The 55,994-nt window shown below is 66.6% G+C and carries 54 protein-coding genes and 1 tRNA gene (2 of these 55 only partly in view); 23 read left to right on the forward strand and 32 right to left on the reverse strand.

The window, feature by feature from the left end; translation table 11 throughout:
• Positions 1-133: the end of a tRNA (cytidine(34)-2'-O)-methyltransferase gene (locus ASC83_RS18555; RefSeq protein WP_056066014.1), read on the forward strand. 395 nt of this gene lie to the left of the window's left edge; only the last 133 of its 528 coding nucleotides appear in the window; the start codon falls outside the window, past its left edge; the stop codon is at positions 131-133.
• Here the strand turns inward: ASC83_RS18555 and ASC83_RS18560 are convergent.
• The 4 genes from ASC83_RS18560 to ASC83_RS18575 form a co-directional block, all read right to left on the reverse strand.
• On the reverse strand, positions 126-1,067 hold the full coding sequence (locus ASC83_RS18560; RefSeq protein WP_056066016.1) for a LysR family transcriptional regulator: 942 nt from the start codon (positions 1,065-1,067) through the stop codon (positions 126-128). The two genes, ASC83_RS18555 and ASC83_RS18560, sit on opposite strands and share 8 nt — an antisense overlap.
• A 32-nt stretch (positions 1,068-1,099) precedes the next feature.
• Complete coding sequence (locus tag ASC83_RS18565; RefSeq protein ID WP_056066019.1) at positions 1,100-1,564, reverse strand: MaoC family dehydratase; 465 nt, start codon at positions 1,562-1,564, stop codon at positions 1,100-1,102.
• Between the two features lie 96 nt (positions 1,565-1,660).
• Positions 1,661-2,278: a ParA family protein gene (locus tag ASC83_RS18570; protein WP_056066024.1), complete on the reverse strand. Its 618-nt coding sequence runs from the start codon at positions 2,276-2,278 to the stop codon at positions 1,661-1,663.
• A 129-nt stretch (positions 2,279-2,407) separates the two neighbouring features.
• Complete coding sequence (locus tag ASC83_RS18575) at positions 2,408-3,046, reverse strand: LysE family translocator (RefSeq protein ID WP_056066027.1); 639 nt, start codon at positions 3,044-3,046, stop codon at positions 2,408-2,410.
• Positions 3,047-3,303: 257 nt separating this feature from the next.
• On the opposite strand from ASC83_RS18575, the gene kefC reads away from it, so the two are divergent.
• From kefC to ASC83_RS18620, 8 genes are all read left to right on the forward strand, one after another.
• Complete coding sequence (kefC, locus tag ASC83_RS18580; protein WP_056066030.1) at positions 3,304-5,214, forward strand: glutathione-regulated potassium-efflux system protein KefC; 1,911 nt, start codon at positions 3,304-3,306, stop codon at positions 5,212-5,214.
• Positions 5,215-5,999: 785 nt separating this feature from the next.
• Positions 6,000-8,198, forward strand: coding sequence for a TonB-dependent siderophore receptor (locus ASC83_RS18590; protein WP_082522519.1), 2,199 nt, complete (start codon positions 6,000-6,002; stop codon positions 8,196-8,198).
• Positions 8,199-8,228: 30 nt separating this feature from the next.
• Complete coding sequence (locus ASC83_RS18595) at positions 8,229-9,374, forward strand: PepSY domain-containing protein (RefSeq protein ID WP_056066038.1); 1,146 nt, start codon at positions 8,229-8,231, stop codon at positions 9,372-9,374.
• A gap of 36 nt (positions 9,375-9,410) precedes the next feature.
• Positions 9,411-10,247, forward strand: a complete 837-nt coding sequence (locus ASC83_RS18600) for a hypothetical protein (RefSeq protein WP_056066040.1) — start codon at positions 9,411-9,413, stop codon at positions 10,245-10,247.
• On the forward strand, positions 10,244-10,612 hold the full coding sequence (locus ASC83_RS18605; RefSeq protein WP_056066043.1) for a hypothetical protein: 369 nt from the start codon (positions 10,244-10,246) through the stop codon (positions 10,610-10,612). The genes ASC83_RS18600 and ASC83_RS18605 overlap by 4 nt, the downstream gene beginning before the upstream one ends.
• A gap of 180 nt (positions 10,613-10,792) precedes the next feature.
• Entirely contained in the window at positions 10,793-11,440 is a 648-nt protein-coding gene (locus tag ASC83_RS18610; protein WP_056066046.1) for a trimeric intracellular cation channel family protein, read from the forward strand.
• Positions 11,441-11,545: 105 nt separating this feature from the next.
• The gene (locus ASC83_RS18615) at positions 11,546-12,232 is read left to right on the forward strand and encodes a transglutaminase family protein (protein ID WP_056066048.1); all 687 of its coding nucleotides are present in this window, start codon (positions 11,546-11,548) and stop codon (positions 12,230-12,232) included.
• Entirely contained in the window at positions 12,232-12,693 is a 462-nt protein-coding gene (locus ASC83_RS18620; RefSeq protein ID WP_056066051.1) for a PaaI family thioesterase, read from the forward strand. Before ASC83_RS18615 ends, ASC83_RS18620 begins: the two co-directional genes overlap by 1 nt.
• Before the next feature lie 76 nt (positions 12,694-12,769).
• Here ASC83_RS18620 and ASC83_RS18625 read toward each other — a convergent pair whose 3' ends face one another.
• Entirely contained in the window at positions 12,770-13,657 is an 888-nt protein-coding gene (locus tag ASC83_RS18625) for a LysR family transcriptional regulator (RefSeq protein ID WP_056066055.1), read from the reverse strand.
• Between the two features lie 132 nt (positions 13,658-13,789).
• Here ASC83_RS18625 and ASC83_RS18630 point away from each other — a divergent pair, with 132 nt between their 5' ends.
• Positions 13,790-14,392, forward strand: coding sequence for a short chain dehydrogenase (locus ASC83_RS18630; RefSeq protein ID WP_056066559.1), 603 nt, complete (start codon positions 13,790-13,792; stop codon positions 14,390-14,392).
• A gap of 212 nt (positions 14,393-14,604) precedes the next feature.
• Here the strand turns inward: ASC83_RS18630 and ASC83_RS18635 are convergent, their stop codons facing one another.
• The 5 genes from ASC83_RS18635 to ASC83_RS18655 form a co-directional block, all read right to left on the reverse strand.
• Complete coding sequence (locus tag ASC83_RS18635) at positions 14,605-15,609, reverse strand: tripartite tricarboxylate transporter substrate binding protein (RefSeq protein ID WP_056066057.1); 1,005 nt, start codon at positions 15,607-15,609, stop codon at positions 14,605-14,607.
• 162 nt (positions 15,610-15,771) lie between these two features.
• Complete coding sequence (locus ASC83_RS18640; RefSeq protein ID WP_369817001.1) at positions 15,772-16,503, reverse strand: SDR family NAD(P)-dependent oxidoreductase; 732 nt, start codon at positions 16,501-16,503, stop codon at positions 15,772-15,774.
• 5 nt (positions 16,504-16,508) lie between these two features.
• Complete coding sequence (pcaF, locus tag ASC83_RS18645) at positions 16,509-17,720, reverse strand: 3-oxoadipyl-CoA thiolase (RefSeq protein ID WP_056066064.1); 1,212 nt, start codon at positions 17,718-17,720, stop codon at positions 16,509-16,511.
• A 36-nt stretch (positions 17,721-17,756) separates the two neighbouring features.
• Positions 17,757-18,407, reverse strand: a complete 651-nt coding sequence (locus ASC83_RS18650) for a 3-oxoacid CoA-transferase subunit B (protein WP_056066067.1) — start codon at positions 18,405-18,407, stop codon at positions 17,757-17,759.
• 29 nt (positions 18,408-18,436) lie between these two features.
• A complete protein-coding gene (locus tag ASC83_RS18655) occupies positions 18,437-19,138 on the reverse strand; it encodes a 3-oxoacid CoA-transferase subunit A (RefSeq protein ID WP_056066070.1) in 702 nt (233 codons plus the stop codon).
• A gap of 91 nt (positions 19,139-19,229) precedes the next feature.
• Between ASC83_RS18655 and ASC83_RS18660 the strand changes: the two genes are divergently transcribed.
• Positions 19,230-20,030, forward strand: a complete 801-nt coding sequence (locus ASC83_RS18660; protein ID WP_056066072.1) for an IclR family transcriptional regulator C-terminal domain-containing protein — start codon at positions 19,230-19,232, stop codon at positions 20,028-20,030.
• 139 nt (positions 20,031-20,169) lie between these two features.
• On the opposite strand, the gene ASC83_RS18665 is transcribed toward ASC83_RS18660, so the two are convergent.
• Positions 20,170-20,391 (reverse strand): hypothetical protein, encoded by a 222-nt coding sequence (locus ASC83_RS18665; protein WP_199170782.1) that lies wholly within the window; start codon positions 20,389-20,391, stop codon positions 20,170-20,172.
• Between the two features lie 207 nt (positions 20,392-20,598).
• Here ASC83_RS18665 and ASC83_RS18670 point away from each other — a divergent pair, with 207 nt between their 5' ends.
• Positions 20,599-21,033 carry a DUF1841 family protein gene (locus tag ASC83_RS18670; RefSeq protein ID WP_056066079.1) on the forward strand — a complete coding sequence of 145 codons (435 nt, stop codon included), beginning with the start codon at positions 20,599-20,601 and terminating at the stop codon, positions 21,031-21,033.
• An 86-nt stretch (positions 21,034-21,119) separates the two neighbouring features.
• Here the strand turns inward: ASC83_RS18670 and ASC83_RS18675 are convergent, their stop codons facing one another.
• The 8 genes from ASC83_RS18675 to ASC83_RS18710 form a co-directional block, all read right to left on the reverse strand.
• Complete coding sequence (locus ASC83_RS18675) at positions 21,120-21,995, reverse strand: oxaloacetate decarboxylase (RefSeq protein WP_056066082.1); 876 nt, start codon at positions 21,993-21,995, stop codon at positions 21,120-21,122.
• A gap of 11 nt (positions 21,996-22,006) precedes the next feature.
• Positions 22,007-23,215: an ABC transporter substrate-binding protein gene (locus ASC83_RS18680; protein WP_056066085.1), complete on the reverse strand. Its 1,209-nt coding sequence runs from the start codon at positions 23,213-23,215 to the stop codon at positions 22,007-22,009.
• Positions 23,216-23,284: 69 nt separating this feature from the next.
• A complete protein-coding gene (locus ASC83_RS18685) occupies positions 23,285-24,025 on the reverse strand; it encodes an ABC transporter ATP-binding protein (RefSeq protein WP_056066088.1) in 741 nt (246 codons plus the stop codon).
• On the reverse strand, positions 24,009-24,794 hold the full coding sequence (locus ASC83_RS18690) for an ABC transporter ATP-binding protein (protein ID WP_235509412.1): 786 nt from the start codon (positions 24,792-24,794) through the stop codon (positions 24,009-24,011). The genes ASC83_RS18685 and ASC83_RS18690 overlap by 17 nt, the downstream gene beginning before the upstream one ends.
• A 68-nt stretch (positions 24,795-24,862) precedes the next feature.
• Complete coding sequence (locus ASC83_RS18695) at positions 24,863-25,834, reverse strand: branched-chain amino acid ABC transporter permease (protein WP_056066094.1); 972 nt, start codon at positions 25,832-25,834, stop codon at positions 24,863-24,865.
• A 9-nt stretch (positions 25,835-25,843) separates the two neighbouring features.
• Complete coding sequence (locus tag ASC83_RS18700; RefSeq protein ID WP_056066095.1) at positions 25,844-26,707, reverse strand: branched-chain amino acid ABC transporter permease; 864 nt, start codon at positions 26,705-26,707, stop codon at positions 25,844-25,846.
• A 16-nt stretch (positions 26,708-26,723) separates the two neighbouring features.
• A complete protein-coding gene (locus ASC83_RS18705; protein ID WP_056066097.1) occupies positions 26,724-27,257 on the reverse strand; it encodes a 3-isopropylmalate dehydratase in 534 nt (177 codons plus the stop codon).
• Positions 27,254-28,522, reverse strand: a complete 1,269-nt coding sequence (locus ASC83_RS18710; protein WP_235509413.1) for an aconitase family protein — start codon at positions 28,520-28,522, stop codon at positions 27,254-27,256. Before ASC83_RS18710 ends, ASC83_RS18705 begins: the two co-directional genes overlap by 4 nt.
• 161 nt (positions 28,523-28,683) lie before the next feature.
• Here ASC83_RS18710 and ASC83_RS18715 point away from each other — a divergent pair, with 161 nt between their 5' ends.
• Positions 28,684-29,502, forward strand: coding sequence for an IclR family transcriptional regulator (locus ASC83_RS18715; protein ID WP_255356924.1), 819 nt, complete (start codon positions 28,684-28,686; stop codon positions 29,500-29,502).
• Positions 29,503-29,513: 11 nt separating this feature from the next.
• Here ASC83_RS18715 and ASC83_RS18720 read toward each other — a convergent pair whose 3' ends face one another.
• Positions 29,514-30,776, reverse strand: a complete 1,263-nt coding sequence (locus tag ASC83_RS18720) for a putative Na+/H+ antiporter (RefSeq protein ID WP_056066109.1) — start codon at positions 30,774-30,776, stop codon at positions 29,514-29,516.
• Between the two features lie 221 nt (positions 30,777-30,997).
• Between ASC83_RS18720 and ASC83_RS18725 the strand changes: the two genes are divergently transcribed.
• Positions 30,998-31,486 carry a DUF3429 domain-containing protein gene (locus tag ASC83_RS18725; RefSeq protein WP_056066562.1) on the forward strand — a complete coding sequence of 163 codons (489 nt, stop codon included), beginning with the start codon at positions 30,998-31,000 and terminating at the stop codon, positions 31,484-31,486.
• A gap of 68 nt (positions 31,487-31,554) precedes the next feature.
• On the opposite strand, the gene ASC83_RS18730 is transcribed toward ASC83_RS18725, so the two are convergent.
• A complete protein-coding gene (locus tag ASC83_RS18730) occupies positions 31,555-32,217 on the reverse strand; it encodes a cytochrome c (RefSeq protein ID WP_056066112.1) in 663 nt (220 codons plus the stop codon).
• Positions 32,218-32,323: 106 nt separating this feature from the next.
• Between ASC83_RS18730 and ASC83_RS18735 the strand changes: the two genes are divergently transcribed.
• The 7 genes from ASC83_RS18735 to ASC83_RS18765 all read left to right on the forward strand — a co-directional run bounded on the left by ASC83_RS18735 (position 32,324) and on the right by ASC83_RS18765 (position 41,858).
• Positions 32,324-33,178 carry a MoxR family ATPase gene (locus tag ASC83_RS18735; protein WP_055401588.1) on the forward strand — a complete coding sequence of 285 codons (855 nt, stop codon included), beginning with the start codon at positions 32,324-32,326 and terminating at the stop codon, positions 33,176-33,178.
• A complete protein-coding gene (locus tag ASC83_RS18740) occupies positions 33,179-33,424 on the forward strand; it encodes a hypothetical protein (protein WP_056066115.1) in 246 nt (81 codons plus the stop codon).
• 20 nt (positions 33,425-33,444) lie between these two features.
• Positions 33,445-34,041, forward strand: a complete 597-nt coding sequence (locus ASC83_RS18745; protein ID WP_056066118.1) for a GNAT family N-acetyltransferase — start codon at positions 33,445-33,447, stop codon at positions 34,039-34,041.
• Positions 34,042-34,065: 24 nt separating this feature from the next.
• A complete protein-coding gene (locus ASC83_RS18750) occupies positions 34,066-35,253 on the forward strand; it encodes a VWA domain-containing protein (protein ID WP_056066121.1) in 1,188 nt (395 codons plus the stop codon).
• 143 nt (positions 35,254-35,396) lie between these two features.
• Positions 35,397-37,334 (forward strand): autotransporter assembly complex family protein, encoded by a 1,938-nt coding sequence (locus ASC83_RS18755; protein WP_235509414.1) that lies wholly within the window; start codon positions 35,397-35,399, stop codon positions 37,332-37,334.
• 5 nt (positions 37,335-37,339) lie between these two features.
• Positions 37,340-41,728 (forward strand): translocation/assembly module TamB domain-containing protein, encoded by a 4,389-nt coding sequence (locus ASC83_RS18760; protein WP_056066127.1) that lies wholly within the window; start codon positions 37,340-37,342, stop codon positions 41,726-41,728.
• 55 nt (positions 41,729-41,783) lie between these two features.
• Positions 41,784-41,858, forward strand: a tRNA-Arg gene (locus ASC83_RS18765).
• Positions 41,859-41,978: 120 nt separating this feature from the next.
• Here the strand turns inward: ASC83_RS18765 and ASC83_RS18770 are convergent.
• Positions 41,979-42,374 carry a hypothetical protein gene (locus tag ASC83_RS18770; RefSeq protein WP_056066130.1) on the reverse strand — a complete coding sequence of 132 codons (396 nt, stop codon included), beginning with the start codon at positions 42,372-42,374 and terminating at the stop codon, positions 41,979-41,981.
• Positions 42,375-42,544: 170 nt separating this feature from the next.
• Entirely contained in the window at positions 42,545-43,447 is a 903-nt protein-coding gene (locus ASC83_RS18775) for an EamA family transporter (RefSeq protein ID WP_056066133.1), read from the reverse strand.
• Positions 43,448-43,547: 100 nt separating this feature from the next.
• Here ASC83_RS18775 and ASC83_RS18780 point away from each other — a divergent pair, with 100 nt between their 5' ends.
• Positions 43,548-44,039, forward strand: coding sequence for an Lrp/AsnC family transcriptional regulator (locus ASC83_RS18780; RefSeq protein WP_056066136.1), 492 nt, complete (start codon positions 43,548-43,550; stop codon positions 44,037-44,039).
• Positions 44,040-44,079: 40 nt separating this feature from the next.
• On the opposite strand, the gene ASC83_RS18785 is transcribed toward ASC83_RS18780, so the two are convergent.
• The 3 genes from ASC83_RS18785 to ASC83_RS18795 form a co-directional block, all read right to left on the reverse strand.
• The gene (locus ASC83_RS18785; protein ID WP_056066142.1) at positions 44,080-45,072 is read right to left on the reverse strand and encodes a 2-dehydropantoate 2-reductase; all 993 of its coding nucleotides are present in this window, start codon (positions 45,070-45,072) and stop codon (positions 44,080-44,082) included.
• Between the two features lie 228 nt (positions 45,073-45,300).
• Complete coding sequence (locus ASC83_RS18790; RefSeq protein WP_056066145.1) at positions 45,301-46,665, reverse strand: ATP-binding protein; 1,365 nt, start codon at positions 46,663-46,665, stop codon at positions 45,301-45,303.
• A gap of 124 nt (positions 46,666-46,789) precedes the next feature.
• Positions 46,790-47,449 carry a response regulator transcription factor gene (locus tag ASC83_RS18795; RefSeq protein ID WP_056066148.1) on the reverse strand — a complete coding sequence of 220 codons (660 nt, stop codon included), beginning with the start codon at positions 47,447-47,449 and terminating at the stop codon, positions 46,790-46,792.
• Between the two features lie 211 nt (positions 47,450-47,660).
• Here ASC83_RS18795 and ASC83_RS18800 point away from each other — a divergent pair, with 211 nt between their 5' ends.
• On the forward strand, positions 47,661-48,692 hold the full coding sequence (locus ASC83_RS18800) for an ABC transporter substrate-binding protein (RefSeq protein WP_056066151.1): 1,032 nt from the start codon (positions 47,661-47,663) through the stop codon (positions 48,690-48,692).
• A gap of 51 nt (positions 48,693-48,743) precedes the next feature.
• On the opposite strand, the gene ASC83_RS18805 is transcribed toward ASC83_RS18800, so the two are convergent.
• The 6 genes from ASC83_RS18805 to ASC83_RS18830 all read right to left on the reverse strand — a co-directional run.
• Complete coding sequence (locus ASC83_RS18805) at positions 48,744-50,267, reverse strand: DegQ family serine endoprotease (protein ID WP_056066155.1); 1,524 nt, start codon at positions 50,265-50,267, stop codon at positions 48,744-48,746.
• Between the two features lie 266 nt (positions 50,268-50,533).
• Positions 50,534-51,517, reverse strand: a complete 984-nt coding sequence (locus ASC83_RS18810) for a catalase (protein WP_235509416.1) — start codon at positions 51,515-51,517, stop codon at positions 50,534-50,536.
• Positions 51,518-51,593: 76 nt separating this feature from the next.
• Complete coding sequence (locus ASC83_RS18815; protein WP_056066161.1) at positions 51,594-52,706, reverse strand: aldose epimerase family protein; 1,113 nt, start codon at positions 52,704-52,706, stop codon at positions 51,594-51,596.
• Positions 52,707-52,715: 9 nt separating this feature from the next.
• Positions 52,716-53,645 (reverse strand): DMT family transporter, encoded by a 930-nt coding sequence (locus tag ASC83_RS18820; RefSeq protein WP_056066163.1) that lies wholly within the window; start codon positions 53,643-53,645, stop codon positions 52,716-52,718.
• Positions 53,646-53,728: 83 nt separating this feature from the next.
• Positions 53,729-55,303, reverse strand: a complete 1,575-nt coding sequence (garD, locus tag ASC83_RS18825) for a galactarate dehydratase (protein ID WP_235509417.1) — start codon at positions 55,301-55,303, stop codon at positions 53,729-53,731.
• A 69-nt stretch (positions 55,304-55,372) separates the two neighbouring features.
• Positions 55,373-55,994 carry the end of a TRAP transporter large permease gene (locus ASC83_RS18830; RefSeq protein WP_056066169.1) on the reverse strand. Its footprint extends 671 nt past the window's final position, so 622 of the gene's 1,293 nt are visible here — the last part of the coding sequence; its start codon lies off the right edge, out of view; its stop codon occupies positions 55,373-55,375.

Here is a 55,994-nt window from a genome sequence, read left to right on the forward strand (position 1 = left end):
CCTCAATTTGTCCAACGCGGTGGCGGTGACCGTGTTCGAGGCCTGGCGCCAGAACAGCTTTGCCATGCCCGACGGGCAGGTCATGGTCGAGCCCGAAGGCACGATCATCAGCGGGTTCGCGCAGCTCAACTGAGCTGGCCGGACTTTTCCGCCATGGCGCGGGGCACGTGTTCGGTCAGGAAGTCCAGAAACACCCGCGTGCGCGCGGGCAGCATGCGGCCCGAGGGCAGCGCCGCATAGATCGTGTAACGCGAAAAGATCCAGCCGGGCAGGATGTGGACCAGCTCGCCGCGGGCTAGGTGCTCCTCGGCCAGCAGGCGCGACGTGACAGCCACGCCCGCCCCGTCCACAGCGGCACGCATCAGCAGCTCGGTGCTGACGGACTGCAACACCGCCGGTGCGTCCACTTCTTCATCCGGCACGTCTGCCCGCAGCGACTGCAGGCGCAGCTTGCGGCCGGGCCCTGACTGCAGGCGCACGGGCGCGCTCGAATCGCGCAGGTAGTCGTGGTGAATCAGGTCTTGTGGCTCACGGGGAATGCCCCGGCGCTCCAGGTAGTCGGGGGACGCCACCACAATCGCCTCCCCCTGCACCAGGGGGCGCGCGACGATGTTGGCGTCAAAGTCCTCGCCCGCCACCATGATGGTCACATCGAACTCATCCACTCGGCTGGAGGCATAGGCGTCCATGCTGATGTCCAGCATGAGCTTGGGGTAGTAGGCATGCCACACCGCCACCAAGGGTGCCAGAAAGTTGGTGGCGAGCACTGGTGCCGCCACGATGCGGATGGTGCCGCGCAGATCGCGCGTGCTGGCAGCGGCAGCGGCCTCGGCATCATCGATCTCATGCAGGATGGCGCGCACCCGCTGCAGGTACGACTCTCCCGCGTCGGTCAGAGCCAGCTTGCGGGTGGTGCGTTGCAGCAGGCGCGTGCCCAGGTGCTGCTCCAGCTCGGCCACCATGCGGGTGACCACGGGGGGCGACATGTCCATGGCGCGGGCAGCGGCGGCAAAGCCGCCCTCTTCCACCACGCGCTCGAAAATTTTCATGGCTTGCAGGCGGTCCATGGTTCAGACCTCCTGCCCGATGGCGAACCGGCTCAGGCCGGAGCGCCGAAGTTGCGCGCGAGGGATTCCGCCACACACACCGGCTTGTCGCTGCCCTCGCGCTCCACGGTCACCAGCCAAGTCATCTGCATGCCATCGGGCGCCACGGGCTCGGCAGCCTGCAGCGTGAGGCGCGCCCGCAAGCGGCTGCCCACCGGCACCGGCGCGGTGAAACGCACCTTGTTCAGCCCGTAGTTGACGCCCATGCGCGCACCCTCGATGGTCAGGCCCGTCTCGAAGAATTGCGGAATCAGCGACAGCGTGAGAAACCCGTGCGCAATGGGCGCGCCAAACGGCCCGGCCTTGGCACGCTCGGGGTCCACATGGATCCACTGGTGGTCGCCCGTGGCCTGGGCAAACAGGTTGACCTGTTCCTGCGTGATGGTGATCCAGTCGGTCACGGCGACCTCCTGGCCCACGCAGGCGCTGACTTCGGAATATGAGCGGAAGATTTTCATCGTTGCAATGTAGCCCTGCGCTCCGGCGCGCCTTGTCTGCCGGGTGACAGGTGTTTTCCCGGGGGATTGGATGTACGTCGTGCTTCACGCTGTCCTTCAAGAATTGAGCCACGTGCAGATCCCTTGCCACTGCTCCAGGTCGCGTGCCACGCGGCCAGGGGCCACGTCAAACAGCGTGAGGCCGTGTGCTGCCAGGTGGATGTAGTTCTGCGTGTCACGCAGATAGCCCAGCACCGGAAACCCCAGGCTGTCCACAAAATGATGCAGTTGCTCGGCCGCCTTGGTGCGCGCATCCACCCGCATGCCGACGATGCCCACGGGCACCCCGGCGGCGTGGCGGTGCTCGGCCAGCTGGTCCAGAAAGGCCCGCGTGGCAAAGATGTCGAACACGCTGGGCTGCAGCGGCACGATGACCTTGTCAGCCAGCTTGAGCACATCGTTCAGGCGCCAGCCGTGCAGGCCGGCGGGGGTATCCAGCACCGCATGCGTAGTGCCCTTGGGCGGGCGGCTGATGACGTCCGAGCTGGTGTCCCAGCTGCCGATGGGGCGCGCAGCGGGCGGGCGCAGGCCCAGCCACAGCCGGGCGGACTCCTGCCGGTCGGTGTCGCCCAGAATCACGGGATGCCCCTGGCTGGCAAAGTAGCCCGCGATGTTGGTGGACAGCGTGGACTTGCCCACTCCGCCCTTCGGGTTGGCGACAACAACTACTGGCATGACAAGCTCCTTGGAATCTGCAGGTCCATGAAAATACAAGCCAAATCAGCCTCAAGCGCAATATTCATATGCGCTAGCAGCTATCAAATCAGAAGCACCCTCTGACACCCCAGCGGTGCCACAGCCGCCTCAGGCGTGCTGACCACCGCGCTTGACGAAGAACAGCCCCGCCCCCACCGCCATCAGCAAACCGCCAAACACGCGGTTCTGCGCCCGCACGGCCCGCGCACTGCGCATCAGGCGGCGCAGCGCGCTCGCCCCCGCAGCGTAGCCGTGCATGACCACCACGTCCACCGTCACCGTGGTGGCGGCCATCACCAGCAGCTGCGTCCACAGCGGGCGCGTGTCGGTCATGAACTGGGGCAGCACGGCCACCATGAAGATGATGCCCTTGGGGTTGGTGGCGTTGGTCAGAAAGCCGGTCAGGCAGCGTTTTTGCCAGGTGCCCGCCGACTCGGTCTCATCACCTTGTACCGGCGATTTATCACCAGCACGCCACTGGCAGAAGCCCACATAGATCAGATAGCAGGCGCCCAGCACCTTGACGATGCTGAACGCCACCTCGGACGCCAGCAGCAGCGAGCCCACACCCGCCCCGGCAATCAGCAAAATCAGCAACAGCCCCAGCTGCAGGCCCAGGATGGTGGCGCCCGTCTTGCGCACACCGAACGACAGACCATGGCTCATCGACAACACAGCCCCCGAGCCCGGCGACACCGCAATCAGGCACGACGCCGCAAAAAAAGCCAGCCAAGTCTGCAGATCCATGGGTCACCGTGCCTGTGTGCGAAGAAGGGCCCGCATCTTAGCAACGCGGGGCTCCGTGCACCATGATCTGCATAAAAACAGGCTCAGGCGCTAGATAATCATGCCTTAATAGCTATCAAATAAATAGCGCTACAGATCCAACCCACGGCACCCAACCCAACGCCTTGCAGCGGTGCCAGAATCTGCCACACCCGCCCCACTCCTCGGGGGCGCGGTGTTCTGCCTCCCCACGACGACCCCCAAGCGCACGCCCATCCATGGAACACGCCCCCACCTGGCTCACCTACGGTTTCCTGTACCTCACCGCCGCTGTGCTGGCCGTGCCCATTGCCAAGGCGCTGGGCCTCGGCGCCATCATTGGCTACCTGGCAGCGGGCATCGCCATCGGGCCCTGGGGCCTGGGGCTGGTGAGCAACGTGCAGGACATCCTGCACTTCGCCGAGTTCGGCGTGGTGCTCATGCTGTTCCTGGTCGGGCTGGAGCTGCAACCCAGCCGCCTGTGGGCTCTGCGCCGCCCCATCTTTGGCACCGGCACCGCCCAGGTGCTGGGCTGCGCGGCGGTGCTGTTCGCGCTGGGTGCGCTGGCCGGCCTGCCCTGGCGCGTAAGCCTGGTGGGCGCGCTGGGCCTGGCGCTGTCGTCCACCGCCATTGCGCTGCAATCGCTGGCCGAGCGCAACCTGATGCGCACACAAAGCGGCCAGGCCGGCTTCTCCATCCTGCTGTTCCAGGACGTGGCGGCCATCCCCATCCTGGCCCTGCTGCCCGTGCTGGGCGCGGCCGCCGGTGAAGGCGCAGGCCACACCCCGGGCGAGATGGTGCTGGAGGTGCTGAAGATCGTCGGCGTGATCGCCGCCATCATCCTTGGCGGGCGCCTGCTGCTGCGCCCCGTGCTGCGCTGGATCGCCAAGAGCAACACCCCCGAGATCTTCACTGCCGCCGCGCTGCTGCTGGTCGTGGGCATTGCGTACCTGATGGTGCTGGTGGGCCTGTCGATGGCGCTGGGCGCCTTCCTCGCCGGCGTGCTGCTGGCCGACAGCGAATACCGCCGCGAGCTGGAGGCCGACATCGAGCCCTTCAAGGGCCTGCTGCTCGGGCTGTTCTTCATCGCCGTGGGCATGAGCATCGACTTCGGCGTGATCCTGCGCTCGCCCGGGCTCATGGCCGCCATCCTGGTCGGCTTTCTGGCGGCCAAGGCCGTGGTCATCTACGCCCTGGCCAAGGTGGTCGAGATTCCCTACCAGGAGCGCCCTGTCTTCACCCTGCTGCTGGCCCAGGGCGGCGAGTTTGCGTTTGTGGTGTTCCAGGCCGCCGCCGGCGCCAACGTGTTCCCGGCCGAGACTGCCTCGCTGCTGATTGGAGCCGTGGCGCTGTCGATGCTGATCAGCCCGCTGTTGCTGGTGCTGCTGGACCGGGTGCTGCTGCGCCGCTATGCCCAGCTCAAGACCGCCACGCCCCAGGCCGAGGAAATCTCCGAGCCCCAAGAGGCGCCCATCATCATCGCGGGCTTCGGCCGCTACGGGCAGATCGTCTCGCGCGTGCTGCTGGCCCAGGGCATCCCCACCACCGTGCTGGACCACAGCGTGGACATGCTGGAGGTGGCGCGCACCTTTGGCTACCGCGTGTTCTACGGCGACGCCACGCGGCTCGACCTGCTGCGCATCGCCGGGGCCGAACACGCACGCATCCTGGTGGTGGCCGTGGACGATGCCGAGCAGTCCCTGCAGATCGCCAAGCTGGCGCGCGAACACTTCCCGCACCTGCAGGTCGTGGCCCGCGCGCGCGATGTGACGCACTGGAACAAGCTGCGCGACCTGGGCGTGACGCTGGTGCAGCGCGAGCTGTTCGAGTCCAGCCTGCAAAGCGCCCACACCGTGCTGGAGCTGATGGGCCTGCCCCCCGCGCAAGCCACCGCCATCACCCAGCGTTTTCGCACCCACAACATCGCCCTGGCCGACCGCATGTACCCGCACCACAAGGACCGCGCCAAGTTCATCGCCGTGGCGCGCGAAGGTCGCAACCAGTTTGCGGAGCAGATGGCGCGGGAGCGGCAGGAGAGTGCGGCGCTGGATGCGGCCGCTGGTGCATACCCGGGCTACGCCGCAACGGAGGATGGCCCTGGCGGGGACGCCCCCTTGAACACCAGTACCTCCGACAAAAACAAACCTTAGCGCTTATCTTTATTGCCCACATTGCTATTCATTCAATAGCATCCAACAGCACCCCAGGAAAGTAGCCAACGCTATCGACGCAGGGCTGCGGCCCCGCGTGGCCTCAGTGCTTGCCCTCAACGCAGCCCGCTACCGCCGGCACAAGGGGGCGGCCTCATGGACCCGGCTGTATCCGAACACAGGGCTCAATGAAATACAGCCCGCCCCGGCATCACCGCTCGGCACCCAGGCAACGATGTCGGAGCTGCCCGGCGCTTGCTTCACAAACTCGCGCATGCGGCCATGCTCGTAGGACGCGTTGGCAGGCGATTCACAAAAGAGCTTCGTGCTCGTGTACCGCCGTCCTTCCAAGACATAAGAAAACTGCACGTCTGGTACGCCCACCCGGTTGCCTCCTCGGGGGTGCTGCCGGGGCACCACGGAGGTGAAGGTCACGGGAACGGTGTAGAAATTGCACGCAGGTGGAGGGCCGTCGTGGAACAGCATCATGGCCGTGACCCACAGCAAGGGGCCCAGGACAAGGGTCAGTCCCAGGACTGCAGCAAAGCGTCTCACCAGACGTCCTCTCAACGATCAGCAGCCCGGGAGTTTGCCCCAATTCGCCATCCCCAAGAAAGGCTGGCGGCCGGTCGCACGCGACCAAAGCCGGAGCAAAGGAATGCAGTACCATTGTCGCAAAAGATAATCATTCGCATTACAATCCATCACCTTCAGCCAGCCAGCGTCCCGGGACATCACGCGAGCCAGTGCACTCCGCGTTTTGCCCACTCTCCAACGGGACATCCATGCCTTTCCAGCCCTCTCGCGCAGCCCTGGCGTCCAGCGCTGCCCGCACTTTGGCGCATGCCATTCCTTCGGTCTGCCAAGCCCGTCTGTTCGCCCTGACACCCCTTGCCCTCTGCCTGGCCCAGGCCGCAATGGCCCAGCAGGCTGACGCACTGGCAGCAGAGGCCGCGGCCTCTGCCCACAGCGCCACCGCCCCCCAGCTCCAAGAAGTCCGCATCAACGCCAGCACCGAAAAAGACATGGGCTTTGCACCCGTGGAGGCCCAAACCGCCAGCAAGGCGCCCATGCGGCGGCTGGAGACGCCGCAGTCGGTCAGCGTGGTCACGCGCGAGCAGATGGAATCGCGGCAGATCACCAACGTGCAGCAAGCGCTGCAGACCGTGGCGGGGGTGAGCCCGGTCAACTTTGGGCGCCGGGGGTTTGACGATCTGAATATCCGGGGCTTTCGCTCCACCGAGTCCATCCTGGTCGATGGCCTGGTGCAAAGCCCGGGCATGTGGGCCAAGCTGCAGCCTTATGGCTACGAGCGCTTCGAGGTACTCAAGGGCTCGGCCTCAGTGCTCTATGGCCAGGTGCAGCCGGGCGGCATCGTCAACGCGGTGAGCAAGCGGCCTAAGAAGGAGGCGATCAACGAGGTGGGTGTGGAAGTGGGCAGCTTCGGCCAGCGCACGCTGCAGGCCGACATCAACCGGCCACTGTCCGAATCGGGCAAGACGGCGCTTCGCATCAATGCGCAGGTGTCCAACGCCGACGACCCCACGCAGTTCGTCTACCGCAAGGACCGGTGGTTTGCGCCCTCGCTCTCCATCGACCTGGGTGCGCAGACCGACCTGGTGCTGTTTGCCACCTACAGCCAGAGCGAGTGGATGCGCCAGCAGGGCATCACGCCCTACGGCACGGTGTTGCCCAACCGCAATGGCACGTTGTCACGCACGATGTTCACGGGCGACCCGAGCTTCGGTGTGTATGACGTGGAAAGCACCACGGTGGGCTATGCGCTGGAGCATCGCCTGTCGGATGCCATGACCTTCCGCCAGAACGTGCGCTACGAGACCGAGAAAGGCACGGGCAACTTCGTCTCCAACCAGGCATTGCAGGCCAACCAGCGGCTGCAGAACCGCCAGGCCTCGCGCCAGTACATGGACTACGACCTGCTGGCCACCGACACCTCGCTGCTGTCACGTTTCGAGGCGCTGGGCGTAAAGCACCAGCTGGTGACGGGCCTGGATGTGCGCAGCGGCACCAGCCTGCTGGCCAGCCGCACCTGCCGCATCGGCGCGCTGGACCTGTTCGCGCCCGTGTACGGCATGCAGGCCACCTGCCCCGAGGCGCTGACCAGCGATGCGCCTTCCAAGCTCACCGTGGCGGGCCTGTATGCGCAGGACCAGATCAAGTTCGGCCAGGGCTGGACGGCCCTGGTGGGCCTGCGCCGCGACTGGTCCACCAACGACACCAACAACCGCGTGGCCAACACGCAGACGCGCCAGAAGGACAACGCCACCACGCTGTCGGCCGGCCTGGTGTACGAGTTCAAGCCGGGCTGGGCCGCTTATGGCAGCTATGGCGAGTCCTTCCTGCCCCAGTCGGGCCTGACGTTTGGTGGATCGAACTTCGTGCCCGAAACCGGCAAGCAGTGGGAGGCGGGCGTGAAGTACGAAGCCCCCGGCGGCCAGATCACCGGCGCGCTCGCCGTGTTCGACCTGGTGCGCCAGAACGTGACCACCGCCGACCCGGTGAACACAGGCTTCAGCGTACAGACCGGCGAGCAGCGCGCGCGCGGGCTGGAGCTGGAGCTGGGCGCCGACCTGAAGAACGGCTGGAAGATCACCAGCGCCTACACCTACACACAAAGCAAGGTCACGCGCGACAACAACGCGGCGATTGTGGGCCTGCCGCTCAACCTCACGCCGCGCCACACACTCACCGCCTGGGCCACCTACAAACTGCCGCAGTACCAGCGGGTGACGCTGGGACTGGGCGGGCGTTATGTGAGCGAGCAGATCGGCTCGTACCCCTTCACGCTGCCGTCGTACTTTGTGGCCGATGCGTCCGTCAGCTACATGGGCGAGAACTACCGCGTGACGGCGGGCGTGAAGAACGTGTTCAACAAGGCGTACTACGACGGCGCGATCAACGCCAACGTGGTCTCGCCTGCATTGCCCCGCAGCTTCAGCCTGGGTGTGACGTACTTCTTCTGACGCAACGCCCCACTACATCGCCCACACGCCATGACCAGCCAGCGCACGCTCAACCGCCTCTTCACCCTGCACTCCTGGGCCGGCATCGTCACGGGGCTGCTGCTGTTCATCGTGTGCTTTTCGGGCGCGGTGGTGGTGTTCAAGAACGAGATCGACCTCTGGGCCAACCCTTCACTGGCAAAGTTGCCACGCTCCGAAAAGCCGGCCTCGCTCGACGCGGTGCTCACGCAGCTGCAGACCCGCTACCCAGGCGCCACGGTGGAAACCATTGCGCTGCCCGATGCCGTCAACCCCAGCTACTTCGCGTTCGTGCGCGAGCGCGGCGCGCCTGCCAACACCCGCACCAAGGTGGCCTTGCGCTCCGACACCGGCACGGTGGTGGGCCCGGTGGACAGCCAGCTCGGCCAGTACCTGCGCATGCTGCATGTGTTCCTGTTCTTCGGGCCGCGCTGGATCGTGGGGTTCCTCGGCGCAGCCATGCTGGTGCTGATTGCCACCGGCATCGTCATCCACCGCAAGGTCCTGGCCGAGCTATTCACCCAGCGCTGGGGCCGCAGCTTTCGCGTGGTGATGTCGGACCTGCACAAGTCCGCCGGCATCTGGGGGCTGGGCTTTCACATCCTGATCGCCACCACCGGCGCGTGGATGGGCCTGGCGCCGCTGTTCGAGCAGGGCTACAAGTTCATCACCACCCCTGCCGCAATGGCGCCCTCTCAGCCCGCGCGCAAGGCCGAGGGCAGCGAGCCCGCCCCCATGCAGTCGCTGGATGCGATGTATGCCACCGCGCAGCAGGCCGTGCCGGGGCTGGAGGCGCGCTATGTGTCGCTGCGCCGCTGGGGCACGGGCACCGCCGAGGCGGGTTTCACCGGCAACCTGAGCGGCCACCTGGCCAGCACCGCGCGGGTGGACATCCATGCCGTCACGGGCGTTCCCAAGAAGGTGCACGATCCACGCACGGCGGGCTTCTGGTCGCTGGTCAACAGCCTGATGGAGCCGCTGCACTTTGGCGACTTTGGCGGGCTGGCGCTCAAGTGGCTGTATTTTTTTCTGGGCATGACCCCGGCGTTTTTGTCGATCTCGGGCACGCTGATCTGGCTGGATGCGCGCCAGCAGCGCAGGCGCGAGGCCGACGCGGCACATCCGGCGTCCGCAGGCAACGCCATCGCGGCGGGCTGACGGGCATCAGCCCCCACCTTCCACACCACACCCACCATGCAACGTTTCTTTTTGGCCCTGCATGCCACCGTGCCCGCCGCGCTCCTCGTGGCGGTGTTCGTACACCTGTGGGGACCTGCGGGCTTGGCCCCGCTGGCGCAGCGGCCGGTGTGGACGGTGTGGGTGCTCATTGCCGTGTGGCTGCTGATGTCGGCCCTGGCCGCGTGGGCGCTGCGCACGCTGGCGCTGTGGCGGGTGACGCTGGGCAGCACCGGGGCGCTGTTGGCTGTGGCGGCGCTCACCGGCCTGGCACTCGGTAGCGCCCTGGCGCCTGCCATGGCCCTGGGCCTTGCGGCCACGGGTCTGGCCTGTGCGGGCGTGGCGGCGTTCATGGGCCCGCAGCGGGTGCAGCAGGCTCCTCGGCGCCGGGGGAGTCGCCCGTCCATTGCTGTCATCCCGGCGGCACCACGGCATGTGGTGTCCCACACGGGCCGCCCCTGGCCCCTGGCACCGCTGGCGCACCTGCCCTTCTGGCTTTGCACGGCGCTGGCGGTGGAGTCATTCCGTCTGGCGCACATCGTGGCGGTTGAGCCCGCTCGATCGGCCGGCATGCTGGGCCTGCTGCTGTCCTTTTTTGTCGGGTTGCCTGCGGCCACGGTGCGCACCTGGGCACCCCGCACCAGCGCCCTGCTGTGGCTGCTGGCAGGGCTGGCCTGTGCCGGCCTGGCAGCCAAGGCCGGGCTGCAGCAAGGTTGGGTGGCCGCCATGTTCTGCACGGCAGCAGCCTGCAGCAGCGTGCGGCCGCTGCACAACCGGCCGGGGGCCCGGGGCCTGGGCCATCGCAGCCGCACCCGTCACACCCCGCGCCACCCACAGCCCTCGGAGACCGCATGAACGAACTGCTGGGCATTGCCGCCGCCTTGGCCTCGCTGGTGGCACTGGCCTGCTGGGCCCGCACAGTGCCCACCCGTGCGTGGGGCGATGACACACCCACGGGGGCGGCGCGATGGCGCGCCAAGGCTGTGGCGCTGGGCACCTTGCTGCTGCAGACCACCACCGCCAGCCTGGCTGCTGGCTGGGTCGCCGGTGTGGCCCTGGTGCTGGCCGCATGGATGGTGCTGGGCTGGTTGCTGGTGCTGGCCATGAACCTGTGGCCGCAGGCCAGCCAGCGCTGGGCACTGCGGCTGGGGTGGCTGGGCCTGGGCGGATGTGTGCTGGCGCTGGTGGCCTGCGCATTGGGCGAGGGCCTGCTGCGCTGAGTGGACGCAGGCGAGTGCTGCACCGGGACCTGACGGGGCCCACCAGGCATACACAACGCCCATCTGCACATTTTTTGCTCAAAATGCGCTCAAGCGCTACTGATTCATACCTCAATAGCTATCAAATAAATAGCGATCACCCCCCATGGAATCGCCAGCGGCCACGGCACAATCGTCGCCATGGATTCGCTGATCATCAACGCCCCCTGGGTGCACACCCTGCGCTTTGTGCTGGAAGTGGCCGCCACCGTGGCTTTCGCACTGTCGGGCGTGATGGCCGCCGCGCGCAAGCGGCTGGATGCCGTGGGCGTGTGTGTGGTGGCCTTCGTGGCCGCGTTTGGCGGGGGCACGCTGCGCGATTTACTGCTGGACCAGCGGCCCTTTTTCTGGATTCGCCACACCGAGTTTGTGTGGGGCATTCTGGCGCTGTGCATCGGCGCCATGCTGTTCATGCGCCAGCGGCACTTTGAGCCCACCGAGCGCGCCATGCTGCTGCCCGACGCCATCGGCCTGGGCCTGTTTGCCGCTGTGGGCGTGGACATTGCCACCGCCGTCGGCATGCCGCCCATCATCAGCGTGATGATGGGCGTGACCACCGGCGTGTTTGGCGGTGTGCTGCGCGACGTGCTGTGCAACGAGGTGCCCCAGGCCTTCAGCGACCACCGGCCCTATGCGCTGTGCGCGTTTGCGGGCGGCTGGGCCGACGTGGCCCTGCGCCAGATGCAGGCTCCCGACTGGGCGCCGCTGGTGGTCTGCGTGCTGCTCACCGCCGGGCTGCGCGGGCTGGCGGTGTGGCGCAACTGGGAGCTGCCCGCATGGCGGGTGTGACCAAGGCATCCAGCCCTGGCGCAGCAAGGCTGGCGCGCCTGTGACAGCATCGGGTGCCCGAGGCCCGCACACTGGCCTCCGTCCGACTGCAGGAGACACACCACAATGACCACCGCACCCACGCCCACCCACCTGCGTTCCACGGCCCTTATCGACAGCGACGCACCTTCGATCCAGGCCTTTGCCGCCCAACACGCGCACGGCGCCACCGACCGTGAACGCGCGGTGGCCCTGTACCTGGCCGTGCGCGATGGTTTCCGCTACGACCCCTACCGCATCGACCTGTCGCCCCAAGGCATGACGGCCAGCACCGTGCTGGCCAACGGCTATGGCTGGTGCGTGCCCAAGGCCGCGCTGCTGACGGCCGCGTGCCGTGCGGCGGGCATCCCGGCGCGCATGGGGTTTGCCGATGTGCGCAACCACCTGAGCACCGAGCGCATGCGCGAGACCATGAAGACCGACCTCTTCATCTGGCATGGCTACACCGACATCTGGCTGGACGGCGCCTGGCGCAAGGCCACGCCCGCCTTCAACATCGAGCTGTGCGAGCGCTTTGGCCTGCTGCCGCTGGAGTTCGACGGCGAGAACGATTCCATCTACCACCCGTTCGACAAGTCAGGCGCACGCCACATGGAATACGTGCACCAGCGCGGCGCGTTTGACGACATGCCGCTCGCGCAGATCGTGGCCGACTTTCGCTCGGTGTACGGCGGCTGGCTGCAGGGTGACGCCACCCGCAGCAGCCTGCAGGACGCCAGTTTTGCCAACGACATAGACAAGGAAACCCGCTGATGACGCACGCCCCCGAGAATGCCACCACCGCCCCCATCCCCGCAGGTTTTGCGCCGCTGGTGGCCGGGGGCCCTTACATCCAGCACAACGGCCCGCTGTATGTGCTGCACCAGGGCAATGTGGTGAAGTTCGGCTTTCGCGTGGAGCCGCGCCACACCAACCCCATGGGCAACCTGCACGGCGGAATGATGGCCACCTTCTGCGACATGCTGGTGCCCCTGTCGGTGCACCGCAAAAGCGACCAGGTGTCAAACCGCTTCCTGCCCACCATCAGCCTGCAGATCGACTACCTGGCCCCTGCCCCGCTGGGCGCCTGGGTGGAGGGCGAGGCCGAGCCGCTGCGCATCACGCGCTCGCTGGTGTTTGCGCAGGGTCTGGTCACCGCCGACGGTGTGCCGTGCGCGCGGGTGAGCGGGGTGTTCAAGATCGGGCCCGTGGCGCCCCGCGACGCCGTGGAGTGAGCGGCACTGGGCGTCACGCCCAAGGCCCCAAGCCTCCAGCTGCGCGCCCCCGGCGCGCAAGCCTGACCCGCACCGCTCAGGCTGCGCCCAGCGCGCCCACCACATGCTCCACAAACCGCGCCAGCTTGGGCAGTTGCCGCCGGTCGGGCGCATACACCAGGTGCATCGGGCGCGGCACGGGCAGGCAGTGCTGCATCACCGGCACCAGCACGCCACTGGCCAGGTCGTCGGCCAGTAGCACCTCGGGTTGCATGATCAGGCCCAGGCCGCGCAACGCCGCCTGGCGCAGGCCATCGCCCTGGTTGCACACAAAGCGCGCGTTCTCGGGCCAGAAGAAATCCTCGTTGCCATCGCGCAGCGTCCATTCCACCCGGCGCTGCCACACCGAGTGGCTGAGGCACTGGTGGCGCGCCAGGTCGGCCGCGCGTTCAGGCGTGCCGTGGCGCTGCAGGTACGCGGGTGCTGCGGCAATCACCATGCGGTAGGGGCGCAGCGGGCGCGCCACCAGGCCCTCGTTCACCACCTGGCCAATGCGCACGGCCACGTCAAAGCCCTCGCCTGCCAGGTCCACCACGCTGTCGGTGAGCTGCAGGTCCACACGCACCTGGTCGTGGCGCTGCAGAAAGTCGGCCACCAGCGGCGCGATCACGTGGTTGCCCAGCGTGAAGGGCGCGCTCACCCGCAGCAGGCCCTGCGGCACGGCGCGGCTGCGCTCCACGGCGGACTCGGCCCAACGCACCTGCTCCAGCACACGTTTGCTGTCGTCGTAGAACGCGGCGCCCACCTCGGTCAGGCTGTTCTGGCGCGTGCTGCGCTGGAACAGGCGCGCGCCCAGGTGCGTCTCCAGCTGCTGGATGTGCTTGCCCACCATCACGGCGGAGATCTGCAGCTGGCGCGCGGCAGCGGCAAAGCTGCCGGCCTCCACCACGGCCACCATGACTTCCATATTGCGCAGCTTGTCCATGGCAACTCCCTCAATTCCTAATCAAAGGTTAGCACAAGCATAACTTGCAGGTACTTTATGTTTCGATTGATTAGCAAAAGAATCGGGCTGTCAGTTCCTCATCAACCCTTTTTGACACCCAAGGAAAACACCATGTCCAAGATTCTTCTCATCGGCGCGAGCGGCACCATCGGCCAGGCCGTGCTGGCCAACCTCGGCGCACGCCACGACGTGATCACCGTGGGCCGCAGCAGCGGCACGCACCGTGCGGACTTCTCGCAGCCAGGCGCGGTTGCCCAACTGTTCGAGGCCGTGGGCAAAGTTGATGCCATCGTGAGCACCGCAGGCAACCTGCACTTTGGCCCGCTGGCGGAAATGACGGCCGAGCAGTTCAACCTGGGCCTGCAGGACAAATTGCTGGGCCAGGTGCAGCTGGCGCTGGTCGGCCAGAAGTATCTGAACGATGGCGGCTCCATCACGCTGACAGCGGGCATCCTGTCGATTGAGCCCATCCGCAACGGCGCCAGCGCCACGGCCGTGAACGCGGCCATCGAAGGTTTTGTGGCTGCCGCCGCCATCGAGCTGCCGCGCGGCCTGCGCATCAACGCCATCAGCCCCACGGTGCTGACCGAGTCGATGGGCAGCTACGGGCCGTTCTTCCCGGGGTTCGAGCCGGTGCCCGCCGCGCGCGTGGCGCTGGCCTACCAGCGCAGCGTGGAAGGTGCGCAGACGGGGCGTGTGTACCGGGTGCAGTGAGCCCGGCTGCCTGATGTGAAGCAAAAATAGCTGCTACCGCCCGATGCATGAGCGGTAGCAGCTATCAATCTGGTAGCCGCAAAAATCTCGACTGCGCTTAGAGCGGATAACAAAACTCAGCGCAGCGGTTCTGGCGAGGCGCAGCGTCGCAGGCAGTACGAGTAGTACGACAAGACGCGGCAACGACGCCAGAAGGGTTTTGTTAGCCGCTCTTAGTCCAGGCTCGCCCCAGACTCCTTCACGACCTTGCCCCACTTGATGGACTCGGCCTGGATGAAGGCAGCAAACTGCTCGGGCGTTTCGCTGTACGTCTCGGCGCCCTGCTCGTTGATCTTCTTCTTCACCTCGGCCTGGTTCAGCACCTTCACCAGTGCGGTGTTGAGCTTGGCCAGCACCGGCGCAGGCGTTCCGGCGGGCGCAAACATGCCAAACCACGAGGTGGCTTCATAGCCGGGCACGCCAGCTTCGGCGATGGTCGGCACATTGGGCAGCTCGGGCGAGCGCTTGGCCGTGGTCACGGCAATCGGCACCAGCTTGCCACTGCGCACGTGTTGAATGGCCGAGGGCATGTTGTCGAACATGATGCCGATCTGGTTGCCCAGCAGGTCGGTGACCGCTGGGGCGCTGCCCTTGTAGGGCACGTGCACCATGTCCACCTTGGCCAGGCTCTTGAACAGCTCGCCCGACAGGTGGATGGAGCTGCCGTTGCCCGAGGAGCCGAAGTTGACCTTGCCGGGGTTGGCCTTCGCGTAGGCGATCAGCTCCTTCACCGTCTTGTAGGGCTGCGCCGGGTTGGCCACCAGCAGGTTGGGCACATTGGCCACGCGCGTCAGTGGTGCAAAGTCCTTGATGGGGTCGAACGGCATCTTCTTGTACAGGCTGGCGTTGATGGCGTGGGTGCCCACCGTGCCCATGAAGAGTGTGTAGCCATCTGCCGGGGCCTTGGCCGCCATGGCCCCGCCGATGTTGCCGCCCGCGCCCGCGCGGTTGTCCACGATGACGGACTGGCCCAGCTCCGTGGTCAGCGCCTGGCCGATGATGCGGGCCAGGATGTCGGTGGTGCCGCCTGCCGCAAAGGGCACGACGATGGTGACGGGCTTGCTCGGATAAGCCTGGGCGAGCGCAGTACTGCTGCCCAGCAGGCCGATACCAGCGAGGGCGGTGACTGCAGCGGCCGACAGCGCGAAGCGGCGGGTGGTGTGGATGGAATGGGTCATGGTTTGTCTCCTTCAAGAAGGTGGATGAATGAATGGGTCGGTGCCACCAGGGCCGCGTGGGCCCGCGTCTGGCCGCGCCGTGGCCTCAACCGGGCGCCGAGGCCTCCGGACGAGAACGGGGGGTGCCCCTTGCGGGGCGGCAAGGAAGATCAGTTCAGGTTGCTAAACAGGCGCCACTCCCAGCGTGGTGCCTCCGCACACGTACAACACCTGCCCGGTCACGAAACCGTTGTCGGGCGAGAGGAAAAACAGCGCCGCGCGCGCCACGTCGTCGGGCGTGCCCATGCGGCCCACGGCGATGCTGTTCAGGATGCGCTGCGTCTGCGGCGCACCGTCGGGGTTGCTCTGGCGGAACAGCTCGGTGGCGATGGGCCCGGGGCCAATCGCGTTGACGGTGATGCCGTCACGCCCCAGCTCCATGGCCAGCGTGCGTGTCATGCCGATCATTCCGGCCTTGGTGGCGGAGTAGACGATGCGCTCGCCCTTGCCCAAAGCGGCGCGCGACGACATGTTGACGATGCGGCCCTGCCCGCTGGCGCGCAGCGTGGGCAAAAAGGCCTGCACCAGCAGCATGGGCGCGCGCAGGTGCAGCCCCACCACGTCATCCAGTTGGGCTGTGGTCGCCGTGTCGATGGTGCCAGGGCGCGTGGCGCCCGCGTTGTTTACCAGTGCGGTGACGTTGTGCTTGGCCGCAATCTCGGCCGCGCGTTCACGGGTCGAGGCTTCGTCGGTCAGGTCGCCCTGGTACGAGGTGAGTTGCGGGTGGCTCCAGGTGGGCAGCACGTAGTCCAGGTTGACCACGGCGTGGCCTTGGGCCAGCACGGCTTCGGCAATCGCGCGGCCGATGCCGTTGCTGGCACCGGTGACGACCGTGACGGGAGTGCTTTTATCAATTGCGGTCACACGCGCTCCAGGATGATGGCAATACCCTGCCCCACGCCGATGCACATGGTGCACAGCGCGTACTGGCCCGCGTGCTCGTGCAGGCGGTTGACGGCAGTGGTGACCAAGCGCGCGCCGCTGGCGCCCAGCGGGTGGCCCAGCGCGATGGCGCCGCCCCAGGCGTTCACGCGGGCATCGTCGTCCTTGAGGCCCAGCGCGCGCAGCACGGCCAGGCCTTGCGCGGCAAAGGCTTCGTTCAGTTCGATCACGTCCATGTGGTCGATGGTTAGGCCCGTCTGCTCCAGCACCTTCAGCGTGGCAGGCGTGGGGCCAAAACCCATGATGCGCGGCGCCACACCAGCCACGGCCATGCCCACCACGCGGGCGCGGGGCTTGAGGCCATATTTGGCAGCATTGGCTTCATCGGCCAGCAGCAGCGCACAGGCGCCGTCGTTCACGCCGCTGGCGTTGCCCGCCGTCACCGTGCCATCGGGCCGCACCACGCCCTTGAGCTTGGCCAGCGCTTCGATGCTGGTCTCACGCGGGTGCTCGTCCTGGCTCACGATGATCGCGTCGCCTTTCTTTTGCGGGATGTGCACCGGCACGATCTCGCGCGCCAGATGGCCAGCCTTGATGGCGGCCACTGCGTTGAGCTGGCTGCGCAGGGCCATCTGGTCCTGGGCTTCGCGCTCAATCTTGAAGTCGGTGGCCACGTTCTCGGCGGTTTCGGGCATGGAGTCCACACCGTACTTTTCCTTCATCAGCTTGTTGACAAAGCGCCAGCCAATCGTCGTGTCATACACCGCGTTGTTACGGCTGAAGGCCGACTCTGCCTTGGGCATGACGAAGGGGGCGCGGCTCATGCTCTCCACACCGCCAGCGATCATCAGACCTGCCTCGCCCGCCTTGATCGCGCGCGCTGCGGTGCCCACGGCATCGAGCCCCGAACCGCACAGGCGGTTGATGGTGGCGCCGGCCACGTCGATGGGCAGGCCCGCCAGCAGGCTGCTCATGTGGGCCACGTTGCGGTTGTCTTCACCGGCCTGGTTGGCGCAGCCGTAGAGCACGTCGGTCACGGCCGCCCAGTCCACGCCGGGGTTGCGCTCCATCAGCGCCTTGATGGGGATGGCACCCAGGTCGTCGGTGCGCACGCTGGAGAGCGCGCCGCCGTAGCGGCCAAAGGGGGTGCGAATGGCGTCGCAGATGAAGGCTTGGCGTTGTGTGCTCATGGTTTTGTCTCCTCGTTGCTTGGGGGGTGGATTCGTTCAGGCGGCAGGGCGGATGGGCAGGCCCACCAGTTGCTCCAGCTCAGCGTGCGACAGGCCGGGCACGGTGTCGATGAGCTGCAGCCCGGTGGGCGTGCAGGCCAGTGTGCACAGATCGGTGTAGATGCGCTTCACGCACGCGACACCGGTGAGCGGGTAGGTGCACTGCGTCACGATCTTGCTGGCGCCCTGCTTGGTCAGCAGATCCATCATCACCCAGGTCTGCTTGGCGCCGATGGCCAGGTCCATCGCGCCGCCCACGGCGGGGATGGCGCCGGGCTCGCCCGTGCTCCAGTTGGCCAGGTCGCCCGTGGCGCTGACCTGGAAGGCGCCCAGCACGCAGATGTCGAGGTGTCCGCCGCGCATCATCGCGAAGCTGTCGGCGTGGTGGAAGTACGCGCCGCCGGGCAGCAGCGTGACGGGCTGCTTGCCCGCGTTGATCAGGTCATAGTCCTCCAGCCCTGCAGCGGGCGCAGGGCCCATGCCCAGGATGCCGTTTTCGCTTTGCAGGATGACTTCGCGGCCTGCCGGGATGTGGTTGGCGACAAGGGTCGGCTGGCCGATGCCCAGGTTGACGTAGGCACCATCGTGGATGTCTTGCGCCACGCGTTTCGCCAGCTCGTCTTTACTACGCTTTTGATAGCTGCTCATGCTTATTCTTTCTGCGCTTGGGGCCGATATCACGTGGATTTCTTGAATCCGCCCGCCTGCGTGGCCGTGCGGTCGATCTTCACCACGTGCGTCACATAAATGCCCGGGGTGACGATGGCTTCCGGGTCCAGCGCGCCCAGCTCCACCACCTCGTGCACGGTGGCAATCGTGGTCTTGGCAGCCGTGGCCATCACGGGGCCAAAGTTGCGCGCCGACATGCGGTAGGTGAGGTTGCCCCAGCGGTCGCCCTTCTCGGCCTTGACCAGGGCCACATCGCCGTGGATGGGGTATTCGAGCACGTAGTGTTTGCCATTGATCTCGCGTGTTTCCTTGCCCGCAGCCAGCTCGGTGCCATAGGCCGTGGGGCAGAAAAAGGCGCCGATGCCCGCGCCCGCAGCGCGCAGGCGCTCGGCCAGATTGCCCTGAGGCACCAGTTCCAGCTCCAGCTTGCCACTGCGATACAGGTCATCGAACACATAGCTGTCCACCTGGCGCGGAAAGCTGCAGATGATCTTGCGCACCTGCCCGGCCTTGAGCAGCGCGGCCAGGCCCTGGTCCGCATTGCCTGCGTTGTTGTTGACCACCGTGAGGTCCCGCGCACCCTGGGCGATCAGGCCATCGATCAGCTCGCCCGGAATGCCGGCCGTGCCGAACCCACCTATCAACACCGTGGCACCATCCTTTACCCCCGCAAGGGCCTGGGCCACCGAGTCCGCCAGTTTGTTGATCATTGCAACGCTTTCTTGGTTTCTCTGTTGTCTCTTTGAAATTTGTTCGTATATAGAACAAATGTTCGCTTAAAGAATTATAGTTGGCATACGTATGAATTCCCAAACCCCTGAAGCCAAAGACCCCAAACCGAGCGACAGCTATGTGCAGTCGTTCGCGCGCGGGCTGGAGGTGATCCGCTCGTTCAGCACGGCCACGCCGCAGCAAACCTTGAGTGAAGTCGCCGCGCAGACAGGCCTCACGCGCGCCGGTGCGCGCCGCATCCTGCTCACGCTGCAGACGCTGGGTTATGTGGAGACGGACGGCAAGCTGTTTCGCCTGAGCCCGCGCATTCTGGATTTGGGGTTTGCGTACCTGTCCTCGCTGCCCATCTGGAACCTGGCCGAGCCGGTGATGGAAGACTTGGTGGAAGAGGTGCGCGAGTCGTCATCGGCCGCCGTGCTCGACGGCCTGGATATCGTCTATGTGCTGCGCGTGCCCACCCACAAGATCATGCGCACCACGCTGGGCGTGGGCTCGCGCCTGCCCGCGTGCTGGACGTCCATGGGCCGCATGCTGCTGGCCGGGTTGCCGGACGACGAACTGCAGGCCCGGCTGCAAGGCCACCCCATGCAGCGTTTTACCGAACACACCACCATCGATGTGGATGCACTGCTGGCCCACATCCGCCAAGCGCGGCAGCAGGGCTGGTGCCTGGTGAACCAGGAACTGGAAGAGGGATTGATATCGATTGCTGCGCCGCTGACCAACCGTACGGGGCAGACGGTGGCGGCGCTCAACATCAGCGGTCAGGCCAATCGCACGAGTGCGGCGGTGATGCAGGAGAGCCTGCTGCCCGCACTGCTGAGCGCGGCCCGGACCATCTCGCGCATGATGGGGGCGCCGAGGGGGTGACAGATAACGGCTGTCGGCAACCGGCACCAGAGATCACCCACCGCAACGAGCGGCCGGTGCTAAAGCTCCGATTACCGTCTTACGTGGATAGGGCGAGAACCGGAGCCGCAACACCCGTCACTCGCCACGGTGGATGAAATCAGTTCTTGCGAAAGCCGAGCACCAGCACCACGCCGCCGAGAACCATCGCGCCCAGGCTCAACCATTGGGGGATATTCACGGATTCCTTTTCTTTCACGGTCAACTCCAACGGACCGATCTTGGCCTGGGTGGTGTCCTTGGTAAAGCTGAACCCTCCGGTCAGAAACCCGGCAAGGCCCACCACCAACAACAGCACACCAACGATTCGCATTGCATTCATGACACTTCTCCCGATGCCGGGTTTGGAGGACTGCAGCAAAGTGGACCCGGCTCCCGACCCTTGCGCCAGCCCAATGTAGGTGCGCCGGCGCGCAGCCCGCGTAGGACGCCGCCCCGGCGCGATGTAGCGGCCGGGCGCAATCCGCATCACCTCCCCCGCCTCCCCTCTGACGCCAGGCCCTTGCCCTGCGTGCTACCCTCACGCCCCATGTTCAGCCCCTCCCAAGCCGATGTGCGCCGCTTTCTGTGTGGTGTGCACGCCAAGACCCAGAGCGGCGCCCCCATGGAAGCCATCGAGACGCTGGCCAGCCTGTGGATCGCCGAGCACCCCGAGTACCACGCCGACCTGTCCGACGCCGATGCTGCCGTGGCCCGCAACTACGACGAAACACCGGGCCAGACCAATCCGTTTCTGCACCTGTCGATGCACCTGTCGATCAGCGAGCAATGCAGCATCGACCAGCCCCGTGGCATCCGCCAGGCGGTGGAGCTGCTGACGGCGCGGCTCGACTCGCTGCACGATGCCCACCACGCCGCCATGGACTGCCTGGGCGAGATGCTGTGGGAAAGCCAGCGCTCCGGCCGACCGCCTGATGGCAACGCCTACATCGCCGCCGTACAACGCCGCGCCACGCGCGATTGATCCAGTAAGCCCCTGAAAAAGCGACAAAGGCCAGTGCCCCATGGGCACTGGCCTTTGTTTTTTGTGGTGAAAGCCTTCAGGGACGATCAAGCCGTTTCGTAGTGCGCCTGGCGCTCTTCCATCGCCTTCCAGCCGATCACTTCCTTGAAGTCGGCCATGCTGGTCTGTCCGCAGGGCAAGCCGTCCACATCGCCCGTGCGGCGGGCCGACAGCGTGGCGAGGTTCTTCTGCAAGGCGTGCACCGTGCTCATCAGCGTGACCACCGGATAAGTCGCAAAAGCCGCCACCTCTTCGATCTGCGACCGCGTCAGGCGCGACATCCACAGCCCCTGCATGAGCTGCAGCGACAGGCGGCGGCCCGAGGCATTGCGCAAGCGCACCAGGTCTTCATAGCCCTTGAACGTGCGCGAGATGGGCTGGATCAGGTCCGCCCCCGCCTCCGCAAAGCGCACGGCGCGCTCGATGGCCTCCTCGGGGTCGGCCACATCGGTGCGTGCGACGATGAGAAAGTCCGGGTCCTGGCGGGCATCCACCGCCGCCTTGATGCGCGCCACGGCATCGGGGATGGACACCACAGGCGTCACCGCTGCGGCCGCCGGGCAGCGCTTGGGGCTGATCTGGTCTTCGATCGAGATCGCGGCCACGCCCGCCTTCTCGAACTCACGCACCGTGCGGGCCACGTTGATGACATTGCCGTAGCCGGTGTCGGCATCGGCAAAGACGGGCTTTTTCACCACGTTGACGATGTGGTGCACCACACCCACGTTCTCGCTGAGTGTGTAGACCTCCATGTCTGGCTGGCCCAGCAGCGATGCCGAGATGCCAAACCCCGTGGTGAAGATGCCGTCAAAGTCCGACTGGTCCACCAGCAGGGCCGAGAGGGCGTCCTGGGCACCGGCCATCCAGAAGGTGGGGCCCGACTGGATGCGCGCACGCAGCTGTTGTCGCAAGCTTGTTGTCATGGCGGGTGTCCTCAACGTTTCACGGGGTCGATGTAGCTGCCCATGGACACGAACTTCTGGTCCTTGAGCTCCATCAGCGCCACACCCGTCTGGCCGCGCCGCGCATAGCCACCGGCACTGACGGGCTGGAAGGTGATCTTGGGGCCGATCTTCTGGTCAAAGTCCTTCATGCCATCCAGCTCGGCCACCACCTTGGCGCGGCTCGGTTCGGCGCCGGTGCGCTTCAAGGCCTCGACCGTCACAGCGGCCGACGAATAGCCCATGAGCGCCATCGAGGTGGGAGCCGACTTGGGATACAGCTTGGTGTAGCGCTGGAAGAACGACTGGATGGCTGGGTTGTTGCCATCCACCGCGTCGTAGTACGAGGCCACATACAGCTTGGACTGCGTCTTGCCCAGCAGCTCGATGAACTTGGGGTCGTTGAGCCCCCCCGCACCAAACACCGTGGGCTTCCAGCCCAGCTTTTCGGCACCGCGGAAGAACTGCACCGCCTCCTGGCCCAGCGCGTAGACGATGACCACGTCCGGCTCAGCCTGCTTGAGTTTGAAGACCTGCGAGGTCAGGTCGGTCGCGAAGCGCTCAAAGGTCTGCGCCTCCACCAGCTTCATGCCATGCTTTTCCATGCGCTGCACGGCAATGTCGTAGGCCGGTTTGCCCCAGCCGTCGTTCTGGTAAAGCATTGCGATCTTCTTGGCCTTGAGCACCTCCACCGCATGGTCGATGTAGGCCGCCGTCTCGGTGGACTGGGGCGACGGCAGCACGTACAGCAGGTCGCGTGGCGGGTTGGAGGTCAGGTCGGAGATGCTCAGCGCGCCAATGGTGGGCACCTTCTTGGTGGAGCTGTATTCGTAGGCGCTGATGTTGGTGGCGTGGCCGATGTTGCCCACCATGGCAAACACCTTGTCGCGCTCGACCAGGAGCTTGGCGTTGGCCACCGACTTGGCGGGCTTGAGTTCGTCGTCATAGGTGATGAGCTTGATCTTGCGGCCATTGACGCCGCCCTGCTCGTTGACCATGTCGAAGTAGGTGCGCATGCCTTCGTCCACGGCCTTGCCCATGTAGGCCAGTGTGCCAGACAACGGCTGTGATGAGCCCAGCACGATCTCCTGGGTCAGCACGCCCTCTTCCTTGTTTTCGAAAGCATGCGCGCCCAGGGTGGCGGTCATCAGACTGGCAGCTGCTGCGGCCAGCAGGGTGCGGCGGGGGGTGAGGTGGGTCATGGTTTGTCTCCTGTGTTTATCGGTGGGAAGGGAACATGGGGGAAGGAACTTGCAAAGCCGAGCCTGCGGTCAGCCGCCCAGGTAGGCACGGCGGATGTCTTCGTTGCCTGCCAGCTCCGAAGCAGGGCCTTGCATCACGACACGGCCGGTCTCGATGACGTAGCCCTCGTCGGAAATGTCGAGCGCAATGTCGGCGTCCTGCTCCACGATCAGCAGCGTGAGGTTTTCGCGGTCGCGGATGTCGCGCAGCGTCTCGAAGATCGCGTCTTTCAGGATGGGTGCCACGCCCATGGAGGGCTCATCCAGCATCAGCAGGCGCGGCTTGGCCAGCAGGCCCCGGGCAATGGCCAACATCTGCTGCTCGCCGCCCGACAGCGTGCCGGCGCGGGACGTGATGCGTTCCTTGAGCCGGGGGAAGTAACCCAGCACCCGGTCGATGTCGTCGCGCACCTCGGCGGCTGGGCGGGTGTACCCACCCAGCACCAGGTTGTCGCGCACGGTGAGTTGCGCAAACACCATGCGGCCTTGCGGCACATGGGCAATCCCTCGCCGCACCAGCGCTTCGGCGGGCACGTTGGCGATGGACTGGCCGTCAAAAATGGCTTGCCCGTCACTGACGGGCAGCAGCCCCGAGAGTGCACGCATCAGCGTGGTCTTGCCCGCGCCGTTGGCGCCCAGCACACACACGATGCGGGCCTGCGGTACGCGCAGGCTCACGCCGTGCAGCGCGCGGATCTTGCCGTAGCCCGCGCTCAGGTTGTCCACGCTCAGCAGTGCGGGCGCACTGGATGGTTCAACGCCGTTTGCCACTCTTGCCTCCTCCGAGATACGCCTCAACCACGGCGGGATGGTTTTCGATCTCCCTGGGGGAGCCCTGCGCCAGGAAGGCGCCGTTGTGCATCACGGTGATCGTGTCCGAGATGGACATCACCAGGGGCATGCTGTGCTCGATGAGCAGCAGGGTCGCTTGCGTGCTGGCCTGCAGCCGCTTGAGTGTTTCGCCCAGGGCATCGATCTCACGGTTGTTCATGCCCGCTGCAGGCTCGTCCAGCAGCATCAGGCGTGGCTCCAGCGCCATGGCACGGGCCAGCTCCACCAACTTCTGCGTGCCATAAGGCAAGTCGCGCACCACCGCATGGGCATGGGCTTGCAGGTTGAGCTTCTCAAGCACGGCCTCCACACGCTCACGTTCCTCGCGCTCCTCACGGCGCTGGCGTGGCAGGCCCAGCAGGGCTTCCACCAGCGTGGCGCGCATGGCCATCGACCGTGCAATCAGCACGTTGTCAAACACGGTCAGTTCGGCAAACAGCTCCAGGTTCTGGAAGGTGCGGGCAATGCCCAGGCGCGCCACCTGGTGCGCCTTGCAGCCCAGCAATTCCACGTCACCTGCGGCCGTGCGATACCGCATGGAGCCTTGCTGGGGCGTGTAGAAGCGGCTGATGCAATTGAGCATCGTCGTCTTGCCTGCGCCGTTGGGCCCGATCAATGCGTGCACCGTACCGGGCATCACGTCGAAGCTCACGTCCTGCACGGCCACAATGCCTCCGAACGCCATGCGCACGCCCTGGATGCTGAGCAATGGGGTTGCCCGACCGGGTACTGCCGACACAGTTGCCTGCAACGGCAATGTCTTGTCGTCCAAAACTCTCATCGCGCCACCCCGCTTTGCGCTGCATCGGCGCCGGGCAGGCGCTTGCGCTTGAAGAGGCTGGCCAGCCCGTCGGGCAGGAACATCAGCGCCAGGATCATGGCCACGCCGTACAGCGCGCGCTGGAACTGATCAAACCCCAGGTAGGTGAGCAACTGCGGCGCACCGATGACGAACACCGCCCCCAGCACCGAGCCCAGGATGGAGCCCAGACCGCCCACGATGACCATCGAGACGAAGCTGATCGACACCATGATGCTGAACAGCGATGGGTCGATGAAGCGCACCAGCGGTGCATACAACGCACCCGACAGGCCGGTGTAGAAGGCGCAGACGCCAAACGCTACCAGCTTGAGCGCCGTGGTGTTCAGGCCCAGAGCGCGAGCAGCTGTCTCGCTGCCCTTGATGGCCAGAAAGCCACGCCCAAACCGGCTGCGCGCCAGGTTGCGCGCCACCCACAGCGCACCCGCCAGCACCACCGCGGTGAACACGTGGTACGCACGCTCGTCCAGCGCCCAGCCGAACAGCGTGGGGCCGGGCGCGCCCATGCCGTTCTCGCCGCCCGACATGTCGCCGCTGGACTTGGCGATCTCCACCGAGATCATCACGAAACCCAGCGTGGCGATCGCCAGGAACACCTCTTCCAACCGCAGGACGGGGAGCGCCAGCAGCAAGCCCACCACGGTGGCGATGCTGGCTGCAATGAACATCGAGAGCACCAGCGGCACACCAAAGTGCGTGGTCAGGATGGCCGAGCCATAAGCACCGATGCCGAAGAACACGGCACCCGCCATGGAGATCAGGTTGGTGTAGCCCGTGAGGATGTTGGTGCCAAACGAGGCCAGCGTATAGATGATGACAAGCGTGAAGATGTACAGCACGTAGCCACCGGGCACAAGCGGCGCCAGCACGAAGGCCAGCACGAACAGCAGCGGGCCGAGCCAGGGGTATGCGTCAAAGACTTTGGTCATGGCGGCTCCTTAGACCTTCTTGATCTGGGCGCGGGCCAGCAGACCGTGGGGGCGCAGGATCAGGATGACCAGCATCACGATGAAGGGCACCGCGTCCTTCCAGGCCGAGGACACATAGGCGCCCGTGAGGTTCGACGACACGCCGATGATCACGCCGCCCAGCAGCGCGCCCGGCATGCTGCCAATGCCGCCCAATACCGCGGCGGCGAACGCGAAGTGCAGGGCGTGCTGCATCATCGAAAAGTGCACGAAGGTCAGCGGCGCAATCAGCAAGCCCGCCGTGGCGGCGATCACGTGCGACAGCGCCCAGGCCAGCGCATAGATGCGCTTGATCGGTATGCCCATGAGGCGCGCAGCCGTGGGGTTTTCCATCGTGGCCTGCATGGCGATGCCCAGCCGCGTGAAGCGAAAGAACGCAAACAGCAAACCTGCCAGCGTGGCGCATACGGCCACGATGCCCAGGTCGATGCCCGAGACGATCACACCGCCGATGTCGATGGGAGCAGCCGGGAAGATGCTGGGCAGCTCCTGCGTGTCCTTGCCCCATACCCAGATGGCCAGGTCGCCAAACACCAGGAACAGGCCCAGTGTGCAGATCGCAGACGACAGCAGTGCCTTGCCGATGAAGCGGCGGATGATGAACCGTTCAATCGCCATGCCCAGCGCCGCGCCAAAGAGCAGCGTGAGCGGCACCACCGCCCACAGCGGCAGGCCCAGCTTGAACAGTGTGTAGGCCACAAAGGCCGAGAGCATGGCCGCTTCGCCATGCGCGAAGTTGAGGATGCCCGTCGCCTTGAACACCATCACGATGCCCAGGGCGATGAGCCCGTAGATGGCGCCCAGGGCGACGCCGCTCACAATCATCTGCAACATGGTGCGCTCCTGCCCGTCATGTCGCCGCAGCGGCTGCACGCTCGCGCGCCAGCCGGGCTTTGAGATACGGCGTGAACCCGCCCGCCTCGATGGTGGCGCGCTCGGTGGACGACCAGGGCTCGAACGGCAGCGCCTGGCCCGTGCGCTCGTTGACAACCACACCACGCTCCCAGTCCACGCGCAGCGTGTCCCAGCGCTGCGTGGCGGCACGGATGCCCGGGCAGGTGATCAGCGGGAAGCCCATGCTGATCTCCCCCCGAAAGAAGCCGGGCGAGAAAGACTCGGCGATCACGCCAGCCACCCCGAGGTGGCGCATGGCGCGCATGGCCGGGTAATGCGGGTGGCCATAGCCAAAGTTCTGGCCGCCCACCAGCACATCACCTTTGGCGACGGATTGGGCAAAGCCAGGGTCGTAACTGGTCATGGTGACCGCCGCCAGTTCATTGATGTCGGTGATCTTGATGTTCTTGATGCCAACAATCAGGTCGATGTCATAGTCGTCTTCGGTGAAGACCCAGGCCGCGCGGCCATGCAAGGTTGGCAATGTCATGCTGCGCTCCCTTCGGTGTTGGCGAGATAGGGCCGGGGGTCGGTGATGCAGCCTTCCAGGGCCGATGCCGCCACCACGGCAGCGTTGCAGATGAAGATTTCGGAGTCGGCACTGCCCATGCGGCCGGGCGTGTTGAGCGTGCCGGTGGACACAGCGCGCTGGCCATCGGTCATGGTGGCAATGCGGCCGTAGCAATAGTCACAGCTCGATGAGCTGATGAACGCGCCTGCATCCACCAGGATGGAGATCAGGCCTTCGCTGGCGGCCTGCGACATGATGGCCTGGGAGGTGGGCACCACATGCAGCTGGAAGCCCGGCTTGATCTTGCGGCCCTTGAGCACCTGGGCGGCAATGCGCAAGTCCTCCAGGCGGCCGCTCGCGCAGCTGCCCAGGTAGCCCATGTGCACTTCCAGGCCTGCGTATTCGGTAAGGTCCCGGGTATTGGCGGGGCTGGGTGGCGCCACTACGATGGGCGCCAGGTCGCTCACATCCACGGTCACCACACGGTCGTAGTGCGCATCGGCATCGGGGTAGACCGGGTCCAGGGCGATCTTGGAGCGGCCCTTGGCGTGTTCCAGCGTCTTGGCATCGGGGGCAATCAGCATCGTGGTCGCGCCCAGGAACATGGCCTGGCCGCAGATCGTCTGGCGGCCCTCGATGCTCATGGCGTCGATCACGGGGCCGCACAGCTCCACCACCTTGAAGCGGCAGGACGATGGCCCCATCACCCGCACCAGGTGGTGGAAGATGTCACGCGCCATCACACCGGGCTGCACCCTGCCGGTGACTTCGATCTTGACCGTGCCCGGCACCACGAGCGCCATGCGCTCGGAGACAAAGGTCTCCAGCACACTCTTGCGCGCTCCAATGGCCAACGTGCCGAACGCACCCAGCTGGCTCACATGCCCGTCGAAATGCACCGCAAACGCACCCGGCGTGGCGTAGCCCAGCTCGGCCGACACCTGGTGGCCAATGCCCTCGCGCTCGTGCACGGGCACGCCCTGCTCCTTGCCCCAGGCGCGGGTGACCTTGTGCAGCTCTTCCTCCTTGGGGGCGGCGGCCGGGACCATGTGGTCAATGAACAGCACAAAGCGCTCGGGGCTGGGCACCTTGTCCACACCGAACTCCTCCTTGGCCTCCTTGAAGAACACATCCGTGTAGCCCGGAAAGTCATAGGCAATCACGAAATCCGGCCTGGCCAGGATCTCGTCGCCCGCCCGGACTGCAGGCACCCCTGCAACCCGGGCGAGGATCTTTTCAGTCATCGTGTAAGACATGTGGCTTCACCCAGTTATCCACTATGTGGAAGTTGAAAAATCGTTTGATTACTTATTAAAAAATCAAACGACAGCCCAATCGCCTGGGTAAACCCTAGATTGCCCACTATGTGGATACAAACTACAAAGACAACATGAATAAAAACACCATGACAGTCCCATCAGAGACAAATAAACCGCCACATAGTGGAAATTTAAAAACAGGAACTCAAAGCATCGAACGTGTCGTGCAGATGCTCCGTATCGTGGCGTCTCGTGGCAAAGGTGGCATGCGCATCGGCGAGATCGCCGCCACCAGCGGCCTGCCGCAGTCCACTTGCTTTCGCATGCTTCACCGGCTGGAGGCCGAAGGCCTGGTGGACCGGGATGCCCACACACGCAAGTACTACCTGGGCCCGCTGCTGTACGAGCTGGGATTGCTCGCGCGCCCCCGCTACCGGCTGTCGGAGCTGTGCGACAGCGCGCTGCAAAAGCTGGCCGAAGTCACCCAGGACACCATCTACCTGAGCGAGCGCAGCGGCCTGGAGGCCGTGTGCACCCACCGCGCACTGGGCGACTACCCCATCAAATCGCTGGCGCTGGACGTGGGCATTCGCCGCCCGCTGGGCGTGGGTGCGGGCGGGCTGGCGATCCTGTGCGCATTGCCTCCCGACGAGGCCGAATCCATCATCGATGCCAACGCGCCCAAGTACGAGAAGTACGGATTCGTCACAGCCCCCTACCTGCGCGAGGCGATCAAGGTGGGACGCGAGAAGGGCTATGCGTTTCTGGACAGCGTGGTCACACCAGGTACAGCAGCCATCGGTATCGCTTTTCCGCCAGACAACCCGATCGCCGCCATCAGCGTGGCCGCGATCTCGGGGCGGCTGGAGTCACACCGGCGCGACGAGGTGGCCCGGCTTATGCGCCCGCAGATCCGCGCCATCTGCGAGGCCATGACCAGCCAGGCCGTGCTGGCAGATCGCTGACCGCCCATCAACTACAACACCCGAAACGCCATCACCGCCACCAGCGTGGGCGGCAAGGCCCCCAGCAGCAGGCCCAGTGGGTTGATGACACCGTCCGAGAACTTCTCCTTCAGGATGGACGCCCCGGCCGGGTTGGGCGCATTGGCAATCACCGTCAGGCCGCCCCCGGTGACGGCGCCCGCCACCAGGGCCACCTTGAACTCGTCACTCAGGCCTTCGACCAGCGAGCCCAGGTATGTCAGCGCAGCGTTGTCGGTGAACGCGGTGAGCGCAGCGGCGCCAAAAAACACAGCGTTGGCATCCATCTTCATTAGCACGGGCTGCAGCCACCATTGCTGCAAGCCGCCCAGCACCACCAGCCCAGCCAGGAAGAACGCCACCAGCAGCGCCTCGCGCAGGATCAGCGGACTTTGGTAGCGCTGGTACGCCGTGGTGAACCCCATGAAGAACAGGAACAGGCCCATGAACACAGCGGGATGGTGGGCAAACACTACCACCAGCACCAGGAAGGCAAGGTGCACGCCCGTCACGGTCCACGGCATGGGGGACTCGGAGGCGGGCATCTTACGGCCCATGTGGCCCAGCTGGTTGCGGAAGATCAGCATCGCGATGGCCGCATTGACGAGCACGGCCACCGCCGCCTTCCAACCGAAGTTGGATAGCATGAACCAGATGTCCCAGTTCCACTTGGCAGCCACCATCAGCACGGGCGGCGCCGCAAAGGAAGTGAGCGTTCCACCAATCGAGATGTTCACGAACAGCACACCGATGGTCGAATACTTGAGTCGGCTGGAGATGGGGTGGGAGAACAGCGTGTCCCGCAGCATCAACGCGGCCAGCGTCATCGCTGCAGGTTCGGTGATGAACGACCCGAGCAGCGGCACGAACGCCAGCACCACAAAATACATGGCCATGCCGCGCTGTACCGGCAACAAAGCGGCAAGTGCCCGGACAAGAGCCCCAGACAGCTCCAGGATAGGCCGCGTGGCGGCGATCACCATGATCGCGAACACGAACAGTGGCTCGGTGAAATTGCGCGAATCCAAGTAGGCGGTGGCCTCCTGCTTGCCGCTGATGGAGAACATGAACAGCATGAGCACCATCGCCCAGAAGCCGAACACGACCTCTACCTCGCCCAGCAGATGCCAGATGCCCGCGTGCCGGGGCTGCGTGTGCGCAAGGTGCTCGAAATACTTGGTGGAGAAGGTGTGAAGAATGGCCAGGCCGAACAGGACGGCACCAACCACCTGGATCAGGGTGGGGGAGGAGTTCATGGGTCGCAGAAAAGCCGCGCGGCGGCCCGACCAGCGCATGAACCTGCCGAGCCACCATGGCGCCGACACCCAAACAGCATTTTAACTGGCGATACCGGAGAGCTCTGTAGGCGCAGGGCTTGAGGCACTCGCGAAAGGACGGTTGGCTGGCACACACAACCATGCATGGCACTCGGGAGTCTCACTTTCCAGACAATGCGGACACCTATCTGGAGGCTTTCATGTCGACGCACATCCATACGCCCACACAACCTTTGCCTTCGCCCTCCTCTGCCCCCATCCCGCCGGCAGTGGCCTGGCTGGGATACGGCGGCCTGCTGCCGTTCCTGGCGCTGGCAGCCGTGGGCCTGTGGGCGCCCAGTACACCGTGGTGGAGCGCGGCGCTGCTGGCCTACGGCGCGGTGATTCTGAGTTTTGTGGGCGCACTGCACTGGGGCTTTGCCATGGCACAAAGCGGGCTGAGCGCCACAGAACGCACGCACTGCTTTGTGTGGAGCGTGGTGCCATCGCTGATGGCCTGGCCTGCCACGCTATTGCCCCCTGCAGCAGGGGCCGTGCTGCTGATAACAGGCTTTGCAGCCCACCTGGTGCAAGACCATCGGCTGGCTGCGCGCACCTTGCTTCCCACGTGGTACTTGCCGCTGCGATGGCGCCTGACGGTCACGGCTTGTGCATGTCTGGCGTTGGGGGCATGGGCCGCCAGCCGTTGACGATTCAACCAGTCAGCAAAAAGCCCACCGAAGCGGGCTTTTTTTGTTGTCGTCAGCCAGCCTGCTAATCAACGGAAGCGCGACTGGGGCACCGTGTGCAGGTCGCCGTCCAGGCCGCTCACGTAATTGGCCAAGGCCTTCAGTTCAGCGTTGGTGAACTGCTTGGCCACACCGCCCATGATGGCGTTGCCACGACCCACGTTGGCGTTCTTCTCAACCTTGTAGGCCTTGAGCGCCACAAACAGGTAGTCGGCATGCTGGCCGGCGATCTTGGGGTAAGAGGGGTCGATGGGCTTGGCGAAGTTGTCGCCGTGGCAGGAAACGCAAGCGCCCTTCTTCAGCAGCTCGGCCACTTGCACGCTGGGTTCACGCGAGGGCTTGGCGGGCAGTTCGGCACCGGTCTTGCCGTGTTGTTCGTAGTAGACCGACACGTCAGCGATGTCCTTCTCGGACAACGACTCGGCGATGCCGCGCATGGTGGGGTGCTTGCGCTCGCCCTTTTGGTAGGCGACCAGCGCTGCCGCAATGTACTTGGCGCTCTGACCCGAGATCATGGGCACCTTGTGGATCTCAGGAAAGCTGGCCTGGTAGCCAACGATGCCGTGGCAACCAATGCACATGGCAATCTTTTGCTTGCCGGCTTCCACGTCGCCCTTGGCTTCCTGGGCGTGGGACAAGGCGGTCACGGAAGCGACAGCCAGGGCAAATAGCGTGGTCAACGTTTTGTTCATTTTGCGCGCACAATCTCGTGGAAGTTCAGCTCTGGGCTCTGATCAGCCGTCGATTATAGCCAGCGCCCTGTCAAGCCCATTCATCAACGATCCGGTGTTTTCCCCCATGAAATTCCAAGGCTCCCAGAACTACGTCGCCACCCAAGACCTGATGCTCGCCGTGAATGCTGCCATCACGCTACAACGGCCGCTGCTGATCAAGGGCGAGCCCGGCACGGGCAAGACGATGCTGGCCGAGGAAGTGGCGCAGGCGCTGGACATGCCCCTGCTGCAGTGGCACATCAAGTCCACCACCAAGGCCCAACAGGGCCTGTATGAATATGACGCGGTGAGTCGCTTGCGCGACAGCCAGCTCAACGACGGCGACAGCGCCGAGCGCGTGAAGAACATCCGCAACTACATCATCCAGGGCGTGCTGTGGCAGGCCTTCACGGCCGACCGCCCCGTGGCGCTGCTGATCGACGAGATCGACAAGGCCGACATCGAATTCCCGAACGACCTGCTGCGCGAAATCGACCGCATGGAGTTCTACTGCTACGAAACGCGCGAACTCATCAAGGCCAAGCACCGCCCGCTGGTGTTCATCACATCGAACAACGAAAAAGAGCTGCCCGATGCGTTCCTGCGCCGCTGCTTCTTCCACTTCATCAAGTTCCCCGAGGCCGACACGATGCGGCAGATCATCAACGTGCACTTCCCCACGCTCAAGAGCGAACTGCTCAGCGTGGCGATGAAGACGTTTTATGACGTGCGCAACCTGCCGGGCCTGAAAAAGAAGCCCTCGACCAGCGAACTGATCGACTGGCTCAAGCTGCTGGTGGCCGAAGACATTCCACTCACCGCCCTGCAAAGCGCCGACAACAAGGTGGCCGTGCCCCCGTTGGTGGGAGCGCTGCTCAAGAACGAACAGGATGTGAGCCTGTTTGAAAAGCTGGTGTTCATGAACCAGAGGAACCGCTGAGTGAACAACGGCAACAACGACACCCGCCAGCTGCTGGCCCACGGCGTCGCCGATGCCGTGGGCTTTGTGGGGGGCGCCCTGCTGGGCTTCTGGCTGGGCCAGCTGCTGGGGCTCGATATCTTCGCGCCTGGCTACGGCACCGGCAGCCTGGTGGGCATCGCCCTGGTGGGCATCGGTGGCGGCCTGGGCCTGCATGCGGCGCGGCGCTGGCAGAACAGCCGCCGCAGCCAACCGTCCAAGGATTGATGATTAAGGGGTAGAGACCCATGGCTTTTGTAGAACCTGTCACGCTGCGCGATCGCGGAGTCCGCCTGGAACCGCTGGCGCTGGCCCATGAAGAAGGCCTGCGGGCCGCAGCCGCCGATGGCGAGCTTTGGAAGCTGCGCATCACCTCGGTGCCCGAGCCGCAGGACACCCGCGCGTACATCGAAGCCGCGCTCAAGATGCGCGAGGACGGCAACCGCTTTGCCTTTGCCGTGGTGGAAGACGCCACCGGCAAAGTGCTGGGCTCCACCAGTTACCACGACATCGTGCCGGCTGTGAAACGCGTGGAAATTGGCTACACCTGGTACTGCCAAAGCGTGCAGCGCACCCACGTCAACACCACCGCCAAGCTGCTGATGATGGGCCACGCCTTCGACACGCTGGGCTGCCATGTGGTGGGCTGGCGCACCGACAACTACAACTTTGCGTCACAACGCGCCATCGAGCGCCTGGGCGCCAAGAAGGACGGCGTGCTGCGCGGCCACGCGCTGCGCCGCGACGGCACCATCCGCGACACGGTGATGTACAGCATGCGTGCCGGCGAATGGCCTGAGGCCAAGGCGCAGTTGCTATATCTTTTAGAGCGTCATGCGCAATAAACACTAGCGCTAGAGGCCCAAATCATGCTCATCGACTTCTTCTACACCCTGCGCTCGGCCAAGTTGCCCGTGTCGGTCAAGGAATACCTCACCCTGCTCGAAGCCCTGCAGGCCGGTGTGGTGGGCCCCAAGTCGGATGACGCGTGGAGCCTGGACGACTTCTACAACCTCTCGCGCCTCACGCTGGTCAAGGACGAGAAGCACTACGACAAGTTCGACCGGGCCTTCGGCGCCTACTTCAAGGGCGTGGAGATGGTGGCCGACTTCACCAAGGAGATCCCGGCCGACTGGCTGCGCAAGATCCTGGAGAACGAACTCACGCCCGAGCAGAAGGCCGCCATCGAGAAGATGGGCTGGGACGAGCTGATGGAGACGCTGAAGAAGCGCCTCGAAGAGCAGAAGGAACGCCACGAAGGCGGCAGCAAGTGGATCGGCACGGGCGGCACCAGCCCGTTTGGCCACGGCGGGTACAACCCCCAGGGCGTGCGCATTGGCGGCGCGGGCAAGAACAAGAGCGCGGTGAAGGTGTGGGAGCAGCGCGCCTACAAGGACTACGACGACCAGCAGGAGCTGGGCACACGCAACATCAAGGTGGCATTGCGCCGCCTGCGCAAGTTTGCGCGCGAAGGGCATGAGCTGGAGCTGGACCTGCCCGACACCATCCGCAGCACGGCGGCCAACGCGGGTTACCTGGACATCAAGATGGTGCCCGAGCGGCACAACAACGTGAAGGTGCTGCTGCTGATGGACGTGGGTGGCACGATGGACGAGCACATCCAGCGCGTGGAAGAGCTGTTCAGTGCGGTCAAAAGCGAGTTCAAGCACCTGGAGTTCTACTACTTCCACAACTGCGTGTACGACTTCATGTGGAAGAACAACCGCCGCCGCTTTGCCGAGAAGTTCCCGACCTGGGACATCATCCGCAAGTACAACAAGGACTACAAGCTGATCTTTGTGGGCGACGCGACGATGAGCCCGTACGAGATCCTGCAGCCCGGCGGCAGTGTGGAATACAACAACGAGGAGCCGGGTGCCGAGTGGATCCAGCGGCTCACCCACGCCTTTCCCAAGTTTGCGTGGATCAACCCCGAGCCCCAGGGCGTGTGGCAGTACCGCCAGAGCATCAGCATCATCCAGCAGCTGGTGGGCAACCGCATGTACCCACTGTCGCTCAAGGGGCTGGAAGAAACCATGCGGCTGCTGTCCAAATAGGCGCGGTACCGGGGTCAGATGCCTTGTGAGCATCTGTCCGACAGGGAGCGCTGCAGTTTCAGGGCATAGTCGGGGATGAATGGGACAGGCTGGCAGGCTTGTCCGCCCCCCCATACGACCTCCCTGACATATCCTTCCGCGCCGTGCCTCTCCGCGTTTTGCGCTCCGCCACCGCTACCACCCCAACGCCGGCCCTGTGGTCGGCGTTGCTGCTTTCCGGCGCACTGTGCCTGAGCGGCTGCAGCCTGCTGCCACGGGCCGACGAGCCCACGACCGGTGACTCGCGCAGCGACATGGCCAGCACCGCCGCCAGCGATGGCGCGGCGTCGTTTGACGTGGTGGTGCGCGCCCCCGACGCGGTGCGCGAGACGCTGGAGCGCCACCTGGAGCTGCAGCGCTTTCGCCAGCTGCCCGACCTGCAGGCCAACGAGCTGCAGCGCCTGCTGGGCGCCACTGATGCCAATGTGCGGGAACTGCTGGGCACCCTGGGCTACTTCGCGCCCACCATCACCGTGGAGCTGACGGAGGCGCAGGAAACCGCCGGTACCCGCAAGGGCGCGCCCCGCACCGTCACCGTCACCGTGGAGCCCGGCCCCCAAACCCGCATTGCCCGTGCCGACATCACCGTGGCGGGCACCGACGATGCCGACAAAGACAACCTGGCGCGGCGGCAGCAGCGCCTGCAGCGCAACTGGTCCCTCGCCCCCGGGCAGCCCTTCACCCAGTCGGCCTGGGACAACGCCAAGGCCGACGGGCTGCGCCAGCTGCAGGCCCGGCGCTACCCCACGGCCCGCATCGCCAACAGCCGGGCCGAGATCGATGCCGACCGGCACGAAGCCCAGCTGGGAGTGAGCTACGACCCCGGCCCCGCCTACCGCTTCGGCCCCTTGCGCGTGCAGGGCAGCCAGCGCTACGACAGCGACGGTGCGCGGCGCCTGGCGCGCCTGCCGACCGGTGCGGTGTATGACGAAGCCGACATGCTGGACGCCCAGCTGCGCCTGGCCAGCAGCGGCTACTACGATGCCGTGTTCCTCACGCTCGATACCGAAGGCACCGACCCGCAGGCCGCCCCCGTGGTGGCCCAGGTGCGCGAGGCCCCGATGCAAAAGCTGGTGTTCGGCCCCGGCTTCTCGACCGACAGCGGCGCACGCCTGTCACTGGAGCACATCCACAACCAGATGCCTGTGCTCGGCTGGCGCGCGGTGACCAAACTCGCACTCGACCGCGAAACCAAGCTCGCCAACACCGAATGGACGGACCTGCCCAACGAAAACGGCTGGCGCTGGTTTGCAGGCGGCCAGGTGCTGCGCGAGGCCACGGGCGACTACGACGTCAACAGCGGCCGTCTGCGCGCAGGCCGCAGCAAGAGCACCAAATCCATCGACCGCAATTATTTTTTGCAGTACGACTACGCCAACAGCCAGGGCCTGACCGACAACGCGCGGTCGCCCTCCGACACCAGCACGGCCCTGAGCATCAACTACGGGTGGACGGGCCGCTACTTCAACAGCCTCACCGCCCCCACCCGGGGCCATGGCCTGGCGGTGGAGCTGGGCCTGGGCACCACCCTGCGGCCAGAGCGCGACCCGTTTGTGCGCACCCTGGTGCGGTGGCAGTCCTTCCTCCCCGCAGGCCGCGTGCAGGACGATGCAGGCATCGGCCGCAATGCCCGCGTAGCACTGCGGGCCGAGGCAGGCGCCGTGCTGGCGCGCGAGGGGGCGCAGATCCCCGTCACGCAGCTGTTTGTGACGGGCGGCGACACCACCGTGCGCGGCTATGGCTACCGCAGCATCGGCGCGCGCACCGACAACGGGCAACTCTATGGGGGCCGCTACCTGGCCGTGGGCAGCGTGGAGTGGCAGCGCCCCATCGTCTACAAGGGTGCCATGACCGACTGGGAAAGCACGCTGTTTGTGGATGCAGGCGCCGTGGCCGACAAGGTGGGTGACCTGAGCCCGCGCGTGGGAGTGGGTGCCGGTGTGCGCTGGCGCAGCCCCGTGGGCCCGCTGCAGGCCGACCTGGCCTACGGCGTCAAGACCAAGGAAGTGCGGCTGCACTTGCGCCTGGGGTTCAGCTTCTGATGGCAATGAACGCCCCGCACCTTCCCACACCCCGCGCCCGCGCATCGGACTTCAGCGCCGGGTCCTCGTCGGCCCCACGCCCTCCTGCGCCCCGTGCGCCGCGCGTGCTGCGGACTCTGGGCTGGCTGCTGGTCGCCCTGGTGGCCCTGCTGCTGGCGGCCAGCGCGCTGCTGTGGTGGTGGGCGGGCAGCGGCACATCACTGGCCACCACGCTGGCCCGCGCGGCGCAATACCTGCCCGCCAACCAGCAACTGGAAAGCCGCGAGGTCAGTGGCTCGCTGCGCAGCGGCGGGCGCATTGGCTGGCTGCGCTGGAGCAGCCCCACCCTGGTGGTGGAAGTGACTGACATCCGCCTGGGCTGGCAGCTGGCCACCTTGCTGCAGCGCCGCCTGGAGCTGGGCGAGGTGCATGCCGCCCGCGTATTGATCACGCCCCAGCCACGCCCCGCCGACACGCCCGAGCCACCGCCCACGCCCCTCACCGACCTGGTGCTGCCGCTGCAGCTGGGCGCGCCGTTCCGGGTAGACCAGCTGCTGTGGGCCGGCCCCCCCGCCGTGGAGGCCCAGGGCCTGGTGGGCGACTACCGGTTTGACGGCCGCCAGCACCGCCTGAACATCGGCGCGGTAGAACTGGCCCAGGGCCAGTACAGCGTACGCGCCACGCTGGACGCACAAGCCCCCATGGCGCTGGATGCCACCGTGGACGGCACCGTGCAAACCGCCGTGCCCGGGGGCGGTGCCGCGCTGCAGGTGGGCGCCCACGCCACGCTACAGGGTACGCTGGCCACCGCCGCCGCCCAGTTGCAACTGCAGGCACGCCTGAAGCCCACACCGACCAGCGAAGCCGCCACACCGCCCGTGGCCGCGCCTGCCAGCAAACCGGGCGCATCGAAATCCCTGCCCCCACGCGCGACCCCTGCGCCTGCGGCCGACCCCATGCAGGCTGACCTGACCGCCACACTGGCACCGTGGGCACAGCAGCCCCTGCAGTCTGCCAACGCCACGCTGCGTGCCGTCAATCTGGCAGCCCTGTGGCCGCAGGCACCGGTCACGCAACTGCACGGCACGCTGCAAGCCGGGCCGACATCCGGTGGCACAGGCACGGCAGGCTGGAGTCTGCAAGCCGCGCTGCGCAACGACCTGCCCGGCCCCTGGGACACCACCCGCCTGCCACTGACCGCGCTGGACGCCAGCGCAAGCTACGACGGCACCCGCTGGACCGTGCCCAGCGCCACCCTGCAGGCGGGTGCGGGCAGCATCACCGCACAGGGCCACTACACCCCCGCCGCCCATGCCCTGGAGGGCCAGGCCACCCTGCGCGCGCTGCGTCCCGACGCGCTGCACACGCTGCTGGCCGCCGCCCCGCTCTCTGGCCGCGTCACCGCACAAACCCAGGGCGACGCCGTGCGCTTCAGTGCTGACGTGCGGGCAGACACCGGCACGGCGGCGCGTGCAGCAACCGTAAAGACCCCGGGTGCAGCGGGCCCACCGCTGCGCATCAATACCTTCAGCACACAAGGCACGTGGCAGGCCGCCGACGGCGGCACGGTGCGGCTGGACCGCTTATTGCTGGACGCACTGCAGGCCCGTGTGGAAGCCACCGGGCTGCAGGTCGCACTGGGCACGCAATCTGCGCAAGGCAAGGTCACCCTGGCAGTGCCCGGCGCCACCGCACAGGCACAAGGCACACTGGCCCCGCGCAGCGGCGCTGGCGACCTGCAGCTGCAGTGGGCCGATGCAGCACTCACGCAGCGTTGGCTGGCCGGCCTGCCCGTGGTGGGCACCACCGTACAGCGCACCCTGCAAGGGGCCAGCGTCCAGGGCGCCGCACAGATCGCCGCGCGCTGGAAGGGTGGATGGCAGACGCTGACTGAGCAACTTCAGACTGCCACAGCCGACAGCGCACCCGCCCGCAACCCCGACCGCTTTGATCTGCAGGCTACGCTGAACACCCCCCAGCTGGACCTGACGCTCCCGGCCACCACCAACGCCAGCGGCGGCACATCCGCCGGGCAAGCCCTGCAACTGCGCGCCTTCAAAGCCGAACTGGGGGGCAACCTGGCGCAGGCCTCTCTGGCGTTGACCGGCGAGGTCCGCACGCCAGCGCCCCAGGCCCTGCAGACCACGGTGCAGACCCGCCTTGCCAGCACCCTGGTGGGTGCCGGGCAATGGCAGTTGCAGGTCAGCGAACTGCGCCTGCAAGCCCAGGTCGCCCAGCGCCCCGGGCCGTGGACGCTGCAACTGGCTGAGCCCCTGGGCCTGACCGTGCGCACCGGCGCCCCTACACCTGGAGCCCCCAGGTCACCGGCCAGCGGGCGGGCGTCACCATCGCCCACCACCAGCTCCCTCAGCCTGCAGGCATCGGCCGGTCAGGCCCGCATCACCGGTCCCTTGCCGGGCACCGTCACCCTGCGCTGGTCGCCGGTGCAATGGTCAGCAGCGACGGCACCCGGCGCCCTCTCGCGCTTGCAGACGCAGGGCACGCTACAGGGCCTGCCCATGGCCTGGGTGGATGCGCTGGGCCTGGGCGAGACGCCCGCCGCCGCGGGCCGGCCCGCGCAGCCGTTGCTTGCGCGCATGGGGCTGGCCAGCAGCATCGTGCTCGACGGGCAATGGAGTGTGGACACCACGGGCGACGCCCTGCGCGCCAGCGCCAGCCTGCGCCGTGCCAGTGGCGACCTGCGCATCCTGGCGGGCGATGCCACGGCCGTCACAGCGGTGCAAAGCAGCGGCCAGGGCACCGGCGCCGGAGCCACCACCGTGCTGGCGACTGCGGCCACGCCGCCTGCAGGTGCATCCAGCGCATCGAGCGCCCCAGGCACTCCCGCCGGCGTGCGCCAGGCAGAAATCACGGTCACCGCCGAAGGCGGCACGCTGCGCGCGCGCCTGCTCTGGGCCAGCGACCGCGCGGGTGAGATCGATGCCACCGCCAGCACGCGCCTCGCCGCCGCCAACGCCGATGCCCCCTTCACCTGGCCTGCCGACGCGCCACTGGCCGGCACCTTGCGCGCCCGCCTGCCCGACGTGGGCGTGTGGTCTGCGCTGGCGCCACCCGGCTGGCGCGTGCGCGGCACGCTGGACGCCAGTGCGACCTTGTCGGGCACGCGCGATGCGCCGCGCTGGGCGGGCACCCTGGGCGCCGATGACATGGCAGTGAGATCGGTGGTGGACGGCGTGGACCTGCAAGGCGGCCGACTTCGCGCCACGCTGCAGGGCAACCAGCTCCATATCACCGAGTTCCGCCTGCAAGGCGGGCGGGGCAACAGCGCGCGCATCGCAGGCTTCAGCGGCAACCGCACAGCCGCCGCGCAAGACGGCGGCACGCTGACCGCCACCGGCCGCGTGGCCTGGGGCGACAGCGCCACTGCAGGCACGGGCATGTCAGGCATCACCATGTCTCTGCAGGCCGAGGCCAAGGCCCTGCAGGTGCTGGTGCGTGCCGACCGGCAGGTCAGCGTGTCGGGCCAGTTGCAGGCCCAGTTGCAGCAGGGCCAGATCAGCCTGCGCGGCAAGCTCACCACCGACCGCGCCACCATCATCCTGCCGGATGAATCCGCGCCGCGCCTGGGATCAGACGTGGTCGTGCGCTCCGCCGCCAAGGACCGCGAAGACCAGGCCAAGGCCCAGGCCGCCGCCAAGGCCAACCAGGTGGCCGCGCAGGCAGAGACCGCCAAGCCGCCCGACATCGCCGTCACCCTCAACCTGGGGCGCGACTTTGCGCTGCAGGGCCAGGGCATCACCACCCGGCTGACCGGCGAGGTGGACATCCGCAGCAGCGCCGTGCCCGGCGCCCCGCCGCGTGTGACCGGCGAGGTGCGCACCGACCAGGGCCGCTACCGCGCCTGGGGCCAGATGCTGGATGTGGAGACAGGCCTCATCCGCTTCAACGGCCCGTACAACAACCCCTCGCTCGACATCCTGGCGCTGCGCCCCAACATCAGCGTGCGCGCGGGCGTGCAGGTCACCGGCAGCGCGCAGGCGCCACGCGTCACGCTGTATTCCGACCCTGAACTGCCCGATGCCGAAAAGCTGTCGTGGGTGGTGCTGGGCCGCAATGCCTCGGCCGGAGGCGCCGAAGCGGCCGTGCTGCAACAGGCCGCCTTGGCGCTGCTGGGCCGCAACGGCGGCCAAAGCCCCACGGCCAACGCCGCCAGCCGCCTGGGCCTGGACGAAATCGGCTTTCGCGGCGCCACCACGGGTGAGGACGCCAGCGCCGCCGCCCTCACCTTCGGCAAGCGCCTGTCCAAAGACCTGTACGTGACATATGAACGCAGCCTGTCGGGCACGCTGGGCACGCTCTACATCTTTTACGACCTCTCCCGCCGCCTCACCCTGCGCGGGCAAACCGGCGAGAAGAGTGCGGTGGACATCATCTACACCGTGAAATACGACTGAGGTCCAGACGGCCAGAGAGGCAGCCGCGCGCCACTACAATGCGCGGCTGCCTTGCCTCCTCGTAGTTCAATGGATAGAACGAGTGCCTCCTAAGCGCTAGATACAGGTTCGATTCCTGTCGAGGGGACCAAATTCACAGCCAAAATGGCGGCAAGCGCTGGTGCAATATGCGCTGATAGCTATCAAATTTGTAGCAGACTCACACGCTACGTACGCTGCACCAGCCAGCCTGTAGTGAGCCCCGCACACCCTACTTCGGGTCTGTCTTGCCTTCCGGCCCTCGCAGGGGTGGCGCAAGGTGTTCTGCGGCCACAGCATCGGCCGAAGGATCATCCGGGCTGACCAGGGTGCCCGCTGCGGCACCACCCAGCGCACCGGCGATGCCGCCCAAGGTGCCCCCCACCACCACCCCCACCGGGCCCGCGACGGCCACGCCCACGGCGGCGCCGGCTGCTGCGCCAGCCATCATGCCGCCGCCCATCAAGGCGGAGTGGGCTTCGCGCTCTGCGTCTTCAGGCTCCAGCGCGGTCTGTGCGCCGGTTCGGGGGTCTTGCGACGGGATGCCGTAGCCGGGGCGCGCTTGCTCGGCCAGGTCTTCGTCCACCGGTGTGGCGGTCGCAGCGGAATGGATGGTGGATGGAATCATGATCGGCTCCTTGGACAGGGGGCGACGGCGCCAACGGGGTGCCGTCACTGTCCCTTTTTTAACCCTGCAGCTAGACCGCCCTTGCCAGCCTGCAGACCACACCACTGTCAGGCAATGCGCCGTGCCATGGCACCGCCCGCTTGGCCGCAGCGCGCCGCCGGCGAGCGCCCTCAGGCCGCCTGCGGTGCCGCGCGGTCTGCTGCAGCGGGCCGCGCAGCCGTCATCGCACTGCCCATCGACGCGGCCATGATGCAGCCAATGGCCAGCCACTGCACCACGCTCAGGTGCTCGCCCAGCAGCGCCATGGCCACCAGTGCAGCCACCGCAGGCTCCATGCTGATCATGATGCCGAAGGCCTCCTTGGGCAGGCGCTTCAGGGCCATCATCTCCAGCGAGATCGGGATGGCGCTGGACACCGCAGCCACCGCCACGCCAATGAGCAGCACCGTGGGCGACAGCAGCGCAGCACCCGCATGCACCACGCCCACCGGCACTACCACCAGCGCGGCCACCAGCAGGCCCAGCGATACCGAATGCCCCGCGTGCAGGTGCCCGGCGCGCTTGCCGAACACGATGTACAGCCCCCAGAACACGGCCGCGCCCAGGGCGTAGAAGACGCCCACCGGGTCCAGCGTGCTGCCGTTGAGCCCCAGCGGCAGCAGCATGCCCAGGCCCGCGATGGCCAGCGCCACCCACACAAAATCCACCGCGCGGCGCGATGACCAGATCGCCACGGCCAGCGGCCCGGCGAACTCGATGGCCACCGCCAGGCCAAACGGCAGGGTGCGCAGCGACATGTAGAACATGAGGTTCATGCCGCCCAGCGCCGCGCCGTACAGCATGACGGCCCGCGCGTCAGCGCGCGACAGGTGCCAGCGCCAGGGCCGCCACAGCAGCAGCACCAGCAGCGCCGAAAAACCCACGCGCACGGCGGTGGTGCCCTGCGCCCCGACCACCGGAAACAGCCAGTGCTTGGCCCACGAGGTGCCAATGCCCAACGCGGTGACGGAACCCAGCACGGCCAGGAAGGGGAAGAACCGGTGCAGAAGAGAACGGAGGGGGGAAGCGCTCATGGGCTGAAAATATAGTGCGACCCCAGCGTGCTTTTGGCTCGAATTTCGGGGCTCGCGCGCAACTTTCGCTCACCCTGAGACCCCGTTCCAAGGAACCCCCATGTCCACCCCAGCAGCACTTGACCGCTTCGACCTCGCGATCCTCGACATCCTGCAGGCCGACAACACCACGCCCCAGCGCGCGATTGCGCAGGCGGTGAACCTGTCGGCGCCTGCGGTACAGCGGCGCATTCAGCGGCTCAAGGACAGCGGCGTGATCCGCGCCAACGTGGCCGTGCTGGACCCGGTGAAGGTGGGCAAGCCGCTGACCATCGTGCTGGAGGTGCACCTGGACAACGAGCGCCCCGACCGCACCGCCCCGCTGCGCGCGCGCATTGCGGCGGAAGACGCGGTGCAGCAGTGCTACAGCGTGACGGGCGAGGCAGACTACCTGCTGGTGGTGAACGTGGCGTCGATGGCAGACTACGAGGCGCTGACGCGGCGGCTGTTTGAGGGGGACGACAACATCAAGCGCTTTCGGACCTCGGTGGCGCTGGCCAGCCTCAAGACCGGGCTGCGCGTGCCACTGGACAGCGCAGCACCCGCTGCCTGATCACCGGTCACAACCCCAGTCCCGAATCCCAAATCCCAACTCACAGACCCAGCATCTGGCGCATCTGCCTGCCCGTGAGGCGCTGGCGCGGGCCACCCAGCAGCTCGCACATGCGCGCATTGAGCGGTGCCGCCATGCCCTGTTGCGCCGCCAGCCGCACCACGGCGCCGCACAGCGCGTCGATCTCCGTCACGCGCCCGGCCTCCAGGTCGTCCCACATCGACGAGCGGGCCGTGGCGTCGATCTGCAGCATGCGCTTTGCCAGTCGTGTGAACAGCCAGTTGGGCAGGCGCAGCACATGGGGCAGCAGCGTGGGCGACACGGCGGTGACCTGGGCGGGCGTGATGCCCGCGCGCACCATCACGCGCAGCGCCTCGGTCTGCAGCGCGGCAAAGACGCGGCGGCAGTCGCGGTCCAGCAGCTCTTGCCGCAGGGGCAGGTTGGACAGCGCGTTGACCGGGTTGTTGAGGTTGAGCAGCAGCTTGCCCCACTGCACGGCACGGATGTCTGGCGGCAGCGTGGTGGCCAGGCCGGCGGCGTTGAACAGGGGCGCGATGCGCTCGGTGACCGCGTCGCGCTGCAGCTGCAGGTGGCCTGCGGTGGCGCGGTGCACCTGCGCGCCACGCAGCACCACGTTGTAGGGCACCATGCCCGCCAGCACGTTCAGGCCGGGCGCCAATGCGGCGATGCGGGCCACGTTGTCCACGCCGTTTTGCAGCGAGATCACCGGTGTGCCGGGCGCACAGGTCGCCGCCAGCTCGCGCGCGGCAGACTCGGTGGCGCCGCTTTTGACGCACAGCAGGATGATGCTGTCGGCACCGGGCGCGGCGTCGGCCAGCGTGGCAGCCAGTTGCAGTGTGGACGTGGGCACGGTGCGGTCAAAGCCGTCCAGGTCAGTGACCTGAAGACCGCGGAGCGCGATGGGCTCCAGCGCATGCGGCCGCCCCACCAGGCACACCGGCTGGCCGCGCGCGGCCAGGCGCCCACCCACATAACAACCAATGGCGCCTGCGCCCAAAACGATGAAGTTCATGCCGATGCGTGTGTACGGTGGTGGAAGTGGACGCAGGCGGACCAGGAACCGGCACAGCCTGCGCGCTACCCCCGCATTGTGCGGGGCAGGCCCCTGGCGGCGTGGCGCGCACGTGACGAGGCGCTTTGAAGCACTCAGCGGGTGCTTTTGAGTGCTTTTGAGCCGATAGCGCTAGTGCAATATGCCTGGACAGCTATGCAATTAATAGCAAACAGGGCATCACGCAGCTCAGGGCTTGGCAGCCGCAAACCGCACGGTCACCCGCAGACCGCCCAGGCGCGCCGAGCTGTCCAGCGCCACGGTGGCGCCATGGCTTTGGGCGATGGCCTGCACGATGGCCAGACCCAGACCGCTGCCGGGCGCACCGTCGGCGGTGACGCGCACAAACCGCTGCATGGCCCGCTCGCGGTGCTCGGGGGCGATGCCGGGGCCACTGTCTTCCACGGTGAGCACGGCGTGGTCGCCCTCGCGGCGCACCTGCAGGTCCACCTGGCCGCCGGGCGGGCTGTATTTGATGGCGTTGTCCAGCAGATTGCGGGCCAGCATGCGCAGGGCCTCGGCATTGCCTGTGACGGTGGCGGCGTCCGATTCAAGCAGGCCCACATCCATGCTGCGCGCCTGGGCAGCGGGAGCCACGTCGGCCAGTGCCAGTTGCGCCGTGGCACGCAGGTCCACCGGATCGTTGACGGCCGTGCTGGCCTCCTGCCGGGCCAGGGTCAGCAGCTGCTCGACCAGCCGCGTGGCGCGCTCGATGCCGGCCGACAGGCGTTCGATGGCGGACGCCCGCGCGGCGTCGTCGCCCGCACGCTGCAGGCCCTGCAGTTGCAGGCGCAGTGCGGCCAGGGGGGAGCGCAGCTCGTGCGCGGCGTCGGCCACAAAGTGCTGCTGCGCCTCGAACGCGTGCTGCACGCGCTCGAACAGCAGGTTGAGTTCGCTCACCAGCGGCTGCACCTCATCGGGCAGTTGTGCATCGCTCACGGGCGACAGGTCGTCGGCCTGGCGCTGTGCCAGCTGGCGGCGCACGCGCTCCACCGGGGCCAGCGACCGGCTCACGCCCCACCACACGGCCAGCACCAAGAGCGGCGCCATGATGGCCAGCGGCGCCAGCGTGCGCAGCGCCAGGCTGCGGGCCATGTCGCGCCGCGCAGCCATGTTCTGCGCCACCTGAATCACCTGCGAGCGCGTCTGCATCGAGAACACCCGGTAGGTGCCCCCGCGCGCCTGCACGTTGGTGAAGCCCAGCACGGCAATCTGTGGCAGGGCGGCGCCCACGGCCGATTCAAAAATGCGCAGGCCTTCGTTGGTCCACACCTGCACGATGAACTCGTGGTTCTCGTCCTCGGGGTCCAGGCCCGGGCCCAGGCCTTGGGCATCCACCGGCAGACCCGAGCGCAAAGCCAGCGCCGTCTGCTGCATGTGGTAGTCGAACAGCGCATCGGCCTCGTCCAGCGCGCCCCGGTAGGCCAGTGCGCCCTGCACTGCGCCTGCCAGCACGATGGCAGCCAGCAGAAACATCAGCAGACGCATGCGCAGCGAGCGCGGGAGCATGGACTGCAGCGCGCTGCGCCAGGAGGTGGTTGGCACGTTCTTCATCTCTATCCATCCATCCCCGCCGCATGCTCAGGGCGGGAGATTGCGCGGGGGCAGCCAGCAAGGGCCGCCCCGCAGCAAAGGCTGTCGTCCCCTTGGGGGGAAGCGGCGAAGCCGCTCAGGGGGGTCATGCCTTCGGCACGAGGTAGCCCACCCCGCGCACGTTCAGCACCAGCTCGGGCCCCAGCTTCTTGCGCAGGCCGTGGATGTAGACCTCCACCGCGTTGCTGCTCACCTCGTCGCCCCAGCCGTAGAGTTTGTCCTCCAGCTGCTGGCGCGACAGCACCATGCCGGGGCGGGCAATGAGCGGCTCCAGCACCGCCCATTCGCGCCCCGACAGCACCACGGGCGTGCCGCGCACCGTCACCTCGCGCGTGGCGGGGTTGATGCTCACGCCCTGGTGCTCGTACACCGGCTCGGCCCGCCCTGCCGCGCGGCGCAGCAGGGCACGGATGCGGGCCAGCAGCTCGTCCAGGTCATAGGGCTTGAGCACATAGTCGTCGGCCCCGGCATCCAGCCCCTCGATACGCTGCGCCACGGCATCGCGGGCGGTGGCCACCAGCACGGGGGTGCGGTTCTTGCGGGCGCGCAGGTCGCGCAGCACGGTCAGGCCGTCGCGTTGAGGCAAGCCCAGGTCCAGCAGCACCAGGTCGTACGCCTGGGTGCGCAGGGCCGTGTCGGCCGCGTCACCATCGCGCGCCCAGTCCACCGCGTACTGCTCGGCGCGCAGCAGGTCCAGCACGGCTTCGCCGATCATGGAATCGTCTTCAACAAGCAAGAGGCGCATAAAAAGGGGGCAGAACGGTCGGCCGGGGATCGGTGAGAAGGGCTACCCGCGAAGGATAGCGGCGGCACGGCCGATGACCCAGCCCCGGGCTGCGAGAACGACTTTGTTTTGTCACATCACTGTCACAATGAATGCGCCACGCGCACACTGCCCGCCCCAGGGGCCGGGCCACTACCACAAAACACAAGGAGCAAGACCGATGGCAATTCCGATGGCATTTCCCCCTCTCCACCACGTTGCGGCAGCCGTTGCGCTGGCGGCGCTGTCTTCCACGGGTGCCCAGGCACAGGGCGTGGTCAACGCGCTGTGCAGCACCGACGCGCCCTGGTGCGAAGCGGCTGCCAAGGAGTTCACCCGCAAAACCGGCATCAAGGTGAACCAGGCCCACAAGGGCACGGGCGAGATTGCCGCGCAGCTGCGCGCTGAGGCCAACAACCCCAAGACCGACATCTGGTGGGGCGGCACGGGTGACCCCTTCTTGCAGGCGGCCGAGCAGGGCCTGCTGGCCGAATACCGCCCCGCCTATCTGCACGACCTGCACAGCTGGAGCGTGCGGCAGTACGCCATGTCGGGCCACCAGGTGGGGGGCTTTTACAGCTCGGCCATCGGCTTTGGCTACAACACCGAAACGCTCAAGAAGAAAAAGCTGCCCGAGCCGCAGTGCTGGTCCGACGTGATCAAGCCTGCCTACAAGGGCGAGGTAGAAATCTCGCACCCCGCCTCCAGCGGCACGGCCTACACCGTGATCGCGGGGCTGGTGCAGCTGATGGGCGAAGACAAGGCGTTCGACTACCTCAAGGCCCTGCACAAGAACACCACCACCTACACCCGCAGCGGCCAGGCGCAGGCGCCCAACGTGGCCAAGGGCGAGGTGGGTGTGGGCATCACCTTCATGTTCAACTTTGAGAAATGGAAGGCCGACAAGTACCCGGTAAAAACCCAGGCGCCTTGCGAAGGCACCAGCTACGAGGTGGGCGGCATTGCGCTGGTCAAGGGCGCGCGCAACATGGAGAACGCCAAAAAGTACTACGACTGGCTGATGAGCCCCGAAGGCCAGGCCGTGGGCGCCCAGGTGGGCAGCTACCAGGTGCCCGCCAACAAGACCTTCAAGATAGACCCGCGCATCCCGACACTGGACAACGTGAAGCTCATCAAATACGACTTCGAGAAATACGGCAAGGCGGCCGAGCGCCGGCGCCTGATCGACCGCTGGACCAAGGAAGTGGAGGCGCTGCCGCACTGATGCGCAGCGCCTGCCGCAGGGTACCAACCGACGGCAGACGCAGGCCATGGATCAGCCCAGGCGCACGGGCACAAAGATCTTGTCGCCGTCGCGCTCAATGAGCAGCGCCACCGACTTGCCCGCCTTGGCCATGGCGGCACGCACCTGCGTGATGTCCTTGATGGGCGCGCCGTTGATGGCCAACAGCACGTCGCCCGGCTGCACACCGGCCGCAGCGGCGGGGCCGCGCGCCTGCTCGATGACCAGGCCCTCATTGAGGCCTGCCGCGCGCCGCTCCTGTGGGTCCAGCGGGCGCAGCGACAGGCCCAGTTGGCCCTTGCCCACGGCATCGTCGTTGCGCGCCTGCTTGATCGCCTTGTCGCTGGCGTCGCCCAGGGTGGCGGTCAGCTCCAGCGGCTTGCCCTGGCGCCACACCGACAGCTTGGCCTGCTGGCCCGGCTGCGCCTGGCCCACCCAGGCGGGCAGGTCGCCCGAGGCGACGATGGGCTGGCCGTCCACCTGGCGGATCACGTCGCCGGCCTGCAGGCCGGCCTTCTCTGCGGGGCTGCCCTTGCTGACGCTGGCCACCAGCGCGCCTTCGGGCTTGTCGAGGTTGAACGACTCGGCAAACGCCTGGTTCACCTCTTGCACGGCCACGCCCAGCTGTGCATGGCGTACCTTGCCGGTGGCAACAATCTGGTCTTTGATCTTGGCCGCCAGCTCGATCGGGATGGAGAACGACACCCCTTGGTAGCCCCCCGAGCGGCTGTAGATCTGCGAGTTGATGCCGACCACTTCACCACGTGCATTGAACAAAGGCCCGCCCGAATTGCCAGGGTTCACCGCCACATCGGTCTGGATGAAGGGCACCAGGCTGTCGTCGGGCAGCGAGCGGCCCTTGGCGCTGACCACACCCGCCGTCACGCTGTTTTCAAAGCCAAAGGGCGAGCCGATGGCCAGCACCCATTCACCCACCTGCAGGTCGCGTGTGCTGCCCAGGCGCACCGTGGGCAGGTTCTTGGCGTCGATCTTGAGCACGGCCACGTCGGTCTTGGGGTCAGAGCCCAGCACCTTGGCGCGGAACTCGCGGCGGTCGGTGAGCTTGACGATGACTTCGCTGGCACCCTTGACCACATGGGCATTGGTCAGCACCAGGCCATCGGGGCTGACGATGAAGCCCGAGCCCTGGCCGTGCGTGGGTACGTTGGGCTGGGCCTGCGGCCCCATGCCGCCCGGAAAGCCGAACTGTCGGAAGAACTGGTAGAACGGATCGTTCGGGTCCATCTGCGGCGCCCGGCCCTGGCGCGCGGCGGGCTGGCCTTCGTCTTCGCCGTCGTCATCGGCCATGGCGGCCTTGGTGCTGCCCGTCACGCTGATGTTGACCACTGCAGGGCCGTTTTGCGCGGTGATCTGCGCGAAGCTGGGCAAGGCCCCGCCGGGGGCTGCGGGCGTCTGGGCCACCATGGCGGGGGGCGGTGTCAAGGCACGGGCCTGGTGCCCGGTGATGAGGCCTGCGCCCGTGGCACCCACCGCACCGGCGGCCACCAGGGCCAGGATGAGGCGGCGGGGGGTGGAGGTCAGCGTTGTCGTATTCATGGTGTGGTGCCTTTCCAATCGGAGTTGCGTTGGAGGGCAGTGTGGGCACCAACACTTAGACGAAACTTAGAGCGGCTAACAAAACTCCCCTGGCGTCGTTGTCTCACCTTGTCGTACTGCTTGTACTGCCTGCGGCGAAACGCCTAGCCAGGGCCGCTTCGCTGAGTTTTGTGAGCCGCTCTCAGACCGGGATTCAACACCCTCACTGTTTTTCTGAGTACCGTGGGGGCTTCCTCACGAAGCGCCCGGTCGCCGCACCCCGCAGGTCACCCAGCGCCACGGCCTTTCTGGCTTTCGAAATACACCACCTTGCGGGCCCGCATCACGTCGCCCAGGGGCCGGTGCGCAGCCAGGGCCTGCCAGGGGTCGAACACGGCGGCCTCCACCTCGGCGGCCAGGGCTGCGTCGGCAGCCGGGTCCTGCCTTGGCAGGGTGAGCCGGGCCACGGTGGTGTAGGGCGTGGGCCAGTCCACGCTGGCGTCTTCAATGGGGGTGGTGGCCTCGTCCACAAAAGGCTGCAGCTGCAGGTCCCACTGCAGGTCCTGCTGGCGCAGGCGGCCGGAGAATTCGGCATCCCAGTCGTGCTGTACCTGCCTGACGGGCGCGCCGTTGGATGCATGGGGCACGAGGCGCACACGCACGGCATAGGGCCCGCAGGCAATGGGCGCAGCGCTGAACATGGCATGCGATGCAAAGCCCCCAAAGGGCCGCCCAAAGGTCTTGACCGTCTTGGCGATCTGCCGGGCCGCACCCAGCAAGCCATGGCGCTGCACCAGGAACTTGATCAGCGCGCCGCCGCCGTGCGACGCAGCGACCACAAAATCCACAAACTCTGCGCTCTGGGGGAAGGCGAACTTTTCCTGGTTGATGAGCAGGAAGTCCTGGCTTTTTGCGGGCCCGTTGCCCAAGGCAGAGTCGCCCTGCACTCCCCGCACACTGATCGCAAAGCCCCGGATGTCGGGCTTGTGGTCCGCCGCCTTGTCCATGCCGCCGTTGCTCAGCCGCACCCGCACGTCGTACTGCGCCGGCTGCGCGAACAAGCCCTGGGCCGCAAACGCGGGCAGATCGCCCAGCACCTCCAGGCGGCCATACGCGGCGGTCAGCTGCTTGCGGTGCAGCCCCCGCCCGGCGCCATATTTTTGCGACTTGCGCGCCTGCAGCTCGGCAAACTGGCGCGCATAGCCCGCAAAGCGCTGCGCTTCATCGGGTGCCACCACTTCTTTCCACTGGGTGCTGGGGGCGTTGGACATGTGCATGAGCCACCTCGGTTAAGAGCCAGGCGGCATGGTAGCGCGGCACGGGCTTGCCAGGCCAGCCCATCGGCCGTCAGCCCCCGATGAAGCGGTACACGATGGCGCCCCGCACCACTTCGCCCGGCAGCCACCAGCGCACCGGAAAGCCCGCATGGTTGGGCGCATCCGGGTACTCCATGGGCTCCAGGCAGATACCGTCGCCCGGCTGCCAGAGCCAGCCGCCCTGCCCCGCACCACGCCCCAAGTCCCGCGCGGGGTCGGCCTTGAGGCCGTGGCCTGCATACACCTGCACACCCGGAGCGGTGCTCCACACCTCCATCGCGCGGCCGCTCACCGGTTCGCCCAGCAGCGCGGCCAGTCGCAGGCCCGGTGGCGTGATGGATGACGACGGAGGGGCAAGGGGGGCCGCCTGTTCGTCCAGCACCAGGTAGTGGTCCAGCCCGCCCGCCACGGCCAGCTGCTCATGGGGTGTTGCGATGGCGTCCGCCACAGCGCGGGCTTGGCGGAAGTCGAAGGGCGTGCCCTGCACCGCAGCCAGCGCGCCCGTGGGACACACATCGGCCGCCAGGGGCACATAGCGGCTGGCGGGCACCTGCAGGGTGTGGCCGTGGGTGCTGCCCTGGCCTGCCAGGTTGAAGAACGCATGCCCGGTGAGGTTGAGCACCGTAGGCGCATGGAGCACCTCGGCCGTCCAGGCCATGTGCAACGCGTTGTCCACTGTGACCTGCAGGTGGAGCTGCAGGCGCACCGTGCCGGGCACCCCGTCGTCCTCGGTGCGGAAGGTGTGGCTCATGGTCAGTGCATCAGCCTGCACGTGTTCCACCGCAAACACCTGGAAGCGGCTGCCGAGCGGGCCGCCGTGGTGATGGTGTGGCCCGCTGTTGGTGGGCAGTTGCTGGCGCGATCCATCCGGCAGGGTCAGCGTGCCCGCACGCAGACGCCCCGCCCAGCGGCCGATGAGGGCGCCCATGGAGAGCTGGCCGTCCAGGTAGCCCTGCAGGCTGTCGTAGCCCAGCGCCACATCGGCCAGACCGCCCTGACCGTCGGGCACCGCCACCTGCACCAGCCGTGCGCCATAGTTGCTCACGGCCACCTGCAGGCCGCCGGGACTGCGCAGGGTGAACAGGTCGGTGCGCTGGCCGTGCAGGTCGCGCTGGAATGCGTCTCGGGAGAGTGTGTAAGCCATGGGCCGAGTCTATTTGGTGGCACTAGCCGTATCGCGCGTGACCAGCCAAATGCCCACACACACCAGCACCAGGGCCAGCAGGTTTTTCCACTCCCACAGCGCCTCGCCCAAAAACAGTGCCGACAGCGCCGCGCCAAAGATCGGCACGGTGAAGTTGAACACCGTGATCTGGCTCACCCGGTTGTGCTTGAGCAGGATGCTCCACAGCGAAAACGCGGCCGACGACAGCAGCGCCAGGTACACCAGCAGCACCGTAGAGCCCCAGGTGAAGCCCGTGAGCGCCCCCCCCAGCGACCAGCCAATGGCCAACAACGCCACACCGCCCAGGCCCAGCTGCCAGCCCGTCATCACCACCGAGTCCATGCGCTGCGACACCTGCTTGCCGTAAATGCTGGCCGCGGCCAGCACCAGGGCGGCGATCACCACGAAGCCTTCGCCCAGCAGGGTGAAGTCCAGGTCCACCATGCCGCGCCCCAGGTTGACGACCATCACGCCCGCAAAGCCCACCAGGCAGCCCCACAGCTTGGCGTGGCTGAGGCGGTCGTTGCGATAGACCCAGTGCGCCAGCAGCACGCTGAAAAACGTGCCCGTGGCGTTCATGATGGAGCCCTTGACGCCCGTGGTGTGTGCCAGGCCCACGTAGAAGAACACGTACTGCAACGTGGTCTGCGCTAAGCCCAGCACCACCAACTGGCGCCCGGCCCCGGGCCCCAGGCCCCAGATGACCTTGCGCGTGGCTACAGCCCAGGCCAGCAGGATCAACCCGGCGCCCAGAAACCGCCAGCCTGCGAATACGAGCTGCGCGGGGACGTCATTGCGTGAGATGCCGAACCAGGCGTACCCGGTCTTGATGGCGGGGTACGAGCTGCCCCAGAGCAGGCAGCACAGCAGCGCCAGCGCCACCACGACCTTGCGGTCAGAAAATCGGGAATGCCCCATGAGATGCGGTCTTTCAAGGACAACAGCCCTTGCAGGCAAGGGCTGTTGAAGGGGGAACACAAAGGGCCTGGGCCCGGCAGGGTTTAGGTGACGGGCGCCGGGTTGAACAGCACCAGCGCGTTGTGCAGTTGCCACTGCTCGGCCCAGGTCTTCTTGCGACCGCTGGCCACGTCGAGCAGCAGGTGGAACATCTCCCATCCCAGCTGTTCGATAGTGGCCTCGCCATCGGCGATCTTGCCGGCGTTGATGTCCATCAGGTCGTGCCAGCGGCGGGCCAGATCAGTGCGCGTCGCGACCTTGACCACAGGGCACTCGGCCAGACCGTAGGGTGTGCCCCGGCCGGTGGTGAACACGTGCAGGTTCATGCCGGCAGCCAGTTGCAACGTGCCGCAGATGAAGTCGCTGGCGGGCGTGGCGGCATACACCAGGCCGCGCTGGTCGCGGCGCAGCTTCTCGCCCGGGGCCAGCACATGCGCAATGGGCGCAGTGCCGCTCTTGATGATGGAGCCCATGGCCTTCTCGGCGATGTTCGACAGCCCGCCCGCCTTGTTGCCCGGCGTGGTGTTGGCCGCGCGGTCCACGCGGCCCCGGTCCAAATAGCGGTCGTACCAGCCCAGCTCGCGCACGATGGATTCGGCCACCTCGGGTGTGGCGGCGCGGCTGGTGAGCTGCTCCACGGCGTCGCGCACCTCGGTGTTCTCGCTGAACATCACGGTGGCGCCCGCGCGCACCAGCAGGTCGGCGCAGAAGCCCACGGCCGGGTTGGCGGTGACGCCCGAGAACGCATCGCTGCCACCGCACTGCACACCCAGCACCAGCTCGCTGGCGGGGATGGTCTCGCGGCGGCGGGCGTTCAGGCGTTCCAGGTGCGGGCGCGCGCTTTGCACGATGTGGTCGAGCATGGACATGAAGCCCACATGCTCGTCGGCCTGCAGGCACACCGTCTCGGGGCCCAGCGCCGCGTCGCGCTCGTCGGTGATGGGGAAGCTGCCCGGGGGCAGCAGCCGGTCGGGCTGCAGCTTCTCGCAGCCCAGACTGACCACCATGACCTCGCCCCCAAAGTTGGGGTTGAGGCTGATGTTGCGCAGCGTGCGGATGGGGATGATGGCGTCGGGCGCATCAATCGCCACGCCGCAGCCGTAGGTGTGCTCCAGGCCGATCACATCGTCCACATGGGGAAACAAAGGCAGCAGCTCGGCCTTGATGCGGCGCACGGCCTGCGCCACCACACCGGCCACACACTGCACGGTGGTGGTGATGGCCAGGATGTTGCGCGTGCCCACCGAGCCATCGGCGTTGCGATAGCCCTCGAAGGTGTAGCCCGTCAGGGGTTCAAGCACCGGCGGTTGCACCGTGGCCATGGGCAGCCCCTCCAGCGCACGGGCCGAGGGCATCTGCAGCAGGCGCTCATGCACCCAGCTGCCTGCGGGGATGTCTTTCAGCGCATAGCCGATGGGAACGTTGTAGCGGCGCACCACGCCGCCTTCGGGGATGTCCGCCAGCGCCACCTTGTAGCCCTGCGGCACCTTGTCGCGCAGCGTGATGCCCGCGCCCGGCACACCGTCTGGCAACAGGGTGCCCGCAGGCAGGCCACCGTCGTTGGCGACAATGGCGACGTTGTCCTGGGCATGCATGCGGATGGTGAGAGCTTGTCGCATAGGTCCGTTCAATTCACAAGGTACGCGGGTTTCAATCCGCCCGGTGGCCGAGCCATCACTCCTGCCAGGTCAGCCGCCGCCCTTGAGCACCAGGTCTGGCAGCCACATCGAGAACTGGGGCACATAGGTCACCAGCATCAGCGCCACGATGAGCGCACTGTAGAACGGCCAGATGGTCTTCATCACCTCGCCCACCGACACGCCCCCGATGGTGCAGCCGATGAACTGCGTGGTGCCCACGGGAGGGGTGTTCAGGCCCAGCGCGCAGTTGATCAGCATGACGATACCGAACTGCTCCGTGCTCATGCCGAACTGCTGGCAGATCGGCAAAAAGATGGGCGTGCAGATAAGGATGGTGGCCGCCATGTCGAGAAAGGTGCCCAGCACGAACAGGATGATGTTCACCGACAGGAAGATCACCCAGGGCGAGGTGCTCATGGACTTGAGCGCATCACCCGTGAGCTCGGCCACACCGTAGAGGCCGATGAGGTAGCCGAACATCGACGAGATGCCGATGAGCAGCAGCACCGTGCCCGTGGTCTTGACGGCCTTGGACGCGGCCTTGAGGAACTGCTCGCGCGTGAGCTTCTTGTAGACGAAGACCGACAGAATCAGCGCCCACAGCACTGCGACCGACGCCGACTCGGTAGCGGTGAACGCCCCCGACAAAATGCCCGCGATGATGATGACC

The sequence above is a fragment of the Acidovorax sp. Root402 genome (assembly GCF_001425125.1).
Taxonomy (GTDB): Bacteria; Pseudomonadota; Gammaproteobacteria; order Burkholderiales; family Burkholderiaceae_C; genus Acidovorax; species Acidovorax delafieldii.

What these genes read in the sequence shown, in the direction of transcription:
- ASC83_RS18630 (WP_056066559.1), top strand. Translation starts at nt 13,790, where the DNA reads ATGTCCAAGATTCTTCTCATCGGCGCGAGCGGCACCATCGGCCAGGCC.
- ASC83_RS18770 (WP_056066130.1), bottom strand. Translation starts at nt 42,374, where the DNA reads ATGATTCCATCCACCATCCATTCCGCTGCGACCGCCACACCGGTGGAC.
- ASC83_RS18675 (WP_056066082.1), bottom strand. Translation starts at nt 21,995, where the DNA reads ATGACAACAAGCTTGCGACAACAGCTGCGTGCGCGCATCCAGTCGGGC.
- ASC83_RS18710 (WP_235509413.1), bottom strand. Translation starts at nt 28,522, where the DNA reads ATGACTGAAAAGATCCTCGCCCGGGTTGCAGGGGTGCCTGCAGTCCGG.
- ASC83_RS18635 (WP_056066057.1), bottom strand. Translation starts at nt 15,609, where the DNA reads ATGACCCATTCCATCCACACCACCCGCCGCTTCGCGCTGTCGGCCGCT.
- ASC83_RS18775 (WP_056066133.1), bottom strand. Translation starts at nt 43,447, where the DNA reads ATGAGCGCTTCCCCCCTCCGTTCTCTTCTGCACCGGTTCTTCCCCTTC.
- ASC83_RS18820 (WP_056066163.1), bottom strand. Translation starts at nt 53,645, where the DNA reads ATGGGGCATTCCCGATTTTCTGACCGCAAGGTCGTGGTGGCGCTGGCG.
- ASC83_RS18785 (WP_056066142.1), bottom strand. Translation starts at nt 45,072, where the DNA reads ATGAACTTCATCGTTTTGGGCGCAGGCGCCATTGGTTGTTATGTGGGT.
- ASC83_RS18760 (WP_056066127.1), top strand. Translation starts at nt 37,340, where the DNA reads ATGAACGCCCCGCACCTTCCCACACCCCGCGCCCGCGCATCGGACTTC.
- ASC83_RS18650 (WP_056066067.1), bottom strand. Translation starts at nt 18,407, where the DNA reads ATGAGCAGCTATCAAAAGCGTAGTAAAGACGAGCTGGCGAAACGCGTG.
- ASC83_RS18610 (WP_056066046.1), top strand. Translation starts at nt 10,793, where the DNA reads ATGGATTCGCTGATCATCAACGCCCCCTGGGTGCACACCCTGCGCTTT.
- ASC83_RS18725 (WP_056066562.1), top strand. Translation starts at nt 30,998, where the DNA reads ATGTCGACGCACATCCATACGCCCACACAACCTTTGCCTTCGCCCTCC.
- ASC83_RS18670 (WP_056066079.1), top strand. Translation starts at nt 20,599, where the DNA reads ATGTTCAGCCCCTCCCAAGCCGATGTGCGCCGCTTTCTGTGTGGTGTG.
- ASC83_RS18655 (WP_056066070.1), bottom strand. Translation starts at nt 19,138, where the DNA reads ATGATCAACAAACTGGCGGACTCGGTGGCCCAGGCCCTTGCGGGGGTA.
- ASC83_RS18590 (WP_082522519.1), top strand. Translation starts at nt 6,000, where the DNA reads ATGCCTTTCCAGCCCTCTCGCGCAGCCCTGGCGTCCAGCGCTGCCCGC.
- ASC83_RS18665 (WP_199170782.1), bottom strand. Translation starts at nt 20,391, where the DNA reads ATGAATGCAATGCGAATCGTTGGTGTGCTGTTGTTGGTGGTGGGCCTT.
- ASC83_RS18620 (WP_056066051.1), top strand. Translation starts at nt 12,232, where the DNA reads ATGACGCACGCCCCCGAGAATGCCACCACCGCCCCCATCCCCGCAGGT.
- ASC83_RS18680 (WP_056066085.1), bottom strand. Translation starts at nt 23,215, where the DNA reads ATGACCCACCTCACCCCCCGCCGCACCCTGCTGGCCGCAGCAGCTGCC.
- ASC83_RS18790 (WP_056066145.1), bottom strand. Translation starts at nt 46,665, where the DNA reads ATGAAGAACGTGCCAACCACCTCCTGGCGCAGCGCGCTGCAGTCCATG.
- ASC83_RS18815 (WP_056066161.1), bottom strand. Translation starts at nt 52,706, where the DNA reads ATGGCTTACACACTCTCCCGAGACGCATTCCAGCGCGACCTGCACGGC.
- ASC83_RS18595 (WP_056066038.1), top strand. Translation starts at nt 8,229, where the DNA reads ATGACCAGCCAGCGCACGCTCAACCGCCTCTTCACCCTGCACTCCTGG.
- kefC (WP_056066030.1), top strand. Translation starts at nt 3,304, where the DNA reads ATGGAACACGCCCCCACCTGGCTCACCTACGGTTTCCTGTACCTCACC.
- ASC83_RS18660 (WP_056066072.1), top strand. Translation starts at nt 19,230, where the DNA reads ATGAATTCCCAAACCCCTGAAGCCAAAGACCCCAAACCGAGCGACAGC.
- ASC83_RS18570 (WP_056066024.1), bottom strand. Translation starts at nt 2,278, where the DNA reads ATGCCAGTAGTTGTTGTCGCCAACCCGAAGGGCGGAGTGGGCAAGTCC.
- ASC83_RS18600 (WP_056066040.1), top strand. Translation starts at nt 9,411, where the DNA reads ATGCAACGTTTCTTTTTGGCCCTGCATGCCACCGTGCCCGCCGCGCTC.
- ASC83_RS18575 (WP_056066027.1), bottom strand. Translation starts at nt 3,046, where the DNA reads ATGGATCTGCAGACTTGGCTGGCTTTTTTTGCGGCGTCGTGCCTGATT.
- ASC83_RS18750 (WP_056066121.1), top strand. Translation starts at nt 34,066, where the DNA reads ATGCTCATCGACTTCTTCTACACCCTGCGCTCGGCCAAGTTGCCCGTG.
- ASC83_RS18780 (WP_056066136.1), top strand. Translation starts at nt 43,548, where the DNA reads ATGTCCACCCCAGCAGCACTTGACCGCTTCGACCTCGCGATCCTCGAC.
- ASC83_RS18700 (WP_056066095.1), bottom strand. Translation starts at nt 26,707, where the DNA reads ATGTTGCAGATGATTGTGAGCGGCGTCGCCCTGGGCGCCATCTACGGG.
- ASC83_RS18715 (WP_255356924.1), top strand. Translation starts at nt 28,684, where the DNA reads ATGACAGTCCCATCAGAGACAAATAAACCGCCACATAGTGGAAATTTA.
- ASC83_RS18800 (WP_056066151.1), top strand. Translation starts at nt 47,661, where the DNA reads ATGGCATTTCCCCCTCTCCACCACGTTGCGGCAGCCGTTGCGCTGGCG.
- ASC83_RS18605 (WP_056066043.1), top strand. Translation starts at nt 10,244, where the DNA reads ATGAACGAACTGCTGGGCATTGCCGCCGCCTTGGCCTCGCTGGTGGCA.
- ASC83_RS18810 (WP_235509416.1), bottom strand. Translation starts at nt 51,517, where the DNA reads ATGTCCAACGCCCCCAGCACCCAGTGGAAAGAAGTGGTGGCACCCGAT.
- ASC83_RS18625 (WP_056066055.1), bottom strand. Translation starts at nt 13,657, where the DNA reads ATGGACAAGCTGCGCAATATGGAAGTCATGGTGGCCGTGGTGGAGGCC.
- garD (WP_235509417.1), bottom strand. Translation starts at nt 55,303, where the DNA reads ATGCGACAAGCTCTCACCATCCGCATGCATGCCCAGGACAACGTCGCC.
- ASC83_RS18565 (WP_056066019.1), bottom strand. Translation starts at nt 1,564, where the DNA reads ATGAAAATCTTCCGCTCATATTCCGAAGTCAGCGCCTGCGTGGGCCAG.
- ASC83_RS18705 (WP_056066097.1), bottom strand. Translation starts at nt 27,257, where the DNA reads ATGACATTGCCAACCTTGCATGGCCGCGCGGCCTGGGTCTTCACCGAA.
- ASC83_RS18695 (WP_056066094.1), bottom strand. Translation starts at nt 25,834, where the DNA reads ATGACCAAAGTCTTTGACGCATACCCCTGGCTCGGCCCGCTGCTGTTC.
- ASC83_RS18730 (WP_056066112.1), bottom strand. Translation starts at nt 32,217, where the DNA reads ATGAACAAAACGTTGACCACGCTATTTGCCCTGGCTGTCGCTTCCGTG.
- ASC83_RS18805 (WP_056066155.1), bottom strand. Translation starts at nt 50,267, where the DNA reads ATGAATACGACAACGCTGACCTCCACCCCCCGCCGCCTCATCCTGGCC.
- ASC83_RS18720 (WP_056066109.1), bottom strand. Translation starts at nt 30,776, where the DNA reads ATGAACTCCTCCCCCACCCTGATCCAGGTGGTTGGTGCCGTCCTGTTC.
- ASC83_RS18735 (WP_055401588.1), top strand. Translation starts at nt 32,324, where the DNA reads ATGAAATTCCAAGGCTCCCAGAACTACGTCGCCACCCAAGACCTGATG.
- ASC83_RS18615 (WP_056066048.1), top strand. Translation starts at nt 11,546, where the DNA reads ATGACCACCGCACCCACGCCCACCCACCTGCGTTCCACGGCCCTTATC.
- ASC83_RS18795 (WP_056066148.1), bottom strand. Translation starts at nt 47,449, where the DNA reads ATGCGCCTCTTGCTTGTTGAAGACGATTCCATGATCGGCGAAGCCGTG.
- ASC83_RS18560 (WP_056066016.1), bottom strand. Translation starts at nt 1,067, where the DNA reads ATGGACCGCCTGCAAGCCATGAAAATTTTCGAGCGCGTGGTGGAAGAG.
- pcaF (WP_056066064.1), bottom strand. Translation starts at nt 17,720, where the DNA reads ATGAGCACACAACGCCAAGCCTTCATCTGCGACGCCATTCGCACCCCC.
- ASC83_RS18745 (WP_056066118.1), top strand. Translation starts at nt 33,445, where the DNA reads ATGGCTTTTGTAGAACCTGTCACGCTGCGCGATCGCGGAGTCCGCCTG.